The sequence below is a fragment of the Fodinibius halophilus genome (genome assembly GCF_011059105.1).
Taxonomy (GTDB): domain Bacteria; phylum Bacteroidota; class Rhodothermia; order Balneolales; family Balneolaceae; genus Fodinibius; species Fodinibius halophilus.
This window is the reverse complement of the sequence record NZ_JAALLS010000015.1, coordinates 1-57,671: the sequence shown is the minus strand read 5'-3', so window position 1 is coordinate 57,671 and position 57,671 is coordinate 1. Positions and strand designations below refer to the sequence as shown.

Here is a 57,671-nt window from a genome sequence, read left to right as displayed (position 1 = left end):
GTTATAAAAAGTTTTGGGACGATCGGCGGGCTTCTTTACCCAGTTAAACTTCCAGCTTCCGTTGAGGCTTTTATAATTTGCGGACTCAGACATCGTAGCGGCCAATGCGTCAGATTTTGAAGAAAAGGGGAATACGGGGGCATGAGGCGCCATCCGGTTTTCTTGAAACATTGAGGGATCTTCCCAGTCGTTACTGCTCTGTGAGGTGGCCGAATGTACAGTGAAAACCAAAAAGATAAGAGATAATACCAGGGTTGCTCGTATTTTTAACATATCCATATACTGATTATAAATATATCTGCTTTAATTATAGAAAATCTTCCGTCAACTATCGTAATTACTGGGTTGAAGGTACACAATTTTGCGAACGTTTTGCTTCTACTAATCAAAAAGCCCAAGCGGTTTTAAGCCCGGGCTTTTTAATTAATTGAAGGGGTTAGTAACCGGAGTTTTGTTCCAGTTTTGCATTCTTATTGATCTCTGAAAGGGGAATGGGGTAAAGTTCATGCTTCCCTTCCTCAAAGTTAGCAGCATCAGGTTTACCGTGGTTTGTTAGTATACTTTTGATGCTGAGGTTGCCTTTCTTCCAGCGAGCAAGGTCAAACCAACGGATGCCGAACTCCATAGCAAATTCAACGGGACGTTCAACATGACGCAGGTGATTGCGTAGCTGCGACTGGCTCATACTGCTGGAAAGATCAGCACTGCCAGATCGTTGACGAACCTGGTTGACGTAGGGAATCGCTTGTCCCGTTTGTCCCAGTTCATTGAGGGCTTCCGCGTATAGCAGCAGAATGTCGGCATAGCGCATGAGATGCACATTCATACCACTGCGGGTAGTGTTGCCATCCGAAATATCATTACTGTAGAGATATTTCTTATAGAAACGCTTTTCGCTGCCCAGATCGCTTTTAATATCCGCATAGGCGATACCATCTGCCGTAGAGTTGGGATGATCAAAAAATACGGTTCCCATTACACGGTCGCTGAGCTCACCGGAAGCAGTAGTATCTTCCATCATACGATTAAAAAGCCAGTCGGCGGGGAAGAACTCTTCCCATCCCCCCATAATACCGGGGGCCTGCTCGTTATACAGTGGCGTAGATTCGGTAAATCCGTTAGGGCGTTTTGAAGAGTGCTGGATTTCAAAAAGGGATTCCGCACCGTTTTCTCCACTTCCATTAAAATTGTCGGTAAAGTTTGACAGGAGAGAGAAGCCGCCGTTGTCGATAATGTTTTTGAACTCATCATCAGCCTTGTCAAAATCGTGAAGGAACATATAGGCTTTACCCAGATACCCCTGGGCGGCCCATTTGGTGGCACGTCCTTTATCTTCTACAGAGTAGGAAGCGGGAAGGGTATTTTTTGCTACTTTGAAGTCTGCTATGATCTGGTCCCACACTTTTTCCGGGCTGGCCTGCTCAGCGTAATAATCGTCACTGTTTTGAGGGACTGAAGTAACCAGCGGGATATTTTTAAACAGTGTAACCAGGTTCAAATAGTAGTACCCTCTCAGGAATTTCGCTTCTGCCACAAATTGCTCTTTATCACTATTCGAAAGCTCCGGGATCTGCGGCACATTCTCTATAACCTGGTTGGCATAGAATATACCGTTGTAGTAATCTTCCCAGAGATCACTAAATGCTTTGTTATCAGAGGTAAACGTAAAGCCTGCAATCTTTTGTGCAAAGGGCAGATCTTTACGAGTAGCCCGGATTAGATCTGAGCGATAGTTTTGAGCAATATAATGGTTTTCGAACCAGCCCCAGCGCCCATCGGCTTGGAGCTGACTGTAGGTTGCGATAATACCTTTTTTAGCGTCGGTTTTATCCTTCCAAAATAGCTCCTTGTTAAGCTCATTACCATTGGTTTGTACCAAGAAGCCGTCATCACAGCCTGCTAAAAGGAGCAGACTAAACGTTAGTAACAGTAAATAGTTGGTAAGTTTCATAATATTCGTCTGTTGTTAATTAAAACTGTGTTTGGATGCCAATCATGGATGTTCTGGCCAGTGGGTAGAGCCCACTGTCAACGCCTCTTCTAAATAACGAGAAGTTATTTAGGCTGGGATCAAATCCGCTATAACTGGTAAGGGTTGCCAGGTTTTCGAAGCTTACGTACACCCGGAATTTGCTAACCCCGGAATTGCCTAAAAGCTTGTCGGGCAAAGTGTATCCCAGTTGCAGGTTCTTGATACGAAGATATGAGGCATCTTCCAGGAATCGATCCGAGGGACGGGCATTGCCGTTGGGATCTCCCGAAATATTTCGCGGTACGTCGGTATCGGTATTTTGGGGCGTCCAGGCATCCAGCAGCTCGGTAGAATAGTTTGTATTTCTATCGGTACGATGGGTTAAGAATTTGGTACCGTTGTACATCTTGTTGCCGTAGGTACCTTGCACAAATACACTCAGGTCAAAGTTTTGGTAGTTGGCGTTAAAGGTAAGGCCGTATTCGAAATCCGGAGCGGCACTGCCCATATACACTTTGTCATCTTCGTTAAGGACACCGTCGCCGTTGGTATCTTTGAAACGGACATCCCCGGGCGCTGCATTGGGCTGTAATAAGCCACTGGAACTGCTGTGTGCCTGTACTTCCTGGGCATTTTGGAAAAGCCCGTCTGTTTCGTACAGGTAGAACCGTGCTATTTCTCCGCCTACCACCGTTCGCGTAGTAGGGTGGGTGCCATACTCAATATATCCACCGGTAAAAGCCTCGTCTTTAAAACCAAGTTTAGTTACCGTATTACGCGAAGTAGAAATGTTTGCACGGACGTTATAAGTGAAAGGACCGTTGCCTTCACTGTATCGGGCAGAAAATTCGACTCCCTCAGTTTCCATCTCACCGCCATTGGTTAACGGACCCGCAGAAGAACCGGAAGTGGCTGGAATTGGAATATTGACCAACATATCGCTTGTAACATTGTTGTAGTAGTCAGCAGTAAACTGAATTTTATCATCATACAGAGAGAGATCTACACCGATATTTCGGGAGGTCGTTGTTTCCCATTTGATATCCGTAGCTGCAAAATTGGTTATGATGGCCCCGTTATAAATATTCTGCTCTTCGCCCAACACATAGTTGATATAGTTGCTGCCGGCAGAAATAGTAGGAATAAACTGGTAGTTACCAATTTCCTGGTTTCCAAGCTTACCCAAGCTGGCACGTAATTTAAAGTTTGTGATGTTATCAAAATTAAAGAACGATTCTTCACTTATTCTCCAGCCAACAGAAGCTGAGGGGAAAATTCCATACCGGTTACTTTCAGCAAATCGAGACGATCCGTCACGACGAATGTTGCCGGTAAAGAGGTAGCGGCTGTCATAGGAGTAGGTCAAACGACCAAATTGCGAGCGCATGGTACTTTCAAAAATAGATCCTGATACCGAAGCACTTCCACTGCCGGCACTTAGAGCCCGAATTTCATTCGACGGCAGATCATCAATAGAAGCATTTGAAGACTTATAGATCGATCGTTCCTGCGAATAGCCCGCCATCGCTTCAATATCATGATCTTTGAAGCTGTTGGTATAGCGAAGCAATGTATATATAGAAGTTTCAGTATTCCGGCTGCGCTGTTGCGACAAATATGAAACCTCTCGTTTATATATCGAACTGGTATAATAGGTGGGAGCAAAGTAGTTTAGGTATCCGTTATCAATATTCGCTCCAAAACGAAGTTCATATGTCAGGTTTTTCAGGATATCATACTCACCATACACATTGGCCTGAATAAAATCACTTTGACTCTCATTGGTCGTAAGTTCCTGGGTCGCCATAGGGTTTGAGCTCTTCGGCATATCAGGGTGGGGCGGACCGGCATAACCACCTTCATTACTTTCATCATAGACCGGCGTATGAGGTAGCATATCCATAACCTGGTAGATGGTTCCATATCCTCCGCCGTAAGAACCACCCGTCATATTTTGGGTGTTACTTCGAACATATGAGAACGATTCACCCACTTTTAGTTTACCGTTGGTATAATCTGCATTTACCCGCAAGTTATATTTATTATGACCCGTATTGGTAGCAATACCTTCTTGGTCATAAAACCCACCGGCAATGGTGTAGGTTAGGTCTTCCGTTCCACCGGATATCGAGAGGTTATATTTCTGTTCAATACCGGGATCAAAAAATGCATCCTGCCAGTCAGTATCAGCATAGTTGCCGCTACCGGTCGTGTATGCCAGCGGCTGCAGGCCCGCATTGTTATACATCTGTTGGCTGATGGTGTTATACTGTTGTCTATTAGCCAGATCGATCTTGTTATCCAGCGATTGAATACCGGTATAAGCATCAAAGCTGATGGTTGATCCGGAATCTTTCGTTCCTCGCTTGGTCTTTACAATAATCACCCCGTTAGATGCACGAGAACCGTAAATAGCAGCCGAAGCAGCATCTTTAAGCACATCAATAGATTCAATATTATTGGGATCTACCTTGCTGATGTCGCCCGGCACACCGTCAATAATATAGAGTGGGTCATTATTGCCAATAGTACCTAGGCCCCGAATCGTAACATTAGGGGAGGAGCCGGGATCGCCGGAACCGGAGCTTACACTAACCCCGGAAACTTGTCCCTGCAGCATATCAGCCGAGTTGCTACCGGATAGCTTTTCGACATTCTCCATAGCCACAGAACCGACAGAACCTGTTAGGTCAGATTTCTTCTGTGTACCATAGCCGACTACAATAATCTCTTCGGCCATAATCTGGTCGGTTTTCATCACTACATCAATAGTGGTACGACCGTTGACCGGAACCTCTTTTTTCTCAAAACTGATAAAGCTAAAAATGAGTGTATCGGTATCGGCTACAGAAATTGAGTATTGACCGTTAGTATCGGTAACCGTACCGCGATTTTCATTTTTAACAGTGATATTTACCCCTGCTAGTGGCTCTTGGGTATCTTTGGTAATAACTGTTCCTTCTACCGTCACTTGAGACTGAGCGTTGACACCAGTACTCAAAAACAGACAGCTCATAAATAGTAAGCATGCTGCTACATGCCGTATACATAAACTAACCTTATACATATGCTACCTTAATTTTCTTGGGATTTTATTGTGTGCTGCATAAAATGTTAACGATAACACTAAATACAAGTTTTACTAACTATTTGCAAGCAAGGTATGAAAAAAAGTGAGTGAGTTTTTGTGTTTAGGTAGGTTAAAAAGAGTAGTGATCTTATGACATGATAGGAGAGGATCACACTAAAGACACAAATATATTGCCTTTATAGCCAATTAGGCTAACTTATAAGGCCTGCCAGTATTTTGAATTCAGATTGAAAAGTTGCTGAAATTAATTGTATCAAAAAAGAATATTAGTACAATTACTCTTTTTTATATATGTTATCGATAACATAAAAAGAGGGTAAAGCGTCTTGGCCGTTTGATGAATCCGCCTTGATGATGGTAACTCTAGAACTATTAACTAAGTATGAGTTTCGTTGAATATCTGTGATAAAAGTTTTCGTAAAAATATTGACGGTAAAGAAGTACGGTTATTTAAACTGGTTAATAACCAGCACATGCGAGTGCTGCTAACGAACTATGGAGGCCGAATAGTTAGCTGGCTGGCCGCCGATAAAGATGGAAGGTTTGATGATATCGTATTGGGCTTTAATAATATTGAGCAGTACATGGAAGCAGCTGAACAATATCACGGAGCCATAATCGGGCGGTACAGTAACAGAATAGCTAACGGAACCTTCTCTTTGAATGGCAGGCAGTACCAACTGGAAAAGGGGAATAATAAGAATCATCTGCATGGAGGGGGCGGAGGCTTCCATAACACCATATGGAAAAGTTGTGAGTACAACAGTAACAAAGTGGTGCTAAAATATATATCCCAAGACGGCGAACAGGGGTATCCCGGCAGGTTGGAGGTCTTTGTCGAGTATAGACTTACAGAAAAAAATGAACTGCACATTATTTACCGCGCGAAAACCGATCGTCCGACTATTGTAAATCTTACCAATCATACGTTCTTCAATTTAAGCGGTACAACGACTTCAATTAATAATCATCAGCTGAGGATTAATGCCGATCAGTATACCCCGGTTGATGAGAGTCTTATTCCTACTGGTAAAATTGAATCGGTAGATGATACTCCTTTTGACTTCAGGCGGTCTAAAACCATTGGCAGAGATCTGGATATACAAAACCCGCAGTTGGCATATGGGGGCGGATATGATCACAACTTTGTACTCAACAAAGAAGATGGCCAACAACTTACTAAGGCAGCAAAAGTGGTAGATCCTCAATCCGGACGTTTTTTAGAAGTGGAGACAACTGAGCCGGGACTCCAATTCTATGGCGGCAACCATTTGGATGGTAGTGACATCGGCAAAAAGGATATTCCCTACAATAGCTGCACCGGATTTTGCCTGGAACCCCAGCATTTCCCCGACTCACCCAATCAGCCTGCCTTTCCATCGGTTGTACTTAAGCCTGATAGTACGTACAATTCCCGTTCCGTTTATCGGCTGGGTGTGTGCAACTCGCCCAAATCATAATTTTTAGCTGCCTTAACTACATACTTTATGACATTTACCACTATCGACATCATTGTATTTAGTCTTTATTGTCTGCTCATTGTAGGCATAGGCCTCTGGGTCTCGCGCGATAAGGAAGGACATCAAAAAAATGCAGAGGATTACTTCTTGGCGGGCAAATCACTGCCATGGTGGGCCATAGGGGCATCCCTGATAGCAGCCAATATATCTGCCGAACAAATAATTGGGATGTCGGGCTCGGGCTTCGCCGTAGGGTTGGCTATCGCTTCCTACGAATGGATGGCAGCTGTTACCCTAATTGTAGTCGGTAAGTATTTTCTGCCCATCTTTATCGAAAAAGAGATTTTTACTATTCCGGAATTTGTTGAACAACGGTTTAATACCACGCTGAAAACGATTTTAGCCGTTTTCTGGATCGCTTTGTTTGTCTTTGTAAACCTTACCACCGTACTCTACCTCGGAGCATTAGCCCTCGATACTATCATGGGAACCGGTGATGGCAGTTTAATGATATATGCGCTTATTGGGCTGTCCGCTATTGCTGCTGCTTATTCTTTATACGGAGGACTTGCAGCTGTTGCCTGGACCGATGTTCTACAGGTAGGGCTGCTCGTTTTGGGCGGTTTCGTTGTCACCTTTGCCGGACTCTACAATGTGACTCCCGAAGGAGGCATTATAAATGGACTTGTCCATATTTATGAAGTGGCGGGAGAGAAGTTTACGATGATTCTGGATGAATCAAATCCTGAGTATAAGAACCTGCCCGGTATTGCCGTACTTATTGGCGGAATGTGGGTGGCCAACCTCTATTACTGGGGCTTTAATCAGTATATCATCCAGCGGACCCTGGCTGCAAAATCACTCAAAGAATCTCAAAAGGGCATTATCTTTGCCGGCTTTTTAAAGCTAATTATCCCATTGATCGTAGTGATTCCCGGTATCATCGTCTACGTTCTCTACAATCAGCCGGAAGGCACAACCCAGATTACGGGCATCGTTGATGCGTTTACTCAATCGGATGGAAGTATTAAATACGACAATGCTTATCCCTGGTTAATGAAGATCTTTCTTTCCCCTGGATTTTTGGGCTTGGTAGTAGCGGCACTTGCGGCAGCTATCGTCTCTTCTGTTGCTTCTATGCTAAATTCTGTAGCTACCATATTCACGATGGATATTTATATTCCTTATATCAACCAGGAGGCCACGGATAAACAAACAGTAAACATGGGACGCATTACCGCGGGTGTTGCTCTTCTTACGGCCGTATTTATGGCACCGCAACTGGATAATGTGCCCCAGGTTTTCCAATATATCCAAGAGTATACCGGCATGGTTAGTCCCGGCATACTGGCTGTATTCTTAATGGGATTGTTCTGGAAAAAAACAACTTCAAAAGGAGCTATATATGGAGTACTGGCCTCTGTTGTGATTGCGGTATTTTTGAAAACGCCGGCCGTTCAGCTTCCCTTTTTGGATCAAATGTTTTACACCCTTATCAGCACAATAGCCATTATTGCGGGCGTCAGCTTAACAACCAATCCTCAAGATGAAGATCCCAAAGCTATACATACAACGGCAGAACTGTTTAAAACCAGTCCCGCTTTTAATATCGGTGCCTATGTGATCTTGGTGCTGGTTGCAGTCTTGTATGCCGTATTCTGGTAAAATAAACTTAAAACCCTTTTTAAAGTAGATGACTCCACTGATCCGTAAAATAGAGAATGAGTTTAAGAATCATTTTACTGATGAATTTATATTGGTGAAATCTCCCGGTCGGGTTAACCTGATTGGGGAACACACTGATTATAATGAGGGCTTCGTATTGCCTGCCGCAATCAATATGGGGATCGTACTTGCGTTGGCGCCCAACGGCTTAGATAAGGCACGACTTGTGGCCATGGATATGGATGATTCTTTTGAGATCGATATTTCGGGGGAGATCCCCCAATCGGAGAAAGTATGGCCAAACTACTTGTTGGGGGTAGTGGATCAACTTCGGAAGAGTGGGTATTCCCTTGAGGGATTCGATTGCGTTTTTGGAGGAGATATTCCCATTGGTGCGGGACTTTCTTCTTCGGCTGCTTTAGAGGGTGGAGTTCTATTTGGATTGGCAACACTTTTTGATCTCAATATTCCACCGGTAGAAATGGCCCGGATTGCTCAAAAAGCTGAAAACGACTTCGTGGGCGTACAGTGCGGTATTATGGATCAATTTGTAAGCCTGAATGGTAGAGCAGGGCAGGCGCTAAAGCTGGATTGCCGTTCCCTCGACCACGAATATTATCCTTTTAACAATGAAGATATTCGTATTGTTCTCTGTGATACCGGTATACGACGGGAACTTGCAACATCAGAGTATAATATTCGGCGCAAGCAGTGTGAGAAAGGGGTATCTATATTGCAAGGGGTTGATCCGGATATTGATAGTTTGCGCGATGTAGAGCTCGCTTTTTTGTTTCGCTACAAAGATAAACTGGCCCCCGATATTTTTAAGCGCTGTAAATATGTGATCGAAGAAAATAAACGTGTTTTACAGGCCTGCAGTGATCTCCAACAGGATGACCTCACTTCATTTGGTCATCGTATGTACCAGTCACACCTGGGGCTTCGTATCGAATATGAGGTCAGTTGTAAAGAGTTGGATACCTTGGTAGATATTGCTCAGGACCAAGCAGGCGTATTGGGCGCTCGAATGATGGGAGGCGGATTTGGCGGCTGTACCATCAATCTAGTAGAAAATGAACAGCTGCAGCAGTTTAAGAAACAGATCAAAAGTGAATATGAGCAGCAACTGGGACAATCATTATCTGTTTATGATACCAAAGTATCGCAAGGCACCCACCTTTTGACGGAATCGGAGCTTACCTCTATCCAATAGCAGACAGTTTGAATTTAGAATAACCAGCTTATACTAACATGTCTATTGATCTTTCAAATGACCCTCATCGAAGATATAACCCATTAACAGGGGAGTGGGTACAAGTTTCTCCTCATCGGGCAAAGCGTCCGTGGCAAGGCAAAGAGGAAGAGACAGCGACATCTCAAAAACCCCAATACGACTCCGACTGCTATTTGTGTCCCGGTAATGATCGGGCAGGGGATGCTAGTAATCCTAATTATGACTCAACGTTTGTATTCACCAATGATTTCAGTGCTCTTAAGCTGGATACTCCGTCAGAAACGGTTAACAACAGCAACCTGCTGGTTGCCAAAGGGGAAAAGGGGATTTGTCGTGTGATCTGTTTTTCTCCGCGTCATGACCTGACCCTGCCCGAGATGGAGTTACCCCAAATAAGGGAGGTAGTAAATCTGTGGGTAAGTGAGTATGCCGAGTTGGGAGCCCGGGAAGAAATTAACTACGTGCAGATATTTGAAAATAAAGGGGAGATTATGGGATGCAGTAATCCACATCCCCACGGACAGATCTGGGCCCAGCAAACGATCCCGGATGAGCCGGCAAAAGAACTGAAGCAACAAACAGCCTATTACCAAGAAAACGGTACCACCTTACTGGCAGACTACCTGGATCTTGAACTGGAGCTTGATAAACGGATAGTAGCTAAGAATGAACATTTTGCAGTAATGATACCGTACTGGGCTTTTTGGCCGTTTGAGACGATTGTTATAAGTCGTCGTCCTTTTGCCCGTCTTACCGACATGACCGACAAAGAAAAAGAGGGGTTAGCTGATATTGTAAAACAGCTAACTGTCAAGTATGATAATATTTTTGAAGTTTCATTTCCGTATTCAGCGGGTATCCATGCAGCGCCTACCGATGGTAAGGATCATCCCGAATGGCATTTTCATATGCACTTCTATCCGCCTTTGTTACGGTCGGCTACGGTAAAAAAATTTAGGGTGGGGTACGAGATGCTTGGAACGCCACAGCGAGATATTACCCCCGAAGCCAGTGCAGAACTACTGCAATCACTGCCGGCTTTACATTATAAACAAAAGCCATAAAACAGTGCTCCCCTTATCCCTCCTCGAGGAGGGAGGGCAATTCGTGGGCTTCGAATTGGTCGGGAGGTGTTTTTTATGATAATGCTAAAGAAAAGCCTTTAGATGTTACACGAACTAAGAAAGGGAGACTACCATGGTCTTCCGAAAAATAACCGGAATCCCTAGCAGTGACACTGCTTTTAAATTTAGAATCAACGCCTGTCATTGCGCGGTGCCCCGTTTTACGGGGAGGAGTACCGTGGGTTGAGGTTACGAGGTGGCAATCTCCCTGAAACGATTGATTAATGCGTGAGGGCTTCTTATTTGGCACTAGATGAACTCATTCTGAGAGATCCTGAAACAAGTTCAGGATGACAAGGAGTTGTAAATTAAATGGCTTTCCCTTTCGGTATTAGGGGGTATGAGGCTCCCGGCTAGGTGGGGAAAAGGATAATTTCTGGCTATCCTCCTTCGGTTCTTATTGCCAGTCTGCCTTGGATTCGATCACAAGGAGGATTTCAAGTTGCAGATTACAACTCTTGGTATTGACCATTATCGCGGATGCGTCTCGTTTGTGCGATAGTGGTGCTACTTTTAAATTTTAAAATCAACGCCTGTCATTGCGCGGTGCCCCGTTTTACGGGGAGGAGTACCGTGGGCTGACGGTACGACGTGGCAATCTCCCTGAAACGATTGGTTAATAGCTGAAGGTTGCCTTTATATTATACGCGAACTTCTTCAAGGAGATCCGCCGTACGGCGGATGACATTACTTTTGCTGAGGAAAGGAATTCCCCTCTCTGACTCCTGAGTTCTGACTTCGCCTCCGCCCCAAGGGCATTGCACTCCCGAAGTGGCAAAAGGTTATTGCCTTTATCATTCGCCGGACGACAAACCCAGTCGCCCGACGAAAAATGGTGCCAACCGACACACAAGAAGAGCTCAAGGCCGGGTAAAAAAGCCGGAGCTCCTGAATTCTGACTTCTGATCACTAATATCTAAACTTCCAGTCCACCAACACTAGCAGCTGAAGCTATAGAGACTGACCATTACCTGATGAACGACGCTCCTCAAAGAACTTCTTTAGAATCCACTCACAGTCATTCTCCATAAATCCTTGTATAACATTAACTTGGTGATTTAACTTATCATTAGTTGAAAGGTTGAAAGCACTGCCACAGCTGCCCGCTTTTGCATCCCAGGCACCAATAACCACGGTATCAAGCTTGGACCAAACCAGGGCCCCGGTACACATAGGGCAGGGCTCGAGCGTAACATAAAGCGTACAGTCTTGAAGGTATTTTTGTCCCAGGGTAGAGCATGCTGCCGAGACCGCCAGCATCTCCGCATGGGCAGTGGGATCATTCAGTCGTTCCGTCTGGTTATAGCCCTTGCCTACAATGCGATCGTCTTTTATAACCACCGCTCCAACAGGCACTTCTTTTTCCTCGTAAGCCTGCTCAGCAAGGAAAAAAGCCTGCTGCATATATCGTAAATGTTTTTGGGTACCGGGAATATCAGAATCCATTATTATTTGCTTCCTTGGGTTTCAAATAGCTATTATCAGATCGGAATAAAGTGATGCACCTAACATAAAATTCACCACCCTAAAATACAGCATATGGATGCGGTAAAACAACAAATTATTAGACTGTTAAAAGAGAATATTCGCAACATCCCCGATTTTCCCAAACCGGGCATTCAGTTCAAGGATATTACGCCCTTACTCAAAAATCCTGATACACTGGAGTTAACCTCCCAAGTGCTTGCCCACCCGTTTCGCCATATGGATATCGATTATGTCGTAGGGCTAGAGTCGCGGGGATTTCTGTTTGGTACCAACCTGGCCCAGGATCTGCATGCCGGCTTTGTGCCCATCCGAAAACCCGGTAAACTGCCCGCCGAAACCATTACGGCTACCTATGCACTTGAGTATGGCAAAGATGAAATACAGATGCACAAAGATGCTTTTGAAAAGGGCGACCGTATTCTGATCCATGATGATCTTATTGCCACCGGAGGTTCCGCAAAAGCAGCTACAGAACTCGTAGAAGGACTGGGAGGCAACGTTGTAGGCTACTCCTTTATCGTAGAACTTACAGCGCTACATGGAGTGGACAAGCTGCCTGCGGATGTCAAAAAGGAGATCTTAATTTCATTGGATTAATCTTCTGGATAGAAATTTTAATACTAAGAGAGGGCAGGGGGGCAACACTCAGGAGTACTTTACCCGCAAGGAGCGTGATACCTTGGCCGGGGAGGGAGTTTTCTCCCGCCCTTTAATACAACTCGGAAAAGGAATCCCTCCTCGAGGAGGGTGGGCAATTCGTGGGCTTCGAATTGGTCGGGAGGTGTTTATCTCTCGAAAATAGCTTGATAATGTATTTGCCTCTTTAAAATCCTAGGCGAACTTCTATGAGGAGATCCTGATGCCGACAGCTGTCGAGATGACATTGCCTTTAATCTAGTTTTTCAATCGGGGCATGATTTCCATAAACAGATGAACAGTACCATCTCTCAGGCCCCTTCGGACACCATCTCGTTTTTTCAGCAGAAACCTGCCAAAAGGGGGACTTTTTCTTGCCATACAACGGCTGGCATGGCTTTTAACAACAACGCCTCTCATGGTGAGCGTAGTCGAACCATCTCCATGAATCGATTGGTTAATGCGTGAGAGTTGCTTTTTGATGCTACGCGGACCTCTTCTGGGAGATTCCGCGACTCCGCTACGCTCCCCTCGGAATGACAATGCTTTTGCTGGGAAGCCCCCCCCTTAATTTTATGGAGGGATCAAGCGAGCACACCGAAACTTTCTTGATCTACGAAGCCATACCTGCACCTAAGGGTTTCGGCAGATTAGCACTTTAGCATAGTAGATAGTGCAGGTGTGGGTGGATCAGAAAATGGGGAGCAAGAGATATCCACAAGCGAGACGCTTGCGCTATGTAGAAGATTTTTGATTTGCCAATAGAATCCAGAGAAAGTAATCCAGCTTGTTAAGAGCTTTATATGATTCGCCGGACGGCACACCCAGCCGCCCGACGAGAGATCGTGCTAACCCATCAGAATGTGCCCCGAAAGCTTCTGGGAGAGTTTTTATTCCAATTCTGCTGGTCCGGCTACCGGCGGATGGGGCAAGCCCCAAAGCGGATAAATATACGTACTCTTACTTTTGGGAATGAGACAAGGTATGGGTGCGTCATGGCCGCCCTGGAAGTACGGCCTACATGTGCAGGAGAGACGTCTTAATTAAGGTCATCACTCTAAAGTATCCATTCTGAGTCCTGAGTTCTGACTTCTAAATTTAAAGCTGGGAACAAAACTTTTTATACCATCTATAATTAATTGTGCAACAGATAACACTTGTGCAATTAATAACCACCAAACAACGGTATCATGAAATCAACAATATACACCTATGTTGTTTCTGTAGTTTTGTCTGTAATACTTTTTATGGGTTGTAAGTCGTCAATGGTCATTGAAAAGGTTGACTATTCGCAATCAATTGAGTCTGTGATAACGCCCAATGAAGATGGCCTTGTTAAAGATATCCAGCGTGGACTTACCTTTAATATTAAGCCATTGCAATATGCAGAGACTCAAGATACCTCAGAAATAACAACAAAGCAGGTACGATATATCAGAGGACAGGAGGGGTACTATTACATCACGGCTCCCAACTACAAAAATGTGTATGTGATGGCGCCCGAGAAAGGGAAGCTACAGCTTAAAGAGAAATTAGCCGTATCGGAGAGTGGTATTGAGAAACCGGCACTAAATCAACGGGCTTCTCATGTTCAGCTACTCAGCAGAACATCGGGAGATAGTTGGAAACTATATCCGGAAAAAGCCAAAAAGAACAGTTCACAAATAGTGAAAAAGGAGGGGAACTAGTTATGAAATCACAAATTCTATTTTTGACGTTTATATGTAGTCTTCTGGCCACTAGCGTAATAGCCCAGGAGACGCAATCAGATTATGAGATCCAAAAAGAGTTTAAACAACAGTACGCTCAATTTGAGGATAAGCTGGAAACGGTTTCTTCACCCGATAAAGCAGAAAAACTAATTACCTCAATTAAGGACTTTGATCAAAAGTTTGAGGACCATTCTAAACTATTGAACAAAGCACTGCATCCTAAAACGTATGAGCAGAAGATGAAAGCATTAAAGCGATCTTCTGTTGTCACTAAGGAACGCCTTACCACCATTAGCCAGCAGACTAAAAAGTTGGACGAGCTCCAAACGCAGCTGGCCAGCTACAAAACCGATATGAACCGGTTGAATAAAAAAAACGATTCGCTGCAGGAAGCGATGGCAAAGTCTATTAAGAGTGAAAAGAAACTTTCCGGCATGCTTAAAGAATACCGGCGTAACCTCGAGAAAAGGGATGACCTGATACTCGCTTTTATCGATTCGATGGTTGTAGCATACCAGCAGATGGACCTGGAAGCCCTGCAGGATCTCGAAAATATTGATAAGAAGTCACGTATCAAATCCAATGGCGATGCGCTGGAAATGATTCACGATATCTCTGCTGAAAACCTTGAAGTATTAGAAAAGAACGCCAATAAACTGCGTCTGCAAGATTATATGCGCATGGCGGAAGTCCAACAGCAGTTTGAAATGATGTGGACTCGATTGGGAGATAAAATACAAGAAGTGTATGACGGTGAAAACGCTGAAATGCTTGCCAAAGAAGTAGAACGCAATATTAGTCAATGGAATCAAAAGCTGAAAACACAGACATTCGCAGCTCTCCATGATACGTTGTCCGATAATGAGGTCACAGTAGATGAGTTCAAAAATTCGACCCAATTCTACAATTCACTTAGCTCTTACCTTAATAAGCAAATTAAACAGAGCAAAGAGAACGGTTCTAAAGCGAACTTTAAAAAATTTGAGCAGTTTCAAGAGTTTTGGAACCGGGTAGAAATGCAGTGGTCCAGCAACTTTGTTGATTCCGGAATTATAGGAGAATCAGATATGGCCACTCTTAATGCCCGTGTAGACACTTGGGCTCGACATGCAAAGCCAAACTCAAATAATATGTTAGTATACCTGTTAGGTGCGAGCGTACTATTGGCCGTTACCTTAGGTGTGATGTTGATACGAGAAAAGAAAACGGGTTAGGCAGCCATTAAACATAGGTAGCCCGTGTATGGATCCCGGCAGCGCCAATACTGCCGGGATTTTTTTGTTCCTATGATTAATTGGGGTTTCTTAAACTTTATTTGGTGCGGGTCATTTACCAATGATATTCTGATCGTTAATTAGATGGGATGACATTAGTTGTGCCCGCATAGATAATACAGATATCATAAATAGAAATGTTAGACTGTTAGACTGAAGGTCACTTTCTTTATCTGTATGATGGCTTTTCTACTTCTGTTTTGTTTCTAATTGCTCTTTCTTTGCCTTGTTTATTTGGTTGGGGGTAAGTGAGTTATCAAAGCCATAGAGGGCTGATTCCCATGACCCATAGGCGGGGTTAGGCAGGATAAACCACTTTTTACCCCATTTCTCCAGATGTTTAGTAACGAGCTCGGTACGTTCTTGCTGGCTGATATTCTTGGCTGATATAAAATCGTTCAGGTCATCTCCAAAGAGCATCAAAATGCGATGCTTTTGAGCAACATAACTGCGCCGTTCTGTTTTCGCGGAGGTCCAATTTTGACGCTCGTTCTTGCTCAGAATACGATCTTCATCTTCGGAGAGAGGGAAGCCAAGCTTCCGCAGGTTTTTTCTCGTGCCTTCTTCAACCTTCGCTTCGCGATTGGTGAGATAATAGATTGCAATTCCTTTTTGGGAGGCCCTCTTGGTAAAGGTGAGAGCACCGGGTATTGCTGTAGCCTGCGCTTCCATCACCCATTGGTTCCAATCCGTAATATTGAAATCACTGTTTTGTTTGACCATACGCGCTTGGAAAGGGGCATTATTGAGCACCGTTTCATCTACATCCAGTATTATAGCAGGCGGCTTTGATTGGTATTCATCTTTTTTATCACCGGCATATGCCGACCAGTACGAATCTTCTACAGCCAGTGCCAGGTTCGCACCGGCTGTTTTATATACTGAAGTGGTCAGTGCATGATATTCTGCGGCATTTTGCATCCACAGGGTGCTATTTGTTGCTGGGTGATCTAGTACCGTAGCCGAGCTACTGCAGCCTGCAATAACGGCAGATATAAATGCTACAAATAGTGCAGGTAAAAAGGAGCTTTTGCTAAATATCATCATATAGCTTGTATCAAATTGGTATTACTTTCCGATACTCAAACATATCAAAAAACAGAAAAGAGTTCTGTGATTTTTAATAGCTAAAGATAGATGATACAAAGCTGAATATCCTGTATACTTAGGTAAACTTCTCGTAGGTCACAAAACAGTGTGAGGATAACATGGCTTCACAATTAAATGAGTTGAAGATCATTGGTAGGCTCGAACGCGTGCACTTTCCAGAATGGAATCTTACTAATATTAATGCAAAAGTTGACACCGGTGCCTATACTTCAAGTTTGCACTGCCATCATATACAGCCTTTCGATCGGGATGGCGAAAGGTACGTGAAGTTTAATTTATTAGATCCATCCCACGACACATACATAGATGATAAGTTTGAGCTACCCATTTGTCGTACAAAAACGGTAAAAAGCTCTAACGGATCTACCGAAGAGCGTTATGTGGTTGAAACAAGGGTTGAACTTTTTGGAGAAACAATCAAAGCTAAATTTTCCCTTACTGATCGCTCAGAAATGCGCTATCCCGTTTTATTGGGACGTAAACTCCTGAATGGACGTTTCTTGGTGGATGTGTCGCAGAAGTATATATCACAAGAAATTGAAGAAAAGAAAATATAATATACATGCACATAGTTGTCCTTTCTCGTAATTCGAAACTCTATTCCACCTCTCGGCTGGTCGAAGCAATTGAAGAAGCCGGCCATGAGGCTACCGTCTTAGATCACCTTAAATGTGATATTGTCAGTGAAAAAGATAATCCCTGCATCTACTATCGCGGCACACGGGTGGCAGGCGTAGATGCTGTAATACCTCGCATTGGTGCTTCTGTAACCTTTTATGGTTCTGCTGTTGTACGTCAATTCGAGATGATGAAAATATTTACTGCCGTTGAATCTCAGGCTCTGGTACGTTCACGGGATAAACTCCGAAGCCTGCAGCTGATGGCAAGGGAAGGGGTAGGGATGCCTAAAACAGTATTTACCAACTATTCTACAGAAGTTCGTAAAATTATTGATTCAGTAGGCGGACCGCCATTGATCGTAAAGCTTCTGGAAGGAACGCAAGGAGTAGGAGTTGTATTGGCACCTACTTTTAAAGCTGCTGAATCGATCATCCAGGCATTTCACAGCATGAAAGCTCGTGTTATTGTCCAGGAATTTATTGAAGAGGCCAAGGGCGAAGATATTCGTGCTTTTGTTGTTGACGGAGAAGTAGTGGGAGCAATGAAACGCAAAGGGGTCGAAGGAGAATTTCGCTCCAATATACACCGTGGAGGAACTGGAGAGCTTATCAAACTCACGGATGAAGAACGCCGTGCCGCACTTATTGCAGCCAGCGCCATGGGGCTTTCCGTGGCAGGTGTTGATATGCTGCAATCCCAACGAGGTCCATTGGTACTGGAAGTAAACTCCAGTCCGGGTTTGGAAGGCATTGAATCGGCTACCGGCAAAAATATAGCAGGACGTATTATCTCGTTTGTAGAACGGAAAGCCGAAGAGATGAAAGACTCTCCCAATAAAACGATAGCTTAGGGCATAATGGCTGATACAATTTCAATCGATGACCATACGATTGGCCTCGGAGAGCAGAAGCAAATTCAACTCAATATTGCCCGGCTCCCGACCTATACCAACATTGACCTGCCGGTACATGTTTTTAGAGCTGATAAAGAAGGACCCACATTATTACTGACAGGAGGTCTGCATGGTGATGAGCTCAATGGTATTGAGATTATCCGCCGGATGGTTTATAAGGATATGCTGATCCCCGAACGGGGAAGTGTAATAGCACTACCGTTGGTTAATGTCTATGGCTTTATACAAAATGTACGGGGGCTGCCCGACGGTAAAGATATTAATCGCAGTTTTCCCGGGAATAAAGGGGGATCTTTAGCCCGTTTGTTGGCCCATACGCTGATGAAAAAGATTATTCCCCAAATAGATTTTGGTATCGATTTCCATACCGGCGGAGCTGCCCGTTCCAATTATCCCCAAATTCGTTGTACCTTTGATGTGGATGAGAACATGGAAATGGCTAAAGCTTTTGCGCCACCTTTCGTGGTCCATTCCTCCCTGATAAAAAAATCATTCCGTAAAGCAGCTCATAATAAAGGAAAGCCCATATTAGTCTATGAAACCGGTGAATCAACCCGCTTTGACGAAGAAGGGATAGAGGAAGGAATAAATGGGACATTACGACTAATGAAACACCTTGGGCTTAAGGATGAAGCCCCGGAAGCGGAGCATCAAACAGAAATTTTTAAAAAAACTACATGGGTCCGAGCGAAATATGCCGGACTTTTTCAACCTGAAATCAAGCTTGGAGACCGCGTCCAGAAAAAGCAGCTGTTGGGCTATGTCACCGACCCTTATGGCAATGAACGATTTAAATTCATTTGTCCATACGAGGGCAGGGTAATTGGGCTCAATTATGCCCCCGTTGTACACAAGGGCGATGCTTTACTTCATCTGGCTTACAAATAATTTTAAAGAAAATAATAGAACTATGCGCCACGATTTACTTTTTCATATAACGTCAAAAAAAGAATGGAAAGAATATCAAAATAATGGCAGGTATGAGCCGGAAACCCTTGAAGACGAAGGGTTTATCCACTGTTCAAGTGGAGAACAAATAGAAGATACGGCCAATAGACTCTTTAGCGATAAAGATAAGATTTTACTGCTTGTTATTGATGTTTCTACACTCGGCGAAAACATTAAATATGAAAAGGATGAGGAAACAGGAGAAAAGTTTCCCCACCTTTACGAACCACTGGAAAGCAGCGCAGTGATAGATAAGATTGAGGTTGGGGCCGAAGATGATGGAACCTTCAATATCGGTTTTAGCTCAAACTCCTGATTGTAATGATTGATCGAGCTATTCAGCATATTAAGAGCACAGCTAAAGTTCCCTCATTCAGCAGTTATGAAGAACGGCTGCATCCCTATATCAGATCCGTTATCAGCAACGTGCCGCAGGCTACCGAAATTGAGGTACTCGGAAACAATCTGATCTGGCAAATTGGAAATAATAACGATCAGCCCACCGTTGCATTGGCCGCTCACCTGGATAAGATAAACCACTACGGAAACGATTATCCTGAAGAGCTGCCGGTAAAAGTGACAAATGAATATATAAAAGGGGCAATGGATGATTGCGCCGGACTCGGTATGCTTTTAACACTGGCCGAAAAAGCCTCAAAACATAATTGGCCAAATTTGTTGTTGTTCTTTTCAGAAATGGAGGAGAGTAAAGGCCTTAAAGAACATCCGGAACTGCTTCGGAATAATGGGGATGGCTATACTCATGGGATGGGGGCCAAACGCATTGCCAGACAATGCGTTGAGGAGAATTTAATTCCGGAACAGGTTATTACCCTCGATACAACTCCACTATTTAAAGGCAAACAGGGTATAGCGCTTTATTCAAAACATTGGGAGTATAATGATTTAGATCCCTCTGACGCCCTTATAGAATCAACGGAAAAGGCAGTAGGTCATTTTATCAGTATCGATGCACGCATCAAAATAGATAACAATACAAATGACTATCTCCATTATGGAGAAGTTTTTAACCAAAGCAGGGAACAATCGGTTGTATCCGTAGCCCTTGAACCCGCTATCTATCCATATCACCAGAAGGGCGAGCGTGTTTTTACCGATGATATAGAACGCTGCCTCAATATTATTTCGGAATATTTAGATAGCTTCACCGCTTGAAACGGTATCTGTTTATATATAATCCCGCGGCACGCAACGGTAAGCCAAATGGTCGTTTGGCTCGCTTAAAAAAACGAGTCGCGGATCACCCCGCTTCGACAATCCTGCACTCGCAAAAGAAGGGCGATATTGCTCAGTTGGTTCAGCAGAATATCAACGATTATGACGTTTTTGTGGCTTGTGGCGGTGATGGAACCATAGGTGAAATGGGCGGCCAACTACTTCATACAGGAAAAGAACTGGGAATTATCCCCATGGGCACCGGTAATGATCTAAGCAAGACCTTAAAGATCCCCAAAGATATAGATCAAGCACTTGAAATTGTCTTCGAACAGTCCTCAACGGCTATAGATGTAGGACAATTTAACGATGTTATCTTCTTAAACACCTTGGGTTTTGGCTTCGATGGACTTACCAACCGGTATGCCTATGATTATACTATGTTACCCTCATTTCTCCGTTATGCTTTTGCAGCAATTCGAGCTAGTATTACCCACAACCGGTTTACGGTACATTTTAATGGTGATAGCAGTGGCAGACAACTAATTATGCTTTCTTTTGCCAATGGAAGGGTAGAGGGAGGCTCATTTTGGATAGCACCCGAAGCCTCTGTTACCGATCAACGGTTGGATATGGTATCAATTCGAAAAGTTGGAAAATGGCTTATCCCTCTTTTATTACCATTATTTCAATTTAAAAAGGCTGGCGTTTTGCCCCAGGTACAATATCGACAGATTCGCAAAATATCATTTTCCTTGGATACCACTCCCGATATCCATGCCGATGGTGAAATTATTGAGTCAGAAGCTACGCAATTTACCGTGACCACACTTAGCAGGGCCTTAAATGTGATTTGCAAGCTATAGAATTACTTTATTACTCCATCAATAATATGTATTACCCCATTATTAGCCTTAATATTGGGCGATATTATTCGAAATGAGTTAACCAGCACTTGATTGTTCTTCGCATTTATTGTTAACCTTTTGCCACTCAAACAAGTAACATTTGCCATTACTTTTAAGCTCCGTTCTGTTGCCATACCCGTAAATGCATGGTTAAGAATCAGCTGTTCGTTGTTCTGTTGTATCTTCGGTATTGAGGCAAATTTTTTGTTGGAAGGCACAAAAAGGGTAAAGGGACCCGAGGCATTGAACTTTTGTTCCAAGTCAGCCTCAACAATGGCTTGTGCAAAATGACTCGTTTGGTCATTATTCTGTAGTTTATCCATGATATTTTGGGCTTCACAGAGCTCTGAGAAAGCCAAAATACCCCCACAGATAAGTAAAAAAGGTATGTAACGCCTGAATTTTTTCATGAGTTCTCCTTGATTAGGGGCCTGATTTATATTTATGTGAGCTCTCTTGCTGAGTTTCATTCGTTATTATAACAGGAATTTTATTATTTACCAATAAGATAGGTGGTTTATAACGATTTACAGCTACTTCAGACAGATAAAAAAACTTAATACTATCTGGTTAGTATTAAAATAAACTATAATTTTACTGATATGAAAAAAGCGTTCTCTATACTTCTTTTTACTATAGTTGGAATAAATTTTTCAGTTGCACAGCAATCACTGAATGAACTCAGTCCACCAGAATATTTCGATTTTTGGATCGGAGATTGGGAATTACGTTGGGGAAACTCGGATGGTACCATTGGCAAAGGCACAAATAATATTGAAAAGATACTTGACGGCAAAGTGATCAAAGAAAACTTTAAAGCAACTGAAGGTGCCATGACCGGTTACGTTGGAAAAAGTTACTCGGTGTATAACTCCAAAACCGGTAAATGGAAACAGACCTGGGTTGATAACCAAGGAGCTTACCTGGATTTCACCGGACGATTCAAAGATGAGCAAAGAATCTTTCGCAGAGAAACAACAAATGAGCAGGGAGATCAAATCATACAGCGTATGGTCTTTTACAAAATAAAAAAAGATTCATTTATGTGGAGATGGGAGAAATCAGAAGATAATGGTAAAAACTGGGAAATCTTGTGGAAAATAGCCTACCGAAGACATTAATAATTATTTTAAGCCTCTTAGAATCAAAATTTGAGGATGTCACCCATCAGGGGCTCTAAAGGCCGTTTTAGGCTAAAAATTGTATTTTAGGATGGTGATTTTTGCAAAATGGAGATAATATCGAGCCGAATAACACATTTCGTAAAGATTGCAGCGGCAACAGAGAATACGTGATATAATCTGGCCAAATATTAGTTCAACTTAAATTAATCAGCAGATAAAGGTTTAGATTATGCAATATCCGAAACAGATAGAAAGTAAAGGATGCTGTGATTCATAGCTTCAATAAAAGGATAACTGTCATCGTAATATTGTGTCACTTAAAAATAAAAAGTGGAAGTCAGTTATTGAATATCATGAATACGATCGAAGTTTTATTTAAAAAGAGAAGATTCTATAGCTGTTAGCTACAAGAGTATTGGTTAAAAAAGGTAATGAGAATTCACACGATTATATGTATTAATACCGGCTACATTATATTATACCGTATTATTGTCGTATAATTTATATTATGTAAAATAGAATAATTTGGTAAGTAACAAATAGATATCAATCCTCCTCTCGTTACTCTTTATCGAGAGACAACCACTTTTATCAAAACGGACAACCATATTTATCAAAAATTATCCTTCCCTATATAGAAAGGTTTGCTAAAACGTTTGAAGAGAAGGGCTCAAATTTTTATCCCAAATTAATCCTGAACTCTAATTAACTCTAGGAGTATCCGTGGTCCTCCCTTTTTATAAAATGAAGTACATCAGATAAATAAATACCGCAATAATAGAGATTACTAGAGATGAACCTTGGACAATTATCAAGCCTGATGGTAGAGATACAGATTCTAATATTTGATCTGCATCTTTTAATTTTTTCTTATCACTTTTTTCTTGAGAATCCTCATCAAATGTTTCTTCTATTTCTAATTCCTCGAAATCATTAAGCGTATTTTTAATAGTTGCATCTATCACTTTTACCAGGACTGGTTTTAAATTTTTCAGTATATCATCTTTCATTGAACATAATTTTATCCAGAACCCAGCCCCTAACGAGATCACTAAAGTTACTAATGCAACTATTGCATTAAAGTTTAGAGGTTGTATGTCAGCTAATTTTAGCTGTATTAATAGAGCTGTAAAAAATCCTAATAAGGCTAATCCAATACTCGTAAACCACTTGGATTCCTTAACTATCCTCTCAACAGCTACCTTTAATAAATTAGCAGCAATTTCTTCTTTTTTGTTGTTTAGCCTTTGATCTAATGTTTCAATAAGTTTTTCTTCACTCATCGAATATCAAATATTATGAATCAAGGATTATTATTTCATTTTCTGAAAACCAGTCCTGAGAAATAGCATGATTTTTTACTTTCTCAACGTTCTGGGTATAAGCAACTACAGCTAAACTTTCTTCTGCTCTACTGCATGTAACATAAAAAAGCCTCTTAGTTCTATCTATAGTCGTTTCTTTTCCATTTTTCTCATTACGTTTGTCTGTAGTCGAAGGCTCTTTAGCTCCGAGTAGCTTTTCATAGTTAAAAAGAAACCCTCTTGACTCTTCATCATCCAGAATCACCAAAACTCTAGGAAATTCTAGCCCTTTAATTCCCTGATGAGTATCAAAATTAGATTCGTCAGATATATACTCTGCATACTTTACTGCTTCACTGAGCGAACTCTCTAAAGCAGAATCCCAAGCCTCAATGACACTATCTCGTAATTTCCCCTCCTCTTCTACTTCTAAATCTTCCGAGGTCCTTTGTACTATTGGTTTTAGAACTTCTGGAATCGCTAATAAATTCAATTCATAAATTGTTAAAAGTATATCAATCAATTTGGGGTCAGAACTTTCCTCCCACAGCGAATAAAATTCATTAATAGCCTCTTTTGCCTTTTCTATTTGTTTAATTGCACTTTCACTCTGCTCTAGTCTATCAGGTTCAAGAAGTGGAGAAAATCTCTTCATTAGTCTCGTAGCTGAAAAGTCATCTTCATTCCTTAGAAAATTGACTAGAGGGATTAATTGATTTGTAAGGAAAGGTATTCCCCTCATAGTGCCATCCAATAATGGGGTCGAATCAGAACTCATATTATAAAGAGGGGCAAAAAAGTTTATGAACCCACTTCTACTAGCTGCCATATGATGTTCTAAAGTCAGAACCTTTACATTATTACTAGATTCCCACAGTTTATCTTTTGACTCCTCACCCATCTTGGACCTAACCCTGGACTCTATATCACTTTTATTAATATCCTTGTCTGAGTCAATAATAAAGAGCCTAATTGTGCCTTCATCAGCTTTTTCAGGTGCCTTTTGGGGTTGATCACCTCTAATTTTATTTGTTAGCTTAATAACTCTTTTAGGGCACCTATAATTAATTTTCTTTTGAGGCTTAGCCCATCTATCAGGCAATCCCTCTCCTAGATTGGGCTTACCATCCATATAAATGCGTTGCATCGTATCTCCAAACAAGCCTAAAGAAAACTCAGAATTATATTTATTCTCAACTTCAAAAAAAGCATCAATAAGGCTTTCCTTAGTGTCTTGACTTTCATCGATCAAAAGTATTGGGAACCTCTTTATCATTATTTTTTGCAGAAGTGGCTTATTTATCAAAAAATCCGAGGTCATTTTTATTACCTCTGCATGGTTTAAAGCACCATAACCACTATTTATACCCGTAGGACTATAATTGAAGGATATAATATTGTCTATGTTACTTAATCGTTGTGATTTGGAAGAGATTTTTCTTTTACGATCTCTGGAAGCTTTTGAACCCGGCCGCCCTCTACGTTCTTTTTCCTCTAATTCTTCTATCTCTTTTTTAGTATTTATGCGTACCCATTCCTTAATATCATTTTGATAAGATTTGATAAGTTCCCAACTAAAACTGTGAATGGTTGATACAAAGAAAGTTGAATCAAAACCCAGTCGTCTTTTTATCTCATCAGAAGCAGCATTTGTAAATGTAATAATACCAACCTTTTGACCTGTATATCTAAGTTGTTGGGCCTTTTCATCTTGAAATGTTTTTAAAACCGTAACTAGAGACCTTGTCTTTCCAGTGCCTGCTCCTGCAAAGAGAAAAAAACTTTGAGGCGAATTTAAGTTAAGACATGAATATATTTCTTGATCAACCTCAGATAAATCATGATCCATTTTGACCACCTTCGGTTTTGATTAGCAAATCAGATTCCTCGTCTTTTAATTGAGACTGTAACCAAGCTAACCCGTTCTCGATATATTCAGGTGGCTGCAAAGCTTTGAGACCTGGGTCTTCTAGAAACAACAAATCCATTGCCATAGTAGCTTTTTTAGAACTACTGTTTAAAGCTTCGAACATTTCAGTGCTAACCTCTTCAATAGAATTATCATTTAGGGCATCCTGCATTTTTTTGATCAATCCTGTAGCACCTTCAAGATTTCCAAATAACTCATTATTTGAGATAGCTAAAGCATCCTCGAAGGTATAGGGCAGAAATTCAATCTCTCCGGAATTATTATCTTTAACTTTGATAGGCTGTTGAAAGGCAACTCTAGTTTGATTATCAGAACTTAGTAAGTTGTCACAATCTAAAAGTTCGTCGATATTTTCTTTGCAGGGAAGCCATTCCTTTAAAGTATTATTTTTTGTTTTCTGGTTTGCTCCTCTTTCCGGGGCTGCTTTTTCTAATCTATTATTAGACTTTTTCTTTGCTGAATCTAAATCAGTAATTATCAAAGTTAATAAACCTAACTTCTCAATTAATGGTTTTAACCTATGAGCGTGGCTACCTCCAATTTCCAAAATTGATATATACAATGAGTCCAATACTGAAAAATTCTCCTTAATAAAATAAGGAATGAGTAATCTTTCAGACGTGCCTTCTACTAAGATAACAGCATCGGCAAAAAATAAATTACTATGAGTTGCTTTTAAATATCGAGTCGCAAATCTTGCCGTTTCCGGTTCATTTCCAAATGTATCTGTTAGGTTAATAATTGATGCGACAGGTACTGAGTTTGATTCACTAGGTTTTTCTTTTCGAAAGTAGCGTAAGTTGGAAAAATCAACCTCATGAGCCACATGGTTCGAATGTGTACTTACTACCAACTGAGTTGAATATTCTGAATCCTTATTGAGGCGTTCGTGATTCCTCAGTACTTCATAAGCTTTATCAATAAAAACCTTTTGTACCTGAGCATGTAAATGAGCCTCTGGTTCTTCTAATAAAACTAAATGTAAGGGTTCAATGATTGAATCCTCACTTGTCTTCTCTACTTTTCCTTCTCTCATCCATTCATCTCGAAAACGGATAAGCTTGAATACCATTGAGATCAAATTTTGGTATCCAAGTCCATTATATTTTTCCGGTAATGTCAATTCTTGCTGCCCATCATTTCCCTCCAGTATACTAAATTGAACTGCAGAGTCATGATCTAAGCTGTCAATAGGGTTTACTTCACTTTTAATTGTAATTTGTGGATCACTTAACCCAGGATAACCAATAGTTTCTAATTCATCTATCGGAGATTTAAATTTTTCCTCTAACCTCGAATCAAAGCTTTTTCTAGCTTCGTCTATAGCTCTTAAGGCATCAATATCTTCCTTCCCAGGTAAATCAGAAGGATCTAAGTGCTTTTCATAATAGTTCCTTAACTGAACCGAAAGTCTGCTTAAATCAGAACTAGAACTGATCTTTGATTTGGGATCTGCAAAACCACGTTGTGCATTAATGTCATTGATATTTATTAAGTCTTCGAATGGTTCAGAATTTAGAGGCCTAGCACCTTCCGGCACATCTTGAGGGTTAGCGATACCATCAGTAGGCTCAATAAATTCGTCAGGATCTAATAGATAACTATTTACCTCAAAAAAAGTTTGAAGTTTACCATCAAGAAAATCTTTCAACGATTGTGGCCAGAGGTCTAAGTCACTCCCATTTGTATCATCTTCTGATAAAGCATTAGCTTTACTGTAGGCTTCTATAAATTCTTTATAGAGATCCTCAACCTGCTGTTCTTTGTTTAATTTGGGCTCAAAGCTAAGGCGGACTCCAAGAAGTCCACCGTCCCAACTAAGAGATGGAAAAAGTTCGTGGACAAGGTGCAACTCGGAATCTTCAACCTCTAGCCAAAGATCAATTGAAGGCAAGTAAGGTCGCCATTGGTTAATCTCTAAGTTTTGCTCTTCCTCATCAGATCTTTTTTCAATCCATTCCTCACCAATTTTATTCAACTCATTCCAATTTGAAAGAGTAAAGTCCGTAATATCTATTTCTCTTCTTCTATCCTTTTTAAGAAATAATATAAGAGCATCTATGGCTGATGTTTTGCCAGTGTTATTTGCGCCAACAAATATTGTTTCTCTCTCTCCTAAATCTATTCGACAAGATTTTAATTTTCTGAAGTTTTGAATTTCTATATGGGCTATTCTCATTGATTACTTTTTCTACAATCATTAATGATACATTTTTATTGTTCATTAACTAAGGAATTAATTATTGGTGGATTAATCAAAATGCTTTTAACTAATCTTTTCCAATGCTTTTTTAACTCTTTGAACAGTACTTTTACTTTTCTCAGTTAGCCGGGCAGTTCTTCGAATGGACTCTCCCCTATTTAATTCTTCTACTATATCTAAATGTTTTTTAACCAGCTCAGCATCTGATAAACTAATGCCATTTGCCCTACCCTCGTATTTACCTTCAGCTTTAGCCCTTTAAATACCTTCTCTTTGGGCTTCTCTCCTGTTGTTATAATCAATTTCAGCCAAAGTACTCAGAACAGATACTAATAGTTTAGCCACTGGATTTTGATCACCATTATCCAATAAAGTATTTAGCCCTTCTTTTTTGGAAATAATATTAACACCGAGCTCAGTAAAAGTTTTAATCGTCTGCAGTACATTGATTGCATCGCGGCCAAGTCTATCTATTGAATGGACTTCTATTTCATCTATCTTCCCCTCCTTAGCATCGGCTAATAATCGTGAGGCATTTTTACGATCTTCAAAAGCAACCATTCCTGACACCTTATCCCAATATACTTCTCCCTCCTTGTTTTTTAATTGTCTAGAAATATTTTGCTCGAATGTTGATACTCTTACATAGGTGGCTTTCATAACTAAATATTTCGCACTGTACCAAAATTAGGATGGTGTATTCAAGCAGGTGATTACGAGCTCTCAGCAAAGTTTTTTTAATAAAGTATCGTACTGATTTAGGGTATATCCTAAATTGAATATGTTCACAGTATTCTATATAGACTTATGACTTAGACTGCTTGTCAATGTATATTTTCCAATAATACTCGATAACAAAGGAATTCATTATAGATGTAATGTTGCAATATAGTTCTGTTGAATTTCCCATTATTGTAATTCCAATTGTACTATTTCTGGTATTCTTGGTTTTGGAACTATGGCTTAAGAAAAAAGTGACTTGGGAAATAACAAAAGAATGACTTGTTGTATAACCAGCGCATTAATCGGACAGGCGTCGCCAGTCCCATGCTCTCCTCCCATTTTATAGTTACTCTTTCATTTGTAAATAATTACAACACTCCGACGGCTCTAGCTTATGGACAGGGCGTTATAGGCGTAGCAAAATCGTTACATACAACTGTTTGATTAGGTTAAACGGAAAAAAAGCATCTCTTTTCAAATTTCTAATCTTAAGTAGTATTTACGACATAATCATGCGGTGTAAAGCGCTGATTTATTTGGTAATGTCAAATTAATGCTTGAGTAATAGATATGAATAAAGCAAGGATAACATTAATAGCATTGGTGTAACGTCTGTATAATTTTAATTCACAAATTCAGGTTATAACAAATGGATGATTTTTTAAAAAATGCAAAACAGTTGGGACAGGATGTTGAAAAGCTCAAAAAAGGAGAAAAGATTTCACATAATGTCACAGTAGAAAATATCGAAGAGTTGAAAAAAATGCTCCACGATGGCCAAAGCAAAGACGTGCGTACAGAAAGACCAAGCGGTACCGATCCCGATACCCACCAAACATTGGCCGATCAGCTGGTCAAAAAAGCACAGGATTACGTATTTTGCGACACACCTCTGAGCAATGAAGAACAAACCCAAATTGCTGCAAAATTTCCAATGGATGTTCAGGTCTCTTCCCTGCCGGACAAAACACTTGCGGCCGGAGAAGAATGGGATCTGGGAACCTCAACCAGTCCTGTTGTAATAAACCTAGGCACGCTCACGATGGAACCTGGTTCGTCTATTAAAATAGCAAATACAGTACTGAAAATGAGTGTGCAAAAGCTGGTCCGGAATTCGGGATCGACCCAAGGAGCGAACTATGACCTCGGTATCTTCGGTGTAACAGGAACAACACCACCCCAGGCAGCGCATGGAACCAATGGTGACGATGGAATAAAGGGAAAAGACGGAACTTGTGGTTCTGGAGGTGGCATTGCCGGTGATAACGGTAAACCCGGTGCAAGAGGCAGTAGCGGAGGTACAGGTTCACAGGGCAAGACAGGTGGCGAAGGTTTACCTTCTCTCACCGCCAATATTACTATTGGATCCGGAGGCATCGGAGGCAGTGCCGACCAGTTTGTTATTTACACACGCTCCGGCGACGGCGGACAAGGTGGACAAGGCGGCAAAGGTGGCAATGGTGGTGACGGTGGTAACGGTGGCAACGGAGCTACCTGCGGCTGTGAACATACCGATGGTGCCGACGGCGGCAATGGTGGTAATGGCGGCAGAGGAGGCAACGGCGGACAAGGAGGCGACGCTGTGGCCGGAAACGATATCTATGTTACCGTACCAACCGATAATGCAAAAAAGATCGTTAAACAAAGTTCTGTTGCCAATCCCGGTAACGGCGGACTGGGAGGTCCCGGCGGTGACCCCGGAAATGGCGGTAAAGGCGGAAGCGGCGGCGGTGCCTCCGGTTGTCCCACAGGTAGTGGAGGTTCCAGTGGAAGCGGTGGATCTGCCGGAAACTCTGGTGACAACGGAAATGCCGGTACCCAAACGGGAGCTCCGGGTACGATCTACGTTACTGAATCCTAAGCCACTGAAATATGAAAAGTCCAGATATCCTGCAAAGCCCGCAGATACATCCCTTCCAGTTTGATAACAGCAGTGATCAGATTGCAAAAACAGTCAATCTTTTCAGAGGGGATGTAAATTTTAATATTCCACTGGTTTCTTTTACCGGCCGGAACGGGCTAGATCTCCAGGTTGCTGCATTATACAAAAGCAATATCAGTGAGCAGGCCGTCACCCGTAATCTGACGGCCCCTACTTCTATTCTCGGGCTGGGCTGGGATATGCCCATAGACCGGATCGAAGTTGAGACCAACGGAACAGGTACCCGGGAAGACAATGTTTATTATTTTGTCCGTACCGGGATTCGAAATCAGCTCTATCGCAACAACAAATCCTGGTTAAGAGGTGAAATCGACAAGAGCCTGTCAAAGGATCTGGATAACCAAAAATTCAGTGAAGCATTGTCCACAGCCCTGCTTTCTCAGGGGCTGCGGATTGATGCTTCTTCCACTATTACTGTTCAAACAGCCGGAAAAAACTGGGAAATCACCGACTCCGTCAATGAATTTGTCCTTCGGCTGAGTCTGGAAGATGATGCATCGAAAATCAAAGTTTTCGACGGCGGCTGCTCATATGAACTGCAGGGATATGATTTTTCGCGTATTCGCTATTATCCCCGGTTCGAACGCTGGGAAATCACCTTCTCCAATGGTATTACCAGTGTATTTGGTGGAAATGTCACCATTACCGACGGAATCAAATCTTCCCGGAACCGGACTATCGAATGGGGAGTTAGAAACGGAAACTGGCAAGGCCCCGGTATTCTCACCCACAGCAGCTCAAAACCCGGCGAACGCCTGCAAACTCAATACGCCAGAGTGTGGAACTTTGCTTCTTCCTATACCATCTGGAACGACCGGGTGACGTTCGAGTATGAACAGGTACTTCAAAAGGTCGGCTCCGACGGCCTGCCCTATACCAAGGCTACTTATTTAACTAAAATCACGGAAGTACTGGGACGAACCGTACATTTCAACTACAAAGACAAAACCTTTGATAACTCCTCGCCACAAAGTCCCAGAGAGTATGCTGACCCAAACAAGGCAACGCCCGATAATAAGCCGAATGCCTTTCAATCGAAATATGAAAGCCGTTATCTCTCCGATATAAAGGTAAACAACAAAAAAGGCGATGTGCTCTTTACTTTGAATTTCGATTATGAATTGAAACGTTATGCCGCGGCTCCGTCTACCAGCGATCCTCTTTTCGGCAACACCTTTAAAAGAATATTGACCAAAGTAACAAAAACCCTGGGAACCGGACGTTCTTTTCCCGATACGGAAATGACGTATTATGGTGCTTCGGATACGCATCCGGGGGCCCTGGAAAGTATTACCTATGCCGAAGGCAATACCGTCACCTACACCTACTCCAAAACAGAATTGAAGAACTGTGCGAGGGATCTCAGTATTTCAAATCCCGTTCCCGGCAGTACACCGCGTGTCTGGTTCGGCGATGATTACGCACTGGTGACATGGTACAATCAGGGATCGCTCCAAATTGCGATCTACAGCTGGATCGGGCGCTGGCAGGTGTGGACACCTCCGGTGAATATCGTCAAAGATTTTATAGACCTCGACACCCTGGATTGCGAAGTTCAGGAAGATTTTGTGGTTTTATATTACAAAAATGAAAACGGAAATAGTTATTCAGTACGGGCCTATCATAAAGATCCGAACATAGTTGGCGGATGGATTCCCATTTCCCACGATCCTATTCAACTGCAATCCAAAGATGTGATAGTAACCGGCGGATCGAAATATTTTGCAGTTGCCGACCGCATTAATTATAAAGTCAATACGTATACCTGGAACGGCCTGCAGCGCAAATGGGATAAAGCAAGCCTTCCGGGCTACTCTCCTCCCGAAAGACCCGGCGATACTACGCTTTTCTTCACCGGCACCGGCAATTTACTGATGTTCCTGCCCTATGACTTACAGGGAGCACCGGGAAAAAAGGACAATCAGCTGACATTGTATTATCTCGACGAACTGGCGCAGTGGCATACCGGTGACAGCCGAAAGGCGACGGAGATCACCATAGATCAAAGTGATGTAACGTCCAATTTTCACTGGTCTCCCCTTCCCTGGGCTATCACTGCCACCTATGTTACAAAAAGCGACACGGGCACCCTTGAATATGATCTGACCATTTACCAGTGGGGAGCTGACGGCGACGATAAATACAAGTTCAAACCCCCTGTCACAAAATCTCTGTCTCTGCCCAAAAGCAGTCCGAGCGGAAAGATGACGATACCTTATATCGCCAATCCTCAAAGGACCGGTCTGATCTCGAGCGGTCCCCACCTCCTTCGATACAACGGGGAGGACTGGCTGAGCAATAACAATTTAAAGTTAAAACAGCAGGTGTCCGACGGTACCATTTTCTGGTTTGCAACCGGACCGGACTTTGTCGTAAAAACTGAAAATTCAGAAAACCGGGTAATCGGAATGGTACAGGTTTTTGATCCCGATACCCAATCACTGAAATGGCAGGAACAAGCCATCACTTTATTTGATTCGGCCCCTGTCGGAGACCGGCTTATTTCCTACTTTCCTTCGGCAGCTAAAGACTTCCTTACTTTCAATATCGACATCTATGAAAGGGATACCTCAACCGATTGGGTAACACCACTGAAAGACCCACCAGTCTACAGCATTCCGAAAGGATCGGATACTACAACGCTGATCAACCAGGGTCCCAATTTTATGGTTTACCTCATTAAGAGTGATGATGGCAAAACCATCGAAGGTACCGAAGTACTGACCATCGATAACGGTAAAGTTAAGTCTTTTGCCAAAGTTAATGAACGTTATTTCAGCCTTGTCAATGATGGCCGTTTCGTATCCAATACCAATGGAAAAATGCCGGGAGGCCTCAACTCCTTTCTGACCTACCTGCCCCTTGATAAAGAGTTTGATGATGCATCTTCAATTACGCTGTATCGTTATCTGGGTCAATCCATAGAAGACCCGATTGAAAGCTATCCTGCGACAAAAGTAACCATAGACGATGGTTTTGAAACAGAAACAATCCGATACAGCTTTGACCCCGACAATGCCGCCTGTGATTTCAACGGTGCAGTGGCCAAATTCTTTAAAACCACTGTTACAAAAGGAGAAGGCACAGAAAACGGATCGACCGTATACGAATTTTTTAACAGCCTGGGCGGAACCGCTATCCAAAAAGGAAATCTGGCTGAGTCAACGTATCTGGATGGAGCCCTGATCCGGGAGACAAAGCTTGATTCTTCAGACAATAAGGTAGCTGTAACCTCAACAGATTTTGAAGTTGTAAATACCATTGCCGACAGGCCCGATGCCAGTGGAGATATACCGATATTCGGAGCTATAATCCGGGCCGTACAATCCACAAAAGTAAAGGACCAGGTAACCAGTATAACCAAATACGACTACAATCAGGCCTCGGGAGGAGTCACCAAACAGGAACTGTCGGCCTATAATGCTGCGGGGAAACAAGAGGTACACCAAAAACGCTCTACCTATGGATTTGAAGAATTTCCTTCACTCTGGTATACCAACAATCTGGGAGCCATCATACAATCGAAAACTACTGTAAATGTCGACGATGATACGGAAACGGTTGTTAGCTCGGGAGCCACAACATATAAGAATTTTGAAATTGAATTGGGTGACGGAAGATCCCTCTTTCTTCCTGCACTATTTGAAACATACCTCTGGCTGGGCGGCGATGATTCTGGCAACTTCGACTTTAAAAACTGGTCTTCCGGCAGCGGATATTCCAGCTTCTGGCAAAAACAATCGAGTATAAGTGTTCGGTCAAATCACGGGCTGGAAATCGAAAGTGAAGCCCCGATCGGAAAAACACATTCTACGATCTATAACGATGATCAGGGAGTCGAGATCGCTCTTTTCAGCAACGCCAGCCTGAAAGGACAGGAAGCCTACTATTATGGATTCGAAAACTATGAATCGCCCGGCCGCTGGAATCTCGACAGCCATACCCCTGTCACCGACACCATTTCATACTCCGGCACCAGATCATTGAATATTCCTCCCGACACCACCGGATCAGCCCTTCAGCTAACACCGGACAATCAAGACCGGGCTTACATGCTTACTTTTTGGGCAAAACCGAGTAAGAATTATCAATCCGACAACCCGGCCGGATGGACCATCAAATTCAAGGATGGCGATAACGTATTGAAAACGGAAACAATTCAGATAAACACTTCCGATGACTGGCAATTCTATTTTAAAACTCTGGACCTTTCTGAATTTTCAGAAAATACCGTTACGCTGGAAATAGCACCATTTAACAAGGGAAGTGTGAATGTCTTTGTTGACAATGTGGGCTTCAATCCCTTCGACAATCCGTACCAGGCATCGGTCTATGAAGAGGTCTATTTCCACCAGACCGCAGAACTCGGCCCATATGACAGCACCCTGAGGAGGTTTTATGATAATCTCGGTCGCATCGCGGGACAAACAGACGATACCCGTGGAATTGTACGGATGGCATCTTATTTTCTCTCACGACAGGTCGACGGTACATTCCAGAAAACTGAGCCCAATGCGCTGATCAATTTTCAGCCTATGGGTGAAACCTGGTTTGACCGGTTTTACAACAATGGCATTTTAGACAAAAACTGGGAGCCCTCCGATACCTCTGCCTGGTCTTCCGAAAAAGGATACCTCATACACACGGGTAATAGCCGGGACAGTATCGTTTTTTCAAATGCATCATTCAAAAGCAATTATGTGGTCAGTCTCAACATGGAAGCCGATGAAACTATCGATGCCGATATGGGACTTAAAATAGGTAGTGATCTTACGCTTCAATGGACTGCTTCCGAATCCAAATGGAAGCTCATTGACCACAAAAACAACAAAAGTATCGACAGCTCCTTTACCAGTTCTGCTCCGGGAGATGAATGGACTCTTGTGATCAGCAAGGCTGCTGTATTACTCTATATCAAAGGAAGGCTGATATTCAACTACCTGCCGGACCAAATGCCGACCGGCAATCCGGAGTTGTTTACCGGCAACAAGGTTCGCTTTTCTAATTTTCTGATCGGTCTGCAGCCCCAGGCAGGCGTCAAATATGTTGATGGCAGAGGGAAGAAACAGCAAGGCCAATCCTTGGAAAACGGTAAGGTTACGGTGACTCAAACGCTGTACGACAGTTTGCTCCGTCCGGCCGTTACTACAAAAGCAGCAACACTGGAAACAGATTCCGGTTCATTGATGAAGTACCGGACCGATGCTGTCACTTCCCTGGATTGGGATACGGGCATCATGGAAGGAGCTATTTCCGACGCCCTGCCGGATGACGAAGGCTATCCCTATAGTCGCAAACGTTTTGAAGACTCTCCGCTGGGACGAACCATAGAGATCGGAGCACCGGGAAAAGATTTTGCCATCACCGGATCCGACAGTGATCACACTGTCAAGTATGCTTATGGTTCCAATACAGAAGACGATCAGCCCAATCTGCCTGCGAATCAGTATTTTAAAACGACGCGGACGGATCAAAACGGCAAGTCGAAGTATTCGCTTCAGAACAAACTCGGGAAACAGGTTTTCAATGTCATTCCGATGGATAACAGCAGTGACATCAAAAGTGCCACACTGATAACATATTCCGACAGCGGAAAAGTAAAAACAGAACAGCTCCCCAATTATTTTGATCCGCCCGAAGATTCCAAACCCTCCGACTGGCAGCGCAGTAAATCATACAATACGAAAGGATTGCTCACTGAAAGTGAAGGACCCGACTCGGGAAATGTCAGCTTTATTTATAACCCCGACGGACTGGTACGCTTTTCCCAGAATCCGGAACAGTCGGCCCAGGGAATGGTATTGTATAAAAAATACGATTCCGAAGACCGTATCATTGAAGAGGGCTATTTTCCTCACGAATGGAACGCTGACAAATTACAGGAAAAAGCTGATACAGCCCCCGACTGGCCCGGAACCGATCAATCTACGCATCCACGATACAAATACAGTTATAATGGAGATGAAAAGACCCTGAACGATCTGGGGCAACTGACCAAAATAGAGGTCATGAGTCCTGCTGAAGAAGATACAGTTGAGGTAGAAGTACTCCATCATTTCAACGATCGCCAAAAGCTGTCTGAAGTCGTCCTTAACCTGACTGCCGAAAATTCCACCTTTACAACTCGCTATGACTATGATAACCTGGGTAATCTCAAAGGAACCACCTACCCTTCCGGCCTCGATCTGACGTACGTCCGCGATGAAGTGGGACGGGTGGCAAAAATTACCGATACCGAAGGTAATGTTCTTTTGGAAACTACATATAATGCCGGAGATCAGGTGCTGAAAGAAACCAACAAGATCAATCCCTCGAATCCCCTTACCACAAATTACAGCTACAATTCACAGGGATGGATCACACAAATAAACGGCCCGCAGATAATCGAAAATATCACATACATCAAAGGTGGGTACAACGGAAAAGGATTTTATGATGGAAATGTAGCATCGAACAGCATCCAGCTAGACCTCCCATCGACTAATAAAGTACCTTCTGAGCTGACCTATCGTTTCGACTATGATAATGCATATCGGGTTGCCGTTGCCGATTGCCTGTTGGGAGATAAAGAAGCATCCCAATGGTCATTGGGGCTGGACACTCCCGTTACCTACGATGCCAATGGCAATTTTCTGAAGGTGGACAGTGAAACCTATGAGTATGAAGACGGTACCGATTTCGTAAAAAACACAGCTGGTTCCGACAAAGTGGACTTTACGAAAGATGAAAATGGTGCTACGATATCAGCTCTTCCACGGGGAATAACACAAATATTGCGGGATATTTACAGCAGCAAGGCAAATTCGATTGAAACAAAGTCCAACGGCACTATCCGTTTTACTTATGACGACAAGGAAAAGAGAGTGATGAAGAAATCCTCTCAAAAAACCAGGACCTATTCCAGGAATATTGTCGGTGCCGTTTTGGAAGAAACAACACACAGTAATGGTAATGATCAAACCAAAGATTTTCTCTACGGCCCGAGTGGGCTGTTTGGTCTGAAAACAGCTTCAGAATTACATGCCGTTCAAAAAGATCATCTCAAGTCTCCCAGGATACTGACTGACAGCAGTGGAACGGTTATCTCTGCCTATCAGTACGAGCCCTTCGGTGGCCTGATTGAAGGCAACGAGAGCAACACCGAACTGCTTCAATACCTGTTCGGGGGTTATGAGTTTGATTCCGAAACCGGCCTGTACAATGCCGGAGCCCGATTGTATGATCCAAAGCTTCGCCGCTTTTATAACACCGATCCAAAACAGCAATACGATTCGCCATATGTATTTGTCGGCAATAATCCTATGAATATGGTCGATCCCGATGGAGAAGCCGCCTGGTGGGCTGTTTTGGTCGGTGCGGTAGTAGGTACTATTGTAACAGTTGCCACAGGAGGAGCAGGAGCCGTTCTGTTCGGAACGGAACTGGCAGTTTCTGCGGCTGTGGGAGCCGTCGCCGGAACAGCGGGCGCACTGGCTGGAGACGCCACAACTGCCGGCATTGCCGGAGAAAAGTTTACCGGCAAAAGAGCCCTGGTCGATGCTTTATCCGGTTTTGCCGGAGGGCTGGTCGGTGCCGGTGTAGGTGGATCAGCAGGAAGAGGGGCTATAAACTTGGCCTACAATGCCGGTCGTAACACCGCAGAAGACATCACATTTGTCACGCGGCTGGGAGCTTCAACCTCAATGATCAGCGGTGGCTTTGCGGGAGCTACAGCCTCATCGGCGGTCAGTTCCGCCATGACGGGACAACCATTTTTCAGTAAGGAAACGGCTCTGAATATCGCCATAGGTACTGTTGCCGGCGCAGGTGGTGCCCTGATGGCTTCGGGAGCTCATTTCGGATTTTTTGGATCAATGCCTAAAGAGTTAAGTGCAGCAGACTTTAACGATATTCGCACAAAACTGGATATTGGAGAAAACAGTCAGGTATTATTGACCAGTGTGCAGGAAGATCAATATTTATCTACCAGGCAAGCCATCCGCAATTCCTATGGGCGGGATGATGCTGTATTTAAAATGAGTCCCGGCGGAAATGAGGAGGCAGATGTCATTGCCCTGCATGGCGTGGGGCGGTTTGTCTTTCCGCTGACAGAACGAGGATATACACAACCTATGTCCTCCAAACTTTTCGCTGATTATTTGAATGCTCAACACCAGTATCTGGATGCCCAGGGTGCACAACTCCGAAGAGGCTATGTTCCCCCTCTCAAATTATCGATCTGTTTCAGTGCATTGCCCGGACGTTTTGGCAGTGTCGGTCAAACACTTGCTACGGCGCTGGGTCGCACCACCTCAGCCGGAAGAGGTATTGTTTATCCGGCTAAGTTAGCACAAAACTGGATAGAATTTAATCCCTGATATTTTGAAGAAAGAAATTTTCCCCATTCGATCAAAGCTGAACCTCAGCCGGAAGCAGCTCAAAGAGTTCAAGGCTATTGCTGCCAACGCAGGACAGGATCTGTCCCTGCTGTATGAAGGTGAATCGCAAAATACCTACCATCGTATTGCCACCATGCAGGAAGCGCGGCGTATCTTGTCACAGGCAACAAAAGCCCAGCGCAGGAAAAGAAGTGAAACCTTTCTCGATGGCCTGGAGTACAGAAGCCGAATTCCGCAGGGTATGCATGACAGAGGTGAAGCCTATGTATTTGCCGATCATCCACTGGAGGAAGAGCGAGACAAAGGCGGCCACAACAACCATCTGCCGATATATGTACGCACCCTCTCAATACTGGAGAAAGTTGTTCCGGCCGGGGAAGTATGGGATCTCAGCGTTCATCCCTCCGAATGGGATGTTGACGAACGCGAAGAGATGTATAATATCGTTAACATCGGAAAATTGACACTGGAAGCTAATGCATCAATCATCGTACGGGGAAATGCCTTTATTTTAACCTGTCAAAAGTTAGTTAAAGAAGGTTCTTCACCCGAAAATTATGACATCGGTATTCTGGATACTCCCCATGGCTTCGGCTACCGGATGGGTGATTTTGACGGGGCTGATGGTCGGGACGGTGCGGATGGAAAAAAAGGAGCAGATGGCCGGCAACCCCGATTGGGTACAACCTTTCTGGGACCTGTCACAGATCAGCTTTTCAAAAAAGAAAGTTTAGATGGAAAAGATGGTACTCCCGGTGAAGCCGGCACAAACGGTGAGTCCGGACTTAACGGTGGTGCCTGCCGGCTTGCAGAAATCAATTTGCGACATTTGACAACTCAGTCGCCCGTTACCGTGGGGGTTATTCCCGGAAGCGGCGGAAATGGTGGTGACGGTGGTAACGGAGGCTGCGGCGGTGACGGCGGAACGGGAGCAGATGGCTTTAGAACTGTTGAAAAAAACGTTGAGCCGGGACATGGTGGCGATGGTGGCCCGGGAGGGAATGGTGGAAAAGGAGGCCGCGCTGGACATGGCGGTATTTCATCCAATGTTTTTTTGGAAGTTCCTGAAGACGAGATCGATAACATCCGTTATTACTCTAAGAAAGGGCTGCCGGGTAAACCGGGCAAGGGCGGAGCCGGAGGCAAAGGCGGGCGGCCCGGAAGAGGAGGCCTTCCGTATAAGAGATCGGAAAATGAAAAGCAAACAGACACCGGACCTTTGAACGGTACACCGGGAAAACCCGGAAAAGACGGACGCGACGGGCGGACCGGCAGGGTGATGCCTGCTGCCAAAGTTTATTTGAACAGTCGCCATGAGACAGGTTCCGGGCCGCAAGAATAGTCTTAACCTTACAGCGGACCAGCACTTCAACGTAGCCCCCGTAGAACGTGGGCAAGCTAATCCTTACCAAACGTTCGTTTTATTTCTCTCCATATTTCTACAATCAAAACTAAAATTTGGTACTTTGGGTCCAACTGTGGATATTTCTTCACATATCCAATCAAATAAAGTACGGGATGAAAGGAATAGCCTTTGTTATTACAGCCGGTATTAGCTGCTTGATGTTGGTCTCCTCCACTTCGGAATCGGTATGGGCTCAAAATAGCGGTACGGTGAAGGGCAAGGTTATATTATCCGCCCAACAAACAACAGTGCGATTCAGTGGCACACGGTACGGGCGTCCCAAGCAATCTTCCGGCTCCTCACAGGCCGCCGAAGATTCGGTACTGATATGGCTAGTCGGTGACAATCCTCCCTCCTCCACTCCACCTCAAGACCCCGTTATATTAGATCAGAAAAATCAGCAGTTCAATCCTGTATTCTTGCCGGTTCGTCAGCACGGTGCGGTACGCATCCGCAATTCTGATCCGGTATATCACAATGTCTTCAGATGGTTACTGCTTTAAAATTCTATTCCTATTTCAATAGGCAGATATTGCGTAGGACTGTTTCCATTAGCATCAAACCAAGCCTTATAATTAACTTCAGCTAGAAGGTGTAAATTATTGGATAAGTTGAATTTAAATCCGGCTCCTAAAGAAGCTGTAGGTCCCCAGTTCCGAAATGTTTCGGAAACAGTTACCTCTGTTCCTATATTTTGGCTTGTCACTTTGGTTTGGGAAACCTCTCGAAATTGTGATGCTCCCACCCCAATTTTAAAAAATGGTATGCCAATCGGCCGATCAGGAAACGGTGAAATTCTGAGAGAGGCCGTTCCTCCCCATGTACTTTTCAAATTGGCATTTTCATATATTAACTCATTTCCCAACTGGTAGAAACCGGCAAAGTAGTTCTCATCAAAATTGACACGACTAAAATCAACCGTTGTTGATAGGGTAAGAACCGGAGAAAAAACATAACCGATGCCGAAATTAATATTATATCCCGGTGACCAATTACCTTCAAAATTATCATAATGGTCAGAATGTATGGGCAAGGTAATGCCCGAACCTGCATAGAATCGAAGTTTAGAAGAAGATTGGGCTTTCACGGCCACTTCTAACCCGACTAATACAATTACTAAAAGAATTATTTTTTTCATGATGTTTCCGTCTTTAAATCGGTTAGTATATTAAACCAGGATACTCTCTCTGTTTTACCTGATTTAATAAAGTAAGTATCAATGATAATAACGAAATACCGCCAATACTACCATTATAAAATAGTAACAGTCGGTTATTTCCGAGCTGATATATTTCTTAATGCCAATGTTAGGCCAAGGGGCGTTTTAATCTTTTTTAAACGATAACCTGAATACGGTCCCCTCTTCTACCGGCTGGTATTCATAGGTGCCATCGAGCTGTTTAGTGAGTTTCTGAATAAGATGCATCCCCAGCGAATCAGATTCATTCGTAGCATTAAAATAGTTTGGCAACCCTACTCCATCATCTTTAACAGTAACATCTACAAGGCGATCCTTTTTTTCCACTTTTAACTGTAAATTCCCTTTTGCACGGTCTTTAAAAGCATGTTTTAAGGCATTTGTAATAACCTCACTGATAATAAGAGAGGATGGAATAGCCTGATTTAATGCCAATTCGACCTCTTCAAGATCTGTGGTAATCTTAATATCGGTTTCAACCTGCATGGTATCAACCAGTTTATCGGCAATGGTTCTAATATTTTGTGAGAACGCGATACTGGAAAACATCTCCGATTGATAGATATGCTCATGAATGGAAGCCATTGTGCCTATACGAGCCACATTATCGAGTAGTTTTGATTCCAGCTGGGGATCCTCCTCTTGATAGGCCTGTAGCTGCATCATCCCCGAGACTACAGCCATGTTATTTTTCACACGGTGATGGACTTCCGCAAGAAGTGTTTCTTTCTCTTTAAGTGCATCTTTTATTTCATCTTCCGCTTTTTTGCGTTCGGTAATATTGGTGAGTGACCCGACCATTGCCACCGTTTCTCCATCTTTTACGATCGGGGCTTCATTTACCTCTACCCATATAATATCGCCGGTTTTCTTTTGTAGTTCTAACTCAAACGGTTCTTGGGTTTCGCCGGTACGGATTGCCTCCTCTGTTTTCTTTAGCCCCTCCTTATTTTGGGGATTGTCGGTTACAAATTCAGTCCATTTTGTTTTGGCTTCTTCGGGTCTACAACCCAGAAACTCTCTGGATTGTGGACTCACATAGGTTAGCACGTGATCGGTTGTATGTCGGTAGAACATATTGGTACTGTGCTCAACAATCTCACGCAGCTTCTGTTCTGCGGCGTTAAGCTTATTCTCTGCTTGTCTACGGGCCGTAATATCGATAGCTACTCCTCCTATGGCATTTTCAAGGCCCGGCACATCATCAAGAGAAAACATAGAAGTTACAAAATACCGTTCAACACCATCTATTTTTACACTTTCATAGAATGTCTGAGTAACCCGATTAGAAATGATATTAAGATCATTCTCATGAAATTTTTTGGCTACCTCAGAGTCAAGTAAATCAAACATTGAATGCCCAACCACCTCCTTATTTTCAAGATTGAACAGTTTTTTCCAGGCTTTATTTGCGAGGATGATGTTACCTTTTTTGTTGCGGATCCAAATCGGGGTTTCCACATTTTCCGTGATCGATTGCAACAATAGGCGGTGACGTTCCTCTTTCTGCTTCGCTTTTTTACTTTCAGTAATATCCTGCATTGCCCCAATAATTCGTACCGGATTATCCCGCTCATCTCGTACCACAGAAGCCCTGTCAAAGATATGTTTATAACTGCCATTCTTACATTTAAAGCGATACTCAATTTGAAAACGATCTTTCCCGTTTTCAATCACTTTATCGACCTTGCTTACGACATCCTGCCTATCGTTGGGATGAATTTTCTTCTCCCACCATTTTTGCAGATTGGCAATTTCAGTTTTGTCGTAGCCAAACATATCATGAACAACCTCATTATAGCTAATCTCATTTTTTTCGAGATCCAGATCATAAATAGTATCACTTGTTGCCTGGGCCACAACATCATACCGCTCTAAACTTTCGCGGACTTTAGCTTCTTTTTGGATCTGTTCGGTAATATCCCGTTCAATAGCAATAAAATTTGTGCACTCTCCCTCATCATTAAATATCGGATCAATAGTGATATCCAGCCACAATTTTTCGCCCTCTTTGGTATAGTTCAGAATGCGTTTTCTGATCGATTCTTCTTCCCCGATCGCCATTGCCAACTCCTGTACGGTTTCAGTATCTGTTTCCTCTCCCTGTAAAATTTCACCGGGCACCCTGCCCTTCACCTCTTGCTGGCTATAGCCTGTCAGTTTCTCAAACATCGCATTCACCCAAATTATACGCTCTTGGGAGTCGGTAATTATAACGGCATCGGTTGTTTTTGATGCTACCAGTGACAGGCGTTCGAGTTTGGTGTTGAGGTCATTGATTTTTTTAAAATCTGCCGCGGTAATAAGATAACCTACGACCGTAAGCAGCAACCCAAAGCCGGCAATAAACCAGAATATTATTACTCGCAATCCATGGGCTACACTGGTAAGTGTGGCGGTAAAAGCATCCTCATAACCAGTTAACTCTTCGTCAATCCGGGCAATTTTTTGCACATACTCTTTACGTTGCCGGGGCGACATTTTTTCTTGTAATGCCTGTTGGTGAAAATTCTGAGCAACGGATTCAAGCTCTGCAATCTTACGATCAGCATTTTTCCAAATTTCAAATGACTCTTTCACATAGGTAAAATCATGAAAATTGCTGCCCAGCCATACCATAAGTTCAATATCGGTGGGATGTAGCTGACTAGCACGAAATCCTTGACGGGCTGTTTTAGGATCGGGGGGATCAGAGATCATTGCTTTCCGAGACGTGGAAAATTGATTATGCAGGATCAAGGTCTCTTTGAACTGCTTATAATCGTTTAATTCCTCGTATTGCATATATTCCAGGATATGCCTGGTAGCCCTTTTTTGAGCTTTTGACCAGAGCCCCTCTCCTGTCACATAGGCTCGAACGGCCGACATTGTTTTAGTGCCATAATACGAAGCCACAACTAAAAAAGTAGCCAATATCACAAAAACAGCTATAATACGGATACGGCTGTTACTGTTCCTGGAACTCTTATTAGATAAAGTCATCTAAACTACTATATAATAATGGTTTATAATTGTGTTTTTTCGGTAAATATCACCAATGACATATTGGTGGTTATAGGTATATTTAGTATGCAATATGAACTCTTTACCGGGTACGGTTTGTATTTACAGGCATCTGCTTTTTATTGATGATATACCTTATTGCCTGTGATATTATTGTAACGACTATTCAATCCAATCAAATTTTTTAGATATCTGTGACCTTAACAACTATGAAAGAGAAATCACTCCATTTTTTATTAGTCTTGTTTTAACTGAATTTTAAAAAGGTTATTCGGATGAGATTTTTACCGATGGTGAGATTTAGTCGTATAACTTTGGTGTAATAGTTATCTTATCCTTAACTTCTGCACGGCACTGTTTCGTACCTCGTAAGTAACAATTCTATAACCAAGAAGATTTCATTTTGAAGATTTCTGATTTCAATCAAACCGTCTCTATTGACCAAGTAGGTATAGAGGAGCGGGTAGCACGTCTTAATTCCAGGAGCATCAAAAAAGAGTCTAAAGTACAGGCCTTAAAGCTCGCATTGAGCATGGTAGATCTTACCACCCTCGCGGGAATGGATACGCCCGGAAAAGTTATTCAGCTTTGCCAAAAGGCCAAAGAACCTTATGCAGGGCTGCCACAACTTCCCACAGTAGCTGCTGTTTGCGTTTATCCTAACATGGTGAGTGTTGCTGAAAAAGCTCTCCGAGGTACTGATATTAATATTGCCAGCGTTGCTACTGCATTCCCTAGTGGAATGAGTACCCTGGAAGCGAAACTCGAAGAAACTAAAAAGGTTGTTGAAGATGGGGCCGATGAAGTGGATATGGTTATTTCACGAGGCGAATTTTTAAAGGGAAATTATAGCTATGTATATGATGAAATAGCTGCAGTAAAAGAGGCCTGCGGCGATGCTCATTTGAAAGTGATTTTAGAAACCGGCGAATTACAAACCTACGAGAACGTTCGAAAAGCAAGCGATATCGCCATGCATGCCGGCGCCGACTTTATTAAAACGTCTACCGGAAAGGTAAAACCCGCTGCAACCCAACCTGTTACCTTAGTAATGTTGGAAGCAATCAGAGATTATTTTTATGATACCGGTCGCATGGTGGGGATGAAGCCGGCCGGCGGTATTCGAAAAGCCAAACAGGCTATACAATATCTTGTTATTGTAAAAGAGACATTGGGCACCGATTGGTTAACGCCCGATTATTTCCGCTTCGGTGCTTCTTCCCTCGCAAACGACCTGCTCATGCAGATTGTCAAGCAGAAGACCGGTGTCTATCAAAGTGCCGATTATTTTTCTAATGACTAAAACAGTTTATTAACTTTTTAATTGATCAACATATTATGTCCGACGATCAACAAACTGCCGACACTATTGAGGAAAAGCCCTATAAGCCATCCTCGCCCAGCTCAAAGCTTAACTTTGACGGAGTCTGGGAATATGATGATGCTCCCCAAAGTACTGAGCATGCTGAAGTTAAAGAACAGTACGATCTCTATATCGATGGAGAATTCGTAGCACCCGAAAAGGGTCGATATTTTGATTCTGTTAATCCTGCTACCGAAGAAACACTCTGTTCTTTTGCCGAAGCTACCCAGCAAGATATTGATAAAGCGGTGAAGGCTGCTCGCAATGCTTTTGAAAATGAATGGTCTGAGCTTGAAGCCAAAGAACGCGGAAAATATATATTCAGGTTGGCACGTCTTATTCAAGAACGGGCGCGAGAATTTGCAATTTTAGAGTCCCTTGATGGTGGCAAACCCATCCGGGAATCACGGGATGTGGATATACCATTGGCAGCGGCACACTTTTTCTATTATGCCGGTTGGGCTGATAAACTGGAATATGCTTTTCCCGGCAAAAAAGCAGAGCCTTTGGGTGTAGCAGGGCAAATTATCCCCTGGAACTTTCCTATGCTGATGCTAGCCTGGAAAATTGCCCCTGCCCTGGCCACCGGCAATACCGTAGTGCTAAAACCGGCCGAAACCACCTCGCTTACCGCCCTTAAGTTTGCAGAATTGTGCCGGGATGCCGGCCTCCCCGATGGCGTGGTTAATATTGTAACCGGTGCAGGCCAAACCGGATCTACCATTGTTAATCATAAAGGAATTGACAAAATTGCTTTTACCGGTTCTACCAAGGTTGGAAAAATCATAAAAGAATCACTGGCCGGTACGGATAAGAAGTACACTCTTGAACTGGGTGGCAAAGGTCCAAATATTATTTTTGAAGATGCTCCTCTCGACCAAGCCGTGGAAGGTATCATTAACGCCATTTTCTTTAACCAGGGTCATGTTTGCTGTGCCGGATCACGACTTTTTGTGCAAGAAGGCATCGCCGACAAAGTAATTCAAAAGCTGCGCGACCGCATGGAAACCCTTATTGTGGGCGATCCATTAGACAAGAACACGGATATTGGTGCCGTTAACTCTGAGCAACAGTACAACAAAATTAATGAGTACCTGGAGCTCGGTGTTAATGAAGGCGCAGATATGTATCAAAGCTCTTGCCAGATACCAGAAGAGGGGTATTTCTGTCGCCCTACTCTTTTCACCAATGTTGCGCAGTCAAATCGGATTGTACAGGAAGAGATCTTTGGGCCGGTTCTTACGGTTCAAACATTCCGAACAGCGGAAGAAGGTATTGCAAAAGCTAACAACACTCCCTACGGGCTTGCCGGTGGGGTCTGGACGGATAAAGGCTCGAAGATATTTAAAGTGGGCAGTAAGATCAGAAACGGTGTTGTTTGGTCGAATACCTACAATAAATTTGATCCAACTTCTCCTTTTGGCGGTTTTAAGGAGAGCGGTGAAGGCCGAGAAGGAGGGCTTCACGGTTTGTATCCCTATGTGAAGTTACGATAACGCATTAGAGAAAAGAATTTACAATATTAGATATTAGGTTATGTCAGACAGAATAGAAGTTTTGAAAACGTATAAAACATATGTAGGCGGTAACTTCCCGCGAACGGAATCCGGTCGGTACTATAAAGTCTATGATAAGGATGACAATGTATTGGCCAATGCCTGCCAGTGTTCGCGTAAAGACCTCCGTGATGCCGTTGTAGCCGCCGGTGATGCACAACCCGGCTGGAATGATCGTACGGCTTATAACCGGGGACAAATTCTCTACCGCATTGCCGAAATGCTGGAAACGCGGAAAGCCCAATTTATCGAAGAGCTGGAGACGATTGGCTATAGTAATGAAGAAGCCGAGGAAGAGGTCAATACCTCTATCGATCGGCTTATATACTACGCAGGGTGGTCAGACAAATATCAGCAGGTTTTTGGCACTATTAACCCGGTAGCAAGCTCTCACTTCAACTTTTCAATGCCCGAACCGATGGGGATTGTCAATATCTGGGCTCCGGAAGAACGTCCCCTTTTGGGATTGGTTTCCGTGATGGCTCCTGTAATTGTAGGTGGCAACAGCTGTATTATATTGGCTTCTGAGAAATACCCATTAAGTGCCGTTAGTTTTGCAGAGGTGCTTAACTCTTCTGATGTGCCCGGCGGTGTGGTCAATATCCTTACCGGCTACCGCGATGAGCTGCTTGAGCATATGACTACTCATATGGACGTGAATGCTTTCTTTTATACCGATACCACGGTTGATGAAGAAGCCCGGAAACAAATTGATGAGAATGCCACTTTAAATTTAAAGCGCGTCATACGAAAACCGATAGAAGATTGGCTGGCCGACGATTCACAATCGCCCTATTTTATCACCGATTTCCAAGAAATAAAAACTACCTGGCATCCTGTTGGACTGTAACCACATGACTCAATACCTACGTAATACTGTTTTCTTTCTTTTAATACTCTCACTAATGGTTATCGGGGGCTGCTCTACAACCCAAAAAGCAACTGATGACCGTAAAGCAACTGCGGCAGATTCCACCGCTTTGTCGGCAGCAACGGATCTGCAGAAGCTGTTAAATGAGAATAGAAGTAAACTCAGCGATCTATATGTTAGCCAGCAACAGGATATGCCCCAAGGGTTTTTAAAGAAGGATTCTTCTAATACCTCTTTTAACAGAAACCCTTTTGATGGGTACCGGGTACAAATTCTCTCTACTCGTGATATTACCCTTGCTGATTCTGTCACTACCTCCTTTCGCATGTGGGCTGACACTACCATAGCAGGATACGATGCAAACGCCTACCAGTCATTTCGCTCGCCCTACTATAAGGTACATATCGGGGATTTTCAGGATCGAAGTAAAGCTAATAGCTTCTCACAGCTTATTAAAGATCGTTATCCCAGTGCCTGGGTCGTACACGATCGCATCAATCCGTCGAAAGTACCGGCAGATACAGCTTCATTTTCCTTCAAAGAGAATGAAGAGGACTCTTTGTCAATCAGAAACTAAACAAAACAGGATGGTTAGCCGTCTAGAGGTTTAGAACCTCTGCCCCACTCCAGGCCTCTCTTTACTGTTTGCAGGGACAGGGACACTTGCCAGAAATATATGTCGGGTCAAAAACAAAAATCCCTCCAGGGGATATCAGCCAAATACTTTTTACAAAAATATCCCTTCACCTGCAGCTCTACTTTTTTGTTGTAAATATAGCCATAGCTCATTCTATATTTGAATGATGCGACAGGTAAAAACAGCCTCCAGTTGTTGATATAGGCAACGATGCTGATGTATTCCTTTGAGGCTGTCCGTTTAGATGCAGTCATGGAAACCGTAACATATTAGGCTGCTGATAAAATAGATGGATAACTCCTTCAGTCCTTCCACCGATCGGCGGACAAGCACTTCTCCAAGGAGGAAGGACTGAAGGTGAACATTGCTCAGAACCCCCTAAAAGGCATAACCCAAGTCCATCTTGGAGAAGAGGGATTTAGCTTGCTCTACAAAGCCTTGTGCGTAGTAGTGGGAGATTGCCATGCCTTAATTATTTAGGTGGCCTTCAGTCACTTTGGACTTATTGGACAGCTTCACCTTTGTAGTTGAGATCTAAAACTAATAGCACAATATATTGAAACAGGGTGCTATATCTTATTGTGGCTACAGACCATGAAGATAGCATATTTATTTCTCCTCCTTATGAAGGAGGAGATTAAGAGGTGGTTGAACATAACGGGGATTAGGATACGTAAAGGTCGAAAATGTTAAACCTTCACTGCTGGCATACTGACCCACTCCTGGCCTAGAGGGACGTCTACCCGGAATATGTTTTGGTTTTAAAAGCTCCATAGCCTTTCCCAGAATCCCGGCCAAACTTCAAGCTAACTACCTATTAAAAAAGTTTATTCCCCTGCGTGTAGGGGAAGAACAAGATGGGGTCAGAAAATACTAATTACATTACTGAAATCACGTAATCCAAGCTAGCTTTATCGTCAATCTTGATGGCATAACAATCCATAAAAAAAGGAGATGAATAGTAATCCATCTCCTTTTTTGTTCATTTTAATACCGGTGTTATACATTAAAACGGAATAACATGACGTCGCCATCTTGCACGATATAATCTTTTCCTTCCTGACGCATTTCTCCGGCGTCTTTCACCGCCTTTTCAGAACCTAACTCTTTATAGGTTTCATAGCTGACGGTCTCGGCACGGATAAATCCACGTTCAAAGTCGCTGTGGATCACTCCAGCCGCTTCAGGGGCTTTTGCTCCTCTTCTAACTGTCCAAGCGCGTGTTTCTTTGGGTCCTGTAGTGAAATAGGTAATAAGGCCAAGCTCTTTATAGGCTGCACGGATCAGTCGCTCCAGTCCCGCACTCTCGGCTCCCAGCTCTTCCAGGAACATTGCTCGTTCTTCTTCATCAAGCTCGGCAATCTCTTCTTCAATCTTGGCGCAAAAGGTTACAACCTCATCATCAAAGCGATCGGCGATCTCCTTTACCTCATCAACCCATTCATTACCCGAATCCAGATCTTCTTCAGAAACATTACAAGCATAGAGCACCGGCTTGTCGGATAGTAGAAAAAGTTCGCGATAAATTTCTGCTGCATCATCGCCAATCTCAAACGTCCGCGCAGCATTTCCGTTTTCTAAATGCTCTTTCAGATTTTCAACGATTTCCAGGTTTTTAAGATCTTCTTTGGCACCGCTCTTGGCCTCTTTTTTCAGCGTTTCAACCTTTTTTTCGACCGATTCAAGATCTTTGAGAATGAGCTCATCTTCAATAATGTGTACATCGCGGGTAGGATTAACATCCCCTTCTACGTGTATCACATTTTCATCATCAAAACAGCGGACCACATGCACAATGAGATCTACTTCGCGTATATGAGATAAGAAAGCATTACCCTTTCCTTTGCCTTCGGATGCTCCTTTCACGAGCCCCGCAATATCTACAAATTCTACACTGGTCGGTAGTTTTTCTTCCGATCCGACAATTTCGTACAGGGTATCAAGTCGCTCATCCGGTACCGGCACAACCCCAATATTGGGATCGATAGTGCAAAACGGAAAGTTAGCGGCATCAGCGCCGGCATCACTTAAAGCATTAAAAAGGGTGGACTTTCCAACATTAGGAAGTCCTACAATTCCACAACGTAAACTCATGTGCTATAGGTAGTTATAAATGTTAAAAATCAATTATTTGATATATCAGTCAATAGATTCTTGTTGAATAAATTCTTCTTCCGGAAGCTTTACGGCTGTTAGCTTGCCATATCCCTTGCGAGAATATACACATCCTGTATCAATACCGATCATATTTTTTCGTTGTACCGGCTGCTCAGTGGGAGTATGACCAAATACCACTGTTTTCTCCCATGCCGTTTCGAACGCATTTAAATGTGATCGTTCCCACAAAAATTCTTTTACCTCATTCTCCTCGTTAATGCTTTGGGCAATGGTTTTAGCTGGTGACAGCCCGGCATGTACAAAGAAATAATTGTCAGTTTCGAAGTACATTTGAGTATTCTTATAAAAGTCGAGATGCTGATCAGGAATATCAGCTGCTTCACTAATCCCACCATATGATTGCAATGTTGTTCGCCCTCCATTCATCATCCACATAGAACGTTTGTTTTTATGGATGGCATCCAGCAGCATCTGCTCATGATTGCCTCGCAGATAGATCGTATGAACCTCGTTACGAAGTTCAAGCAATCGATTAACCACCCCTCGAGAATTAGGGCCGCGATCGATATAGTCTCCCACAAAAACGAACTGACGATCTTTATATGGAGCCAGTTTTTTAAGAAGGGCTTCCATTGATCGAAGACAGCCATGAATATCTCCGATAGCTATAAATTGTTGTTCATTCACTATGGGAGCAGCCTAAGAATTGAGCGAAGTTTCGATGAGTCCCCGACCCTTTTTCTGGATCCGGCCATCTTCGTTAAGCTGTTTTAGGGCCGAATCCAAAATCCCATTCACAAAATTGCCGGATTTCTTTGTAGAAAATTTCTTCGCAACTTCGATAGCTTCGTTCATTGAAACCTTGGTGGGAATCTGTTCAAAATACAGAAACTCTGTTATGGCCATGCGCAATACCAAGCGATCGATAGTGGTAAGTCGTTCGATACGCCAGTTGTTGATATGTTCGGTAATAACCTCGTCAATTTCATCTAGGTTGTTTACGATCTTTAAAAAGAGGCGTTCTGCGAACTTAAACGTCTCTGTATCGTTACCTACCTTCGGTTTTATTACCGATTTGATAATCTGGGTCCACTGTCCTTTGCCAACATCGCTGGCATATAGTGCTTGTAAGACTGCTTCTCGTGCTTCTCTGCGTTGAGCCATTAGAACTTCTTTGTTTACCTTCTAGGGAATCTTAAAAATACAAAACCTCCCTCAGAGCTGAAAGAAAAAAGGTTTAGTTATTACGAGTTAGATAATTTGAAAATTATAGAAATGATTTTTGCTATAAAGGCCCAAATATGAGTATATTAGGCGCTCTTGGGAAAAGAGATATATCCCACTTTGGGTGCTTAGCTCAGTTGGTTTAGAGCGCTACCCCGACACGGTAGAGGTCGTAGGTTCGAATCCTACAGCACCCACTCAAATTACTGAGTGCATGTTGATTTATACTCCCCACCTTTTCACTACCCTCCTCGGTTTTTCCCATTATCGCGAGAGCCCTAACCGAAAATAGTTGTGCAAAATCACTTCTCTTTAGCTATCAAAAACTGTTTTTAGGATAACGGACCTTACTTAAGCTAACTACAGCATTAAGTATTCCAAAGGGATCTAAGGTAGTCTTAAAAGGTTCTAATCAGTTTTTACGTATATGGAAGGCTCAAAATTTTACATTGTTTAGCTGATTAGTTGCTGTATAGAGCCTTTATTACTAACTGATTAATGTGCCGGATTTCATAGCACAAAATTTTAAACTGTATTTTATTTTTCATTCTAAATGTAAAAATCGATATGAGCCGTCCCCTTCTTTCTCTTATACTCATTTTTGTAGTTATCAGTTCTTGTAACACTTTTGAGAAAAATGAACAACTACCAGAAAAAGTAATTGTAGGCTACCTATTTCCTCAAGAAAAGGTTATAACCGAACAAGATGTTGAGGTAGAAAAGCTTACCCACATAAATTATGCTTTTGCCAATATTAAGGATGGCAAGATTGTGCAAGGGTTTAAAAATGATGCTAAAAATTTTAACACCCTCAACTCATTAAAAAAGAAGAATCCTGATCTGAAAATACTTATCTCAGTGGGGGGATGGACTTGGTCGGGAAACTTTTCGGATATGGCGCTTACCAAGCAAAGTCGTAAGAAGTTTATTGACAGTGCTGTTGAATTTATAAAAGAGCATAACCTTGACGGCATCGATCTCGACTGGGAATACCCCAATATGAAAGGTGCCGGAAATGTGCATCGTCCCGAAGATAAAAGGAACTTTACGCTGCTGTTAAAAGAGCTGAGAACAAGATTAGACGAGCTTGGCGAAAAGGATGATAAACACTACTTATCTACCATTGCTGCGGGTGTATCAAAGAAGTATATAGCAAATACAGAGATGGCTAAGGTGCAAAGATATGTAGATTTTATAAATCTCATGACCTACGATTTTTATATCACCGGTCCCGACAGTTTAGCAGGCCATAATGCTCCCCTCTTTACCAATCCCAAGGATCCCCGTAAGCTTTCCGTAGATGTGGGGGTCGATATGTTTTTAGATGCAGGTGTACCTGCTGATAAAATTGTTATGGGTATTCCTTTCTATGGTCGTTCAGCTAAAACACTATCATCAACCGGACATGGTTTATACGAGCCGGCTTTACCGCCAGAAGAAGGTTTGCTGACATCTTTTGAGCATATTAAAAAGAACCTTGAGAATAAGAACGATTTTGTTCGCCATTGGGACTCTACTGCAAGTGTACCCTATCTTTTTAATAAGAAAAAGAACCTCTTTGTCAGTTATGAAGATGTTGAATCGGCAACCAGGAAGTGCAAGTATATTAAAGAGCACAACCTTAGGGGAGCTATGTTCTGGAGATATCAATCTGATTATAAATCTAAACTGGTAACAACCTTGTTTGAGAATCTATTAAACTAGCATGTTTACCGGGCGCTATCGGTAGCAGCTCTTCAGTTTTGGGCTTCAGCAGTTTGGAAAAGTATCAGTGTAGCAGAACTCCTGTAAAAGCGATGAGATGCCAAACTGTTTTTATTTAGGATATGTGATTGGGGCAATTATCAGGATAAACAGATAGTAAATAGGTATAAGGAAAATCATGAGTGTACAAAGTAATACAACTTGAAACACTTATTCCTGCATGTTGAACACTAAAACCTATGAAAAAGCTTATCCTGTTTTCCGTGATCATACTTGGGTGGCACCAGGTATGGGCGCAAAGCCATGAACCTCTTGAATCCATCAATATTGGGGTAACATCACGAATTGGAGCGTTTAATCTCACTCAAAAGTTTGTACCAGTCTCTTCGGAAAAATGCGTAGAAGGATGTAGAATAAACCACAGTAGTCCTTCTTTGAACCTATCGTTAGGCTTCAAGGTTCGCCTGTTTTTGTCTGATAATATGGGAATATCTTCTGGTCTTTTATATGCCAGCAGTACATACCACGAAAAATATATTGGGAATAACGGAGCAAATAACTTCAGCATATTGACCAAGAGAAACTTTAATTTTGTCAATATCCCTCTGCTTCTACATGGAACATTACACTCATTTACCCAAGAGTCTTTTTCCTTTTTTGGGGAGATCGGAATTATTAACCAGTTGAATTTAACCTCGAAATTCCCCGATACCTTCTCAACTATCACCTTAAAAAGGCATGGGATAAGTGGGCTAGTGTCTGTGGGCGCCAGGTTCACTAAATATCAATACCTTTTTGAGCTCTCTCCCTACTTTATGCATTCATTAACCAGTTTTGGAACAGATATATCGCAAGAGGATACCAATTCGCATACATTTGTCCCCTATTCAATAGGATTTACGATCTCTATATTATACACCTTGTAACTATTCTGGTGGGTTTAAGGAAGCGCTATTTAAATACAATCACTGTTGCTGGGAGGGACAGAATATGGCAAAATTTCTGCTGAAATTAGATTAGAAATTGGCAACGGAATGGTCAAGCAAACGGGATTAAAATCATTGACCCAACACTATTACTTTCTGTTTGGCTATAATTTTTAATCAAGACCTATCTTAAAGTTATTTTGTTATAACACATATTAGTTCAATGGTATTTTAGGGGGGCGGGCAAAACTAGTCACATCTTGTCATGCTGAACCATGTACTGAGTCTGTCGAAGTATCTCTTTCAGCATCTCATACACAGTTGTTAATCTTAAAACCGAGATCCTGAACTGAATTCAGGATGACATGTCCGGTTTTACAAAGCTCCCTTTTAATAATAAGGCATGAGAAAAGAATACCTCCCGGCAACTGTTTTTTTATAATAAATTTGGGGATTATCTTGTTTTGCTAAAGTATATTTATTCTTTGGTATTGTTCACTTCATTTATTTAACTTATCACGTGTAATAAGGGTATGGCAAGAGAGTTGATAGCTGTAAAAGCTACCTATAATAACCATTGCTACCAGCGATGGTATCAAATTTAAGAGACCTACCCTTCTGTTAGTTCATAATCCCAATAAAAATACTATATCAATGAGTGTTACTTTAAAAGCCATCAAGTTTAACCATGATTCGGCCTCCTCTTCTCATGATGCTATAAATATTCGAAAAAGTAAGAATCAATTTATCTCTGTACCGGAATGGGAAAAAGGAAGCAGCAGTAAAGCAGAAGATTCACTTGCTGCTTATGCTATTAAAGAAACGCATGGTAATACAATAACCGTACAAGCTCGTTTTACAGCTCCTGATATTCAATCCGCTGAAATAAGGGCAATAGATCCCACTACTTCCCCATCAGGCAGCGGCGGATGTGGTGCTTGGCTTATTTCGCTAATCATCAAAATTATACAAGCCGCTTTTGGTAATGTTCTAGGAGAGGTAAAAAAAAGAACCATTACTTTTGGGTCGGGAGGGGATTCCGGCTTTGTTTCTTTTGACCTCAAAAACACGAGTCTTACACAATCCGGGGTAGGTATTCATTATACGACGTGGAAGTGGCAATACCGTCGCAACAGTGGACAGCCGTGGCAAGATATTCAAACCACTAAGCATAAGATCTATGTTTTGTTAGAAACTCCTACTGCTCCTTGGCAGCAGTCTCCTTATAATGCCTCCAATACCCAACTGCCCTGGACCGATGTCATGGATCACTCCTGCCTTTGGGCATTAGGTACCAAAGACCGTGATTCGGCGGCAGGGAAAGTAACGGAAAATGTGTACGATCTGGGTCCTTCAACATTACAGTATGATTGTCCCGGCGGCGGAGCCTCTCATTACGCTTATGGTAACTTTAACTGTACCCAATTTTTGAATCGATTGGATGGCGGTAGCGGACTGGGGAAATATGTAAATTGCACTGACTGTGCCACCATTGTTTCTACCTTTTCAAATGTTCTCGGATGTGATCTATGGCAATCTCAAATGGGCTATGGTTTTCAGCTCAACGATATCATTGCCATCGGCTATTCTAATTGGTATCCGGGATGTTCAAATTGGCCCAATACCGGCTTCTCTTATCATGAAGTTGCTTGGAAAGGAGGTTGCGATACGGACGATGAAGTCTTTGATGCCTGCTTACAAGTAGATGGTGATAATGATCCTACCTCTTCTCCGCATACACCGCTTCTGCCTATAAATATGAGGTTTGGAACATGTAATGGGCCCCTTGAATATAGACGCAGGTTATCACCTCTTGGTGCTAATGGCTGCCAGAACTGTAGTCCGAAACCCAGCACTAAAAAACGCAGACAAATTATATAATTAACTTTAGGATGATAAAATTATGAGTAATCAAGAATTAAAAGGAAAGCCGGGAGAAAGAGACCTCGAACAATGGGCAAAGGAAACTGATAAAGGCAAACATATATTTGTATGGAAACACTTTATGGCCGGAAAGGAATTTCAGGGATGGGAACTTTTAAAATCCATCTCAGAACCTTTGCAAGACGACCTGCTAATGCATACGTATATGTGGAGTAATACCCAAAATAATGAGCAGCTCGTAAAAATTAATATCCTTGAATCGACCTCGTGGAGGCAGTCACAGAAAAACCTGTTGAGCTTTTTTGATAACTTCGAAGCACCCAGCCTTGACAGGGCGGAAACAAAAGATATAAATGTAGGTGATATTGCTTTTGTAGGATTTGGTGAAATCGTACAGGCTATTACTTTCAGCCGGGCCAATATGTTAGCCCGTGTACAAAGTGTAGGCGATGAAGGACTGCCTGTAACAGAGATAACTGCTCAATTAGATCGGTTCTTCGGCGAACGTCCTGCTCCTTCCAAAGAAGGAGTACGCCCTGAATTCGAACATTTCGAAGCCAGCAGTAATACCACTGCAATCAATGAAGCTATAACACTGAGCGTAGAAGCCATCGATCCGTTGAAAAGAGATCTTTGGTATAAATTTATAGCTTCAGGCGGAGAGCTGGCAGTAGAAGATGAACAACTTCGTTTCCAATCAAATAAAGAAGGGAAGTTTGAAATTACGGCATATGCCATAACAGAAGAGGGATTCGCTGAAGGAAGTACAATCACAGTTAATGTAGAGTAAAAGTTCTAAAATAATTTAATTTAACGCGTTTACCGATTATCATTATAAATAATAAA

Annotated in this window: 42 protein-coding genes and 1 tRNA gene (1 of these 43 running past the window's edge); 28 read left to right on the top strand and 15 right to left on the bottom strand. The window is 42.7% G+C overall.

All coding sequences use genetic code 11. The features are described 5' to 3' along the window. The 3 genes from lacZ to G3569_RS11955 form a co-directional block, all read right to left on the bottom strand. Positions 1-279, bottom strand: the start of a protein-coding gene (gene lacZ / locus G3569_RS11965) for a beta-galactosidase, LacZ type (protein WP_205720176.1). The gene continues 2,856 nt to the left of window position 1, outside the view; 279 of the gene's 3,135 nt are visible here — the first part of the coding sequence; it begins with the start codon at positions 277-279; the stop codon falls past the left edge of the window. Positions 280-436: 157 nt separating this feature from the next. Then, positions 437-1,951, bottom strand: a complete 1,515-nt coding sequence (locus tag G3569_RS11960; RefSeq protein WP_165269427.1) for a RagB/SusD family nutrient uptake outer membrane protein — start codon at positions 1,949-1,951, stop codon at positions 437-439. Between the two features lie 19 nt (positions 1,952-1,970). Then, entirely contained in the window at positions 1,971-4,988 is a 3,018-nt protein-coding gene (locus G3569_RS11955) for a SusC/RagA family TonB-linked outer membrane protein (RefSeq protein ID WP_165269425.1), read from the bottom strand. 467 nt (positions 4,989-5,455) lie between these two features. On the opposite strand from G3569_RS11955, the gene G3569_RS11950 reads away from it, so the two are divergent. From G3569_RS11950 to G3569_RS11935, 4 genes are read left to right on the top strand one after another with little or no spacing between them, the layout of a single operon-like run. Continuing rightward, positions 5,456-6,523 (top strand): aldose epimerase family protein, encoded by a 1,068-nt coding sequence (locus G3569_RS11950; RefSeq protein ID WP_165269423.1) that lies wholly within the window; start codon positions 5,456-5,458, stop codon positions 6,521-6,523. A gap of 27 nt (positions 6,524-6,550) precedes the next feature. Continuing rightward, positions 6,551-8,188: a sodium/sugar symporter gene (locus G3569_RS11945; RefSeq protein WP_165269421.1), complete on the top strand. Its 1,638-nt coding sequence runs from the start codon at positions 6,551-6,553 to the stop codon at positions 8,186-8,188. Positions 8,189-8,216: 28 nt separating this feature from the next. After that, positions 8,217-9,401, top strand: coding sequence for a galactokinase (locus G3569_RS11940; RefSeq protein ID WP_165269419.1), 1,185 nt, complete (start codon positions 8,217-8,219; stop codon positions 9,399-9,401). Between the two features lie 38 nt (positions 9,402-9,439). Continuing rightward, a complete protein-coding gene (locus G3569_RS11935) occupies positions 9,440-10,486 on the top strand; it encodes a UDP-glucose--hexose-1-phosphate uridylyltransferase (RefSeq protein WP_165269417.1) in 1,047 nt (348 codons plus the stop codon). A 1,011-nt stretch (positions 10,487-11,497) separates the two neighbouring features. Here the strand turns inward: G3569_RS11935 and tadA are convergent. Continuing rightward, positions 11,498-11,992 carry a tRNA adenosine(34) deaminase TadA gene (gene tadA / locus G3569_RS11930; RefSeq protein WP_240894699.1) on the bottom strand — a complete coding sequence of 165 codons (495 nt, stop codon included), beginning with the start codon at positions 11,990-11,992 and terminating at the stop codon, positions 11,498-11,500. Positions 11,993-12,085: 93 nt separating this feature from the next. Here tadA and G3569_RS11925 point away from each other — a divergent pair, with 93 nt between their 5' ends. The 4 genes from G3569_RS11925 to G3569_RS11910 all read left to right on the top strand — a co-directional run bounded on the left by G3569_RS11925 (position 12,086) and on the right by G3569_RS11910 (position 15,596). Then, a complete protein-coding gene (locus G3569_RS11925; RefSeq protein ID WP_165269415.1) occupies positions 12,086-12,631 on the top strand; it encodes an adenine phosphoribosyltransferase in 546 nt (181 codons plus the stop codon). 842 nt (positions 12,632-13,473) lie between these two features. Beyond that, positions 13,474-13,713, top strand: a complete 240-nt coding sequence (locus G3569_RS11920; RefSeq protein WP_165269413.1) for a hypothetical protein — start codon at positions 13,474-13,476, stop codon at positions 13,711-13,713. Positions 13,714-13,860: 147 nt separating this feature from the next. Further along, positions 13,861-14,358 carry a hypothetical protein gene (locus G3569_RS11915; RefSeq protein ID WP_165269411.1) on the top strand — a complete coding sequence of 166 codons (498 nt, stop codon included), beginning with the start codon at positions 13,861-13,863 and terminating at the stop codon, positions 14,356-14,358. Between the two features lie 2 nt (positions 14,359-14,360). Further along, positions 14,361-15,596, top strand: coding sequence for a hypothetical protein (locus tag G3569_RS11910; RefSeq protein ID WP_165269409.1), 1,236 nt, complete (start codon positions 14,361-14,363; stop codon positions 15,594-15,596). Between the two features lie 249 nt (positions 15,597-15,845). Here G3569_RS11910 and G3569_RS11905 read toward each other — a convergent pair whose 3' ends face one another. Further along, a complete protein-coding gene (locus tag G3569_RS11905) occupies positions 15,846-16,703 on the bottom strand; it encodes a 5'-nucleotidase, lipoprotein e(P4) family (protein ID WP_165269407.1) in 858 nt (285 codons plus the stop codon). A 161-nt stretch (positions 16,704-16,864) separates the two neighbouring features. On the opposite strand from G3569_RS11905, the gene G3569_RS11900 reads away from it, so the two are divergent. The 6 genes from G3569_RS11900 to G3569_RS11875 are packed head-to-tail and all read left to right on the top strand — an operon-like array spanning position 16,865 to position 21,290. Next, positions 16,865-17,323: an ATP-dependent zinc protease family protein gene (locus G3569_RS11900; protein ID WP_165269405.1), complete on the top strand. Its 459-nt coding sequence runs from the start codon at positions 16,865-16,867 to the stop codon at positions 17,321-17,323. A 5-nt stretch (positions 17,324-17,328) separates the two neighbouring features. Further along, positions 17,329-18,237: a 30S ribosomal protein S6--L-glutamate ligase gene (rimK, locus tag G3569_RS11895; RefSeq protein WP_165269403.1), complete on the top strand. Its 909-nt coding sequence runs from the start codon at positions 17,329-17,331 to the stop codon at positions 18,235-18,237. Positions 18,238-18,243: 6 nt separating this feature from the next. Next, positions 18,244-19,188: a succinylglutamate desuccinylase/aspartoacylase family protein gene (locus G3569_RS11890; protein ID WP_165269401.1), complete on the top strand. Its 945-nt coding sequence runs from the start codon at positions 18,244-18,246 to the stop codon at positions 19,186-19,188. Between the two features lie 22 nt (positions 19,189-19,210). Next, on the top strand, positions 19,211-19,564 hold the full coding sequence (locus G3569_RS11885) for a DUF952 domain-containing protein (protein ID WP_165269399.1): 354 nt from the start codon (positions 19,211-19,213) through the stop codon (positions 19,562-19,564). 5 nt (positions 19,565-19,569) lie between these two features. Continuing rightward, on the top strand, positions 19,570-20,424 hold the full coding sequence (locus G3569_RS11880) for a M28 family peptidase (RefSeq protein ID WP_165269397.1): 855 nt from the start codon (positions 19,570-19,572) through the stop codon (positions 20,422-20,424). Next, positions 20,421-21,290, top strand: coding sequence for a diacylglycerol/lipid kinase family protein (locus tag G3569_RS11875; protein WP_165269395.1), 870 nt, complete (start codon positions 20,421-20,423; stop codon positions 21,288-21,290). Before G3569_RS11880 ends, G3569_RS11875 begins: the two co-directional genes overlap by 4 nt. A 2-nt stretch (positions 21,291-21,292) precedes the next feature. Here the strand turns inward: G3569_RS11875 and G3569_RS11870 are convergent, their stop codons facing one another. Further along, positions 21,293-21,742 carry a fasciclin domain-containing protein gene (locus G3569_RS11870; RefSeq protein ID WP_165269393.1) on the bottom strand — a complete coding sequence of 150 codons (450 nt, stop codon included), beginning with the start codon at positions 21,740-21,742 and terminating at the stop codon, positions 21,293-21,295. A 192-nt stretch (positions 21,743-21,934) separates the two neighbouring features. On the opposite strand from G3569_RS11870, the gene G3569_RS11865 reads away from it, so the two are divergent. After that, positions 21,935-22,453: a hypothetical protein gene (locus G3569_RS11865; protein WP_205720175.1), complete on the top strand. Its 519-nt coding sequence runs from the start codon at positions 21,935-21,937 to the stop codon at positions 22,451-22,453. Between the two features lie 740 nt (positions 22,454-23,193). Here the strand turns inward: G3569_RS11865 and G3569_RS11860 are convergent. The 4 genes from G3569_RS11860 to G3569_RS11845 all read right to left on the bottom strand — a co-directional run bounded on the left by G3569_RS11860 (position 23,194) and on the right by G3569_RS11845 (position 28,553). Continuing rightward, on the bottom strand, positions 23,194-23,739 hold the full coding sequence (locus G3569_RS11860) for a hypothetical protein (RefSeq protein WP_165269391.1): 546 nt from the start codon (positions 23,737-23,739) through the stop codon (positions 23,194-23,196). Between the two features lie 13 nt (positions 23,740-23,752). Continuing rightward, positions 23,753-25,609, bottom strand: coding sequence for a UvrD-helicase domain-containing protein (locus G3569_RS11855; RefSeq protein ID WP_165269389.1), 1,857 nt, complete (start codon positions 25,607-25,609; stop codon positions 23,753-23,755). Then, positions 25,599-27,869: an ATP-dependent nuclease gene (locus G3569_RS11850; protein ID WP_165269387.1), complete on the bottom strand. Its 2,271-nt coding sequence runs from the start codon at positions 27,867-27,869 to the stop codon at positions 25,599-25,601. Before G3569_RS11850 ends, G3569_RS11855 begins: the two co-directional genes overlap by 11 nt. A gap of 282 nt (positions 27,870-28,151) precedes the next feature. After that, on the bottom strand, positions 28,152-28,553 hold the full coding sequence (locus tag G3569_RS11845) for a recombinase family protein (RefSeq protein ID WP_165269385.1): 402 nt from the start codon (positions 28,551-28,553) through the stop codon (positions 28,152-28,154). Between the two features lie 712 nt (positions 28,554-29,265). Between G3569_RS11845 and G3569_RS11840 the strand changes: the two genes are divergently transcribed. From G3569_RS11840 to G3569_RS11825, 4 genes are all read left to right on the top strand, one after another. After that, positions 29,266-30,477, top strand: a complete 1,212-nt coding sequence (locus tag G3569_RS11840; RefSeq protein ID WP_165269383.1) for a hypothetical protein — start codon at positions 29,266-29,268, stop codon at positions 30,475-30,477. An 11-nt stretch (positions 30,478-30,488) separates the two neighbouring features. Beyond that, positions 30,489-38,915 (top strand): RHS repeat domain-containing protein, encoded by an 8,427-nt coding sequence (locus G3569_RS11835; protein WP_165269381.1) that lies wholly within the window; start codon positions 30,489-30,491, stop codon positions 38,913-38,915. A gap of 4 nt (positions 38,916-38,919) precedes the next feature. Continuing rightward, on the top strand, positions 38,920-40,278 hold the full coding sequence (locus G3569_RS18800; RefSeq protein WP_276611350.1) for a hypothetical protein: 1,359 nt from the start codon (positions 38,920-38,922) through the stop codon (positions 40,276-40,278). Positions 40,279-40,454: 176 nt separating this feature from the next. Continuing rightward, entirely contained in the window at positions 40,455-40,844 is a 390-nt protein-coding gene (locus G3569_RS11825; protein WP_165269379.1) for a cupredoxin domain-containing protein, read from the top strand. Here G3569_RS11825 and G3569_RS11820 read toward each other — a convergent pair. Continuing rightward, a complete protein-coding gene (locus G3569_RS11820) occupies positions 40,841-41,479 on the bottom strand; it encodes an outer membrane beta-barrel protein (protein WP_165269377.1) in 639 nt (212 codons plus the stop codon). The genes G3569_RS11825 and G3569_RS11820 overlap by 4 nt on opposite strands. A gap of 186 nt (positions 41,480-41,665) precedes the next feature. After that, positions 41,666-44,521 carry a PAS domain S-box protein gene (locus G3569_RS11815; protein WP_165269375.1) on the bottom strand — a complete coding sequence of 952 codons (2,856 nt, stop codon included), beginning with the start codon at positions 44,519-44,521 and terminating at the stop codon, positions 41,666-41,668. Positions 44,522-44,945: 424 nt separating this feature from the next. On the opposite strand from G3569_RS11815, the gene deoC reads away from it, so the two are divergent. Genes deoC through G3569_RS11795 form a run of 4 tightly spaced genes read left to right on the top strand, consistent with a single transcriptional unit; the run spans position 44,946 to position 48,909 of the window. Continuing rightward, positions 44,946-45,845, top strand: coding sequence for a deoxyribose-phosphate aldolase (deoC, locus tag G3569_RS11810; protein WP_165269373.1), 900 nt, complete (start codon positions 44,946-44,948; stop codon positions 45,843-45,845). A gap of 35 nt (positions 45,846-45,880) precedes the next feature. Next, positions 45,881-47,401 (top strand): aldehyde dehydrogenase family protein, encoded by a 1,521-nt coding sequence (locus tag G3569_RS11805; protein WP_165269371.1) that lies wholly within the window; start codon positions 45,881-45,883, stop codon positions 47,399-47,401. A gap of 40 nt (positions 47,402-47,441) precedes the next feature. Next, the gene (locus tag G3569_RS11800; protein WP_165269369.1) at positions 47,442-48,311 is read left to right on the top strand and encodes an aldehyde dehydrogenase family protein; all 870 of its coding nucleotides are present in this window, start codon (positions 47,442-47,444) and stop codon (positions 48,309-48,311) included. Positions 48,312-48,315: 4 nt separating this feature from the next. Next, a complete protein-coding gene (locus tag G3569_RS11795; RefSeq protein WP_165269367.1) occupies positions 48,316-48,909 on the top strand; it encodes an SPOR domain-containing protein in 594 nt (197 codons plus the stop codon). Positions 48,910-49,968: 1,059 nt separating this feature from the next. Here the strand turns inward: G3569_RS11795 and ychF are convergent. The 3 genes from ychF to nusB are packed head-to-tail and all read right to left on the bottom strand — an operon-like array spanning position 49,969 to position 52,251. Beyond that, positions 49,969-51,063, bottom strand: a complete 1,095-nt coding sequence (gene ychF, locus G3569_RS11790; RefSeq protein WP_165269365.1) for a redox-regulated ATPase YchF — start codon at positions 51,061-51,063, stop codon at positions 49,969-49,971. 45 nt (positions 51,064-51,108) lie between these two features. Further along, entirely contained in the window at positions 51,109-51,774 is a 666-nt protein-coding gene (locus G3569_RS11785) for a metallophosphoesterase family protein (RefSeq protein ID WP_205720174.1), read from the bottom strand. Positions 51,775-51,786: 12 nt separating this feature from the next. Next, positions 51,787-52,251, bottom strand: a complete 465-nt coding sequence (gene nusB / locus G3569_RS11780; protein ID WP_165269363.1) for a transcription antitermination factor NusB — start codon at positions 52,249-52,251, stop codon at positions 51,787-51,789. A 182-nt stretch (positions 52,252-52,433) separates the two neighbouring features. Here nusB and G3569_RS11775 point away from each other — a divergent pair. The 5 genes from G3569_RS11775 to G3569_RS11755 all read left to right on the top strand — a co-directional run bounded on the left by G3569_RS11775 (position 52,434) and on the right by G3569_RS11755 (position 57,615). After that, positions 52,434-52,508, top strand: a tRNA-Val gene (locus G3569_RS11775). A gap of 370 nt (positions 52,509-52,878) precedes the next feature. Further along, the gene (locus G3569_RS11770; protein WP_165269361.1) at positions 52,879-54,015 is read left to right on the top strand and encodes a glycoside hydrolase family 18 protein; all 1,137 of its coding nucleotides are present in this window, start codon (positions 52,879-52,881) and stop codon (positions 54,013-54,015) included. 239 nt (positions 54,016-54,254) lie between these two features. Continuing rightward, on the top strand, positions 54,255-54,941 hold the full coding sequence (locus tag G3569_RS11765; RefSeq protein ID WP_165269359.1) for an outer membrane beta-barrel protein: 687 nt from the start codon (positions 54,255-54,257) through the stop codon (positions 54,939-54,941). A gap of 654 nt (positions 54,942-55,595) precedes the next feature. Next, entirely contained in the window at positions 55,596-56,822 is a 1,227-nt protein-coding gene (locus G3569_RS11760) for a hypothetical protein (protein ID WP_165269357.1), read from the top strand. Between the two features lie 22 nt (positions 56,823-56,844). Continuing rightward, a complete protein-coding gene (locus tag G3569_RS11755; protein ID WP_165269355.1) occupies positions 56,845-57,615 on the top strand; it encodes a hypothetical protein in 771 nt (256 codons plus the stop codon). Positions 57,616-57,671 lie beyond the last annotated feature (56 nt).

Bases quoted from the DNA above. Each gene is read 5' to 3' on its own strand.
- G3569_RS11935 (WP_165269417.1), top strand. From the start codon at position 9,440: ATGTCTATTGATCTTTCAAATGACCCTCATCGAAGATATAACCCATTA.
- G3569_RS11835 (WP_165269381.1), top strand. From the start codon at position 30,489: ATGAAAAGTCCAGATATCCTGCAAAGCCCGCAGATACATCCCTTCCAG.
- ychF (WP_165269365.1), bottom strand. From the start codon at position 51,063: ATGAGTTTACGTTGTGGAATTGTAGGACTTCCTAATGTTGGAAAGTCC.
- G3569_RS11755 (WP_165269355.1), top strand. From the start codon at position 56,845: ATGAGTAATCAAGAATTAAAAGGAAAGCCGGGAGAAAGAGACCTCGAA.
- G3569_RS11800 (WP_165269369.1), top strand. From the start codon at position 47,442: ATGTCAGACAGAATAGAAGTTTTGAAAACGTATAAAACATATGTAGGC.
- G3569_RS11825 (WP_165269379.1), top strand. From the start codon at position 40,455: ATGAAAGGAATAGCCTTTGTTATTACAGCCGGTATTAGCTGCTTGATG.
- G3569_RS11855 (WP_165269389.1), bottom strand. From the start codon at position 25,609: ATGGATCATGATTTATCTGAGGTTGATCAAGAAATATATTCATGTCTT.
- G3569_RS11900 (WP_165269405.1), top strand. From the start codon at position 16,865: ATGGCTTCACAATTAAATGAGTTGAAGATCATTGGTAGGCTCGAACGC.
- G3569_RS11910 (WP_165269409.1), top strand. From the start codon at position 14,361: ATGAAATCACAAATTCTATTTTTGACGTTTATATGTAGTCTTCTGGCC.
- G3569_RS11925 (WP_165269415.1), top strand. From the start codon at position 12,086: ATGGATGCGGTAAAACAACAAATTATTAGACTGTTAAAAGAGAATATT.
- G3569_RS11760 (WP_165269357.1), top strand. From the start codon at position 55,596: ATGAGTGTTACTTTAAAAGCCATCAAGTTTAACCATGATTCGGCCTCC.
- G3569_RS11890 (WP_165269401.1), top strand. From the start codon at position 18,244: ATGGCTGATACAATTTCAATCGATGACCATACGATTGGCCTCGGAGAG.
- G3569_RS11765 (WP_165269359.1), top strand. From the start codon at position 54,255: ATGAAAAAGCTTATCCTGTTTTCCGTGATCATACTTGGGTGGCACCAG.
- G3569_RS11960 (WP_165269427.1), bottom strand. From the start codon at position 1,951: ATGAAACTTACCAACTATTTACTGTTACTAACGTTTAGTCTGCTCCTT.
- G3569_RS11770 (WP_165269361.1), top strand. From the start codon at position 52,879: ATGAGCCGTCCCCTTCTTTCTCTTATACTCATTTTTGTAGTTATCAGT.
- G3569_RS11945 (WP_165269421.1), top strand. From the start codon at position 6,551: ATGACATTTACCACTATCGACATCATTGTATTTAGTCTTTATTGTCTG.
- G3569_RS11885 (WP_165269399.1), top strand. From the start codon at position 19,211: ATGCGCCACGATTTACTTTTTCATATAACGTCAAAAAAAGAATGGAAA.
- G3569_RS11845 (WP_165269385.1), bottom strand. From the start codon at position 28,553: ATGAAAGCCACCTATGTAAGAGTATCAACATTCGAGCAAAATATTTCT.
- tadA (WP_240894699.1), bottom strand. From the start codon at position 11,992: ATGGATTCTGATATTCCCGGTACCCAAAAACATTTACGATATATGCAG.
- nusB (WP_165269363.1), bottom strand. From the start codon at position 52,251: ATGGCTCAACGCAGAGAAGCACGAGAAGCAGTCTTACAAGCACTATAT.
- G3569_RS11820 (WP_165269377.1), bottom strand. From the start codon at position 41,479: ATGAAAAAAATAATTCTTTTAGTAATTGTATTAGTCGGGTTAGAAGTG.
- G3569_RS11850 (WP_165269387.1), bottom strand. From the start codon at position 27,869: ATGAGAATAGCCCATATAGAAATTCAAAACTTCAGAAAATTAAAATCT.
- G3569_RS11955 (WP_165269425.1), bottom strand. From the start codon at position 4,988: ATGAGCTGTCTGTTTTTGAGTACTGGTGTCAACGCTCAGTCTCAAGTG.
- G3569_RS11940 (WP_165269419.1), top strand. From the start codon at position 8,217: ATGACTCCACTGATCCGTAAAATAGAGAATGAGTTTAAGAATCATTTT.
- G3569_RS11870 (WP_165269393.1), bottom strand. From the start codon at position 21,742: ATGAAAAAATTCAGGCGTTACATACCTTTTTTACTTATCTGTGGGGGT.
- G3569_RS11860 (WP_165269391.1), bottom strand. From the start codon at position 23,739: ATGAGTGAAGAAAAACTTATTGAAACATTAGATCAAAGGCTAAACAAC.
- G3569_RS11920 (WP_165269413.1), top strand. From the start codon at position 13,474: ATGATTCGCCGGACGGCACACCCAGCCGCCCGACGAGAGATCGTGCTA.
- G3569_RS11880 (WP_165269397.1), top strand. From the start codon at position 19,570: ATGATTGATCGAGCTATTCAGCATATTAAGAGCACAGCTAAAGTTCCC.
- rimK (WP_165269403.1), top strand. From the start codon at position 17,329: ATGCACATAGTTGTCCTTTCTCGTAATTCGAAACTCTATTCCACCTCT.
- G3569_RS11865 (WP_205720175.1), top strand. From the start codon at position 21,935: ATGAAAAAAGCGTTCTCTATACTTCTTTTTACTATAGTTGGAATAAAT.
- G3569_RS11915 (WP_165269411.1), top strand. From the start codon at position 13,861: ATGAAATCAACAATATACACCTATGTTGTTTCTGTAGTTTTGTCTGTA.
- G3569_RS11795 (WP_165269367.1), top strand. From the start codon at position 48,316: ATGACTCAATACCTACGTAATACTGTTTTCTTTCTTTTAATACTCTCA.
- G3569_RS11905 (WP_165269407.1), bottom strand. From the start codon at position 16,703: ATGATGATATTTAGCAAAAGCTCCTTTTTACCTGCACTATTTGTAGCA.
- G3569_RS11840 (WP_165269383.1), top strand. From the start codon at position 29,266: ATGGATGATTTTTTAAAAAATGCAAAACAGTTGGGACAGGATGTTGAA.
- G3569_RS11815 (WP_165269375.1), bottom strand. From the start codon at position 44,521: ATGACTTTATCTAATAAGAGTTCCAGGAACAGTAACAGCCGTATCCGT.
- G3569_RS11805 (WP_165269371.1), top strand. From the start codon at position 45,881: ATGTCCGACGATCAACAAACTGCCGACACTATTGAGGAAAAGCCCTAT.